At 35.1% G+C, this 40,700-nt stretch carries 33 protein-coding genes, 18 tRNA genes and 2 pseudogenes; 39 read left to right on the top strand and 14 right to left on the bottom strand.

Annotated features, from left to right (window positions below; all coding sequences use genetic code 11):
• Window positions 1-67 precede the first annotated feature (67 nt).
• The 18 genes from D612_RS0108240 to D612_RS0108155 all read left to right on the top strand — a co-directional run bounded on the left by D612_RS0108240 (window position 68) and on the right by D612_RS0108155 (window position 1,920).
• A tRNA-Asn gene (locus D612_RS0108240) sits at window positions 68-142 on the top strand.
• A gap of 1 nt (window position 143) precedes the next feature.
• Window positions 144-235, top strand: a tRNA-Ser gene (locus D612_RS0108235).
• A gap of 24 nt (window positions 236-259) precedes the next feature.
• Window positions 260-331: transfer RNA gene (locus tag D612_RS0108230), tRNA-Glu, on the top strand.
• A 69-nt stretch (window positions 332-400) separates the two neighbouring features.
• A tRNA-Val gene (locus tag D612_RS0108225) sits at window positions 401-476 on the top strand.
• Window positions 477-635: 159 nt separating this feature from the next.
• Window positions 636-712 (top strand) — tRNA-Met (locus D612_RS0108220).
• 23 nt (window positions 713-735) lie between these two features.
• A tRNA-Asp gene (locus D612_RS0108215) sits at window positions 736-811 on the top strand.
• A 5-nt stretch (window positions 812-816) separates the two neighbouring features.
• Window positions 817-892, top strand: a tRNA-Phe gene (locus D612_RS0108210).
• A gap of 3 nt (window positions 893-895) precedes the next feature.
• A tRNA-Thr gene (locus tag D612_RS0108205) sits at window positions 896-971 on the top strand.
• 23 nt (window positions 972-994) lie between these two features.
• Window positions 995-1,080 (top strand) — tRNA-Phe (locus tag D612_RS0108200).
• Window positions 1,081-1,083: 3 nt separating this feature from the next.
• A tRNA-Thr gene (locus tag D612_RS0108195) sits at window positions 1,084-1,159 on the top strand.
• Between the two features lie 17 nt (window positions 1,160-1,176).
• Window positions 1,177-1,261 (top strand) — tRNA-Tyr (locus tag D612_RS0108190).
• Between the two features lie 7 nt (window positions 1,262-1,268).
• Window positions 1,269-1,342 (top strand) — tRNA-Trp (locus D612_RS0108185).
• A 5-nt stretch (window positions 1,343-1,347) separates the two neighbouring features.
• A tRNA-His gene (locus D612_RS0108180) sits at window positions 1,348-1,423 on the top strand.
• A 7-nt stretch (window positions 1,424-1,430) separates the two neighbouring features.
• Window positions 1,431-1,505 (top strand) — tRNA-Gln (locus tag D612_RS0108175).
• Between the two features lie 7 nt (window positions 1,506-1,512).
• Window positions 1,513-1,587, top strand: a tRNA-Gly gene (locus tag D612_RS0108170).
• Between the two features lies 1 nt (window position 1,588).
• Window positions 1,589-1,659: transfer RNA gene (locus tag D612_RS0108165), tRNA-Cys, on the top strand.
• A 22-nt stretch (window positions 1,660-1,681) separates the two neighbouring features.
• A tRNA-Leu gene (locus D612_RS0108160) sits at window positions 1,682-1,770 on the top strand.
• Window positions 1,771-1,837: 67 nt separating this feature from the next.
• Window positions 1,838-1,920: transfer RNA gene (locus tag D612_RS0108155), tRNA-Leu, on the top strand.
• Window positions 1,921-2,065: 145 nt separating this feature from the next.
• Here the strand turns inward: D612_RS0108155 and D612_RS0108150 are convergent.
• From D612_RS0108150 to D612_RS19945, 6 genes are all read right to left on the bottom strand, one after another.
• Window positions 2,066-3,178 (bottom strand): site-specific integrase, encoded by a 1,113-nt coding sequence (locus D612_RS0108150; RefSeq protein WP_017754981.1) that lies wholly within the window; start codon window positions 3,176-3,178, stop codon window positions 2,066-2,068.
• Window positions 3,179-3,286: 108 nt separating this feature from the next.
• A complete protein-coding gene (locus D612_RS0108145; RefSeq protein WP_017754980.1) occupies window positions 3,287-3,607 on the bottom strand; it encodes a DUF771 domain-containing protein in 321 nt (106 codons plus the stop codon).
• Between the two features lie 64 nt (window positions 3,608-3,671).
• Window positions 3,672-4,265, bottom strand: coding sequence for a hypothetical protein (locus D612_RS0108140; protein WP_017754979.1), 594 nt, complete (start codon window positions 4,263-4,265; stop codon window positions 3,672-3,674).
• A gap of 241 nt (window positions 4,266-4,506) precedes the next feature.
• Window positions 4,507-4,785: a tyrosine-type recombinase/integrase gene (locus D612_RS0108135; protein WP_017754978.1), complete on the bottom strand. Its 279-nt coding sequence runs from the start codon at window positions 4,783-4,785 to the stop codon at window positions 4,507-4,509.
• Window positions 4,782-5,234 carry a phage integrase N-terminal SAM-like domain-containing protein gene (locus tag D612_RS0108130; protein ID WP_017754977.1) on the bottom strand — a complete coding sequence of 151 codons (453 nt, stop codon included), beginning with the start codon at window positions 5,232-5,234 and terminating at the stop codon, window positions 4,782-4,784. The genes D612_RS0108135 and D612_RS0108130 overlap by 4 nt, the downstream gene beginning before the upstream one ends.
• Before the next feature lie 2,428 nt (window positions 5,235-7,662).
• Entirely contained in the window at window positions 7,663-9,771 is a 2,109-nt protein-coding gene (locus D612_RS19945) for a zinc-ribbon domain-containing protein (RefSeq protein WP_017754975.1), read from the bottom strand.
• A gap of 711 nt (window positions 9,772-10,482) precedes the next feature.
• Between D612_RS19945 and D612_RS0108110 the strand changes: the two genes are divergently transcribed.
• The 4 genes from D612_RS0108110 to D612_RS0108095 are packed head-to-tail and all read left to right on the top strand — an operon-like array spanning window position 10,483 to window position 17,090.
• Entirely contained in the window at window positions 10,483-11,811 is a 1,329-nt protein-coding gene (locus D612_RS0108110; protein WP_017754974.1) for a hypothetical protein, read from the top strand.
• Window positions 11,795-13,705 (top strand): phospholipase D-like domain-containing protein, encoded by a 1,911-nt coding sequence (locus D612_RS0108105; RefSeq protein ID WP_017754973.1) that lies wholly within the window; start codon window positions 11,795-11,797, stop codon window positions 13,703-13,705. Before D612_RS0108110 ends, D612_RS0108105 begins: the two co-directional genes overlap by 17 nt.
• A complete protein-coding gene (locus D612_RS0108100; protein WP_017754972.1) occupies window positions 13,706-16,525 on the top strand; it encodes a helicase-related protein in 2,820 nt (939 codons plus the stop codon).
• A 31-nt stretch (window positions 16,526-16,556) separates the two neighbouring features.
• Entirely contained in the window at window positions 16,557-17,090 is a 534-nt protein-coding gene (locus tag D612_RS0108095) for a hypothetical protein (RefSeq protein ID WP_017754971.1), read from the top strand.
• A gap of 181 nt (window positions 17,091-17,271) precedes the next feature.
• Here the strand turns inward: D612_RS0108095 and D612_RS0108090 are convergent, their stop codons facing one another.
• Window positions 17,272-17,799 carry a hypothetical protein gene (locus tag D612_RS0108090; RefSeq protein ID WP_017754970.1) on the bottom strand — a complete coding sequence of 176 codons (528 nt, stop codon included), beginning with the start codon at window positions 17,797-17,799 and terminating at the stop codon, window positions 17,272-17,274.
• A gap of 85 nt (window positions 17,800-17,884) precedes the next feature.
• Between D612_RS0108090 and D612_RS19405 the strand changes: the two genes are divergently transcribed.
• From D612_RS19405 to D612_RS0108060, 6 genes are all read left to right on the top strand, one after another.
• Complete coding sequence (locus D612_RS19405; protein WP_017754969.1) at window positions 17,885-18,034, top strand: hypothetical protein; 150 nt, start codon at window positions 17,885-17,887, stop codon at window positions 18,032-18,034.
• A gap of 96 nt (window positions 18,035-18,130) precedes the next feature.
• Window positions 18,131-21,436: a RecQ family ATP-dependent DNA helicase gene (locus tag D612_RS18695; protein WP_017754968.1), complete on the top strand. Its 3,306-nt coding sequence runs from the start codon at window positions 18,131-18,133 to the stop codon at window positions 21,434-21,436.
• Complete coding sequence (locus D612_RS0108075) at window positions 21,424-21,942, top strand: hypothetical protein (RefSeq protein WP_017754967.1); 519 nt, start codon at window positions 21,424-21,426, stop codon at window positions 21,940-21,942. Before D612_RS18695 ends, D612_RS0108075 begins: the two co-directional genes overlap by 13 nt.
• A gap of 1,394 nt (window positions 21,943-23,336) precedes the next feature.
• On the top strand, window positions 23,337-23,789 hold the full coding sequence (locus tag D612_RS0108070) for a DUF6884 domain-containing protein (protein ID WP_017754966.1): 453 nt from the start codon (window positions 23,337-23,339) through the stop codon (window positions 23,787-23,789).
• Complete coding sequence (locus D612_RS0108065; protein WP_017754965.1) at window positions 23,767-24,132, top strand: hypothetical protein; 366 nt, start codon at window positions 23,767-23,769, stop codon at window positions 24,130-24,132. The genes D612_RS0108070 and D612_RS0108065 overlap by 23 nt, the downstream gene beginning before the upstream one ends.
• A gap of 21 nt (window positions 24,133-24,153) precedes the next feature.
• Entirely contained in the window at window positions 24,154-25,350 is a 1,197-nt protein-coding gene (locus D612_RS0108060; protein WP_017754964.1) for a type I restriction enzyme HsdR N-terminal domain-containing protein, read from the top strand.
• A gap of 289 nt (window positions 25,351-25,639) precedes the next feature.
• Here the strand turns inward: D612_RS0108060 and D612_RS20145 are convergent.
• From D612_RS20145 to D612_RS18060, 4 genes and pseudogenes are all read right to left on the bottom strand, one after another.
• Window positions 25,640-25,795, bottom strand: a pseudogene (locus D612_RS20145) (integrase core domain-containing protein); the annotation flags it as partial.
• Between the two features lie 18 nt (window positions 25,796-25,813).
• Window positions 25,814-26,371: an IS3 family transposase gene (locus tag D612_RS18065; protein WP_154649467.1), complete on the bottom strand. Its 558-nt coding sequence runs from the start codon at window positions 26,369-26,371 to the stop codon at window positions 25,814-25,816.
• Complete coding sequence (locus D612_RS0108050; protein ID WP_017754963.1) at window positions 26,368-26,655, bottom strand: transposase; 288 nt, start codon at window positions 26,653-26,655, stop codon at window positions 26,368-26,370. The genes D612_RS18065 and D612_RS0108050 overlap by 4 nt, the downstream gene beginning before the upstream one ends.
• Before the next feature lie 32 nt (window positions 26,656-26,687).
• Window positions 26,688-27,329, bottom strand: a complete 642-nt coding sequence (locus D612_RS18060; protein WP_017754962.1) for a recombinase family protein — start codon at window positions 27,327-27,329, stop codon at window positions 26,688-26,690.
• 356 nt (window positions 27,330-27,685) lie between these two features.
• On the opposite strand from D612_RS18060, the gene D612_RS0108040 reads away from it, so the two are divergent.
• Both D612_RS0108040 and D612_RS18690 read left to right on the top strand, forming a co-directional pair.
• Window positions 27,686-28,222 (top strand): hypothetical protein, encoded by a 537-nt coding sequence (locus D612_RS0108040; protein WP_017754961.1) that lies wholly within the window; start codon window positions 27,686-27,688, stop codon window positions 28,220-28,222.
• A 140-nt stretch (window positions 28,223-28,362) separates the two neighbouring features.
• Entirely contained in the window at window positions 28,363-28,761 is a 399-nt protein-coding gene (locus D612_RS18690; protein WP_017754960.1) for a hypothetical protein, read from the top strand.
• 183 nt (window positions 28,762-28,944) lie between these two features.
• Here the strand turns inward: D612_RS18690 and D612_RS18990 are convergent.
• Window positions 28,945-29,837 (bottom strand): annotated as a pseudogene (locus tag D612_RS18990) (IS110 family RNA-guided transposase); the annotation flags it as partial.
• A 382-nt stretch (window positions 29,838-30,219) separates the two neighbouring features.
• On the bottom strand, window positions 30,220-31,353 hold the full coding sequence (locus D612_RS18685) for a helix-turn-helix domain-containing protein (RefSeq protein WP_017754959.1): 1,134 nt from the start codon (window positions 31,351-31,353) through the stop codon (window positions 30,220-30,222).
• A 266-nt stretch (window positions 31,354-31,619) separates the two neighbouring features.
• Between D612_RS18685 and D612_RS0108015 the strand changes: the two genes are divergently transcribed.
• From D612_RS0108015 to D612_RS0108000, 4 genes are read left to right on the top strand one after another with little or no spacing between them, the layout of a single operon-like run.
• Entirely contained in the window at window positions 31,620-31,928 is a 309-nt protein-coding gene (locus D612_RS0108015; protein WP_017754958.1) for a multiubiquitin domain-containing protein, read from the top strand.
• Window positions 31,929-31,930: 2 nt separating this feature from the next.
• Window positions 31,931-32,335 (top strand): E2/UBC family protein, encoded by a 405-nt coding sequence (locus tag D612_RS0108010; protein ID WP_017754957.1) that lies wholly within the window; start codon window positions 31,931-31,933, stop codon window positions 32,333-32,335.
• A 3-nt stretch (window positions 32,336-32,338) separates the two neighbouring features.
• Window positions 32,339-33,754, top strand: a complete 1,416-nt coding sequence (locus D612_RS0108005; RefSeq protein WP_017754956.1) for a HesA/MoeB/ThiF family protein — start codon at window positions 32,339-32,341, stop codon at window positions 33,752-33,754.
• Window positions 33,755-33,764: 10 nt separating this feature from the next.
• Window positions 33,765-34,094 carry a DUF6527 family protein gene (locus tag D612_RS0108000; RefSeq protein WP_154649466.1) on the top strand — a complete coding sequence of 110 codons (330 nt, stop codon included), beginning with the start codon at window positions 33,765-33,767 and terminating at the stop codon, window positions 34,092-34,094.
• Between the two features lie 388 nt (window positions 34,095-34,482).
• Here D612_RS0108000 and D612_RS0107995 read toward each other — a convergent pair whose 3' ends face one another.
• Window positions 34,483-34,962, bottom strand: a complete 480-nt coding sequence (locus tag D612_RS0107995; protein ID WP_017754954.1) for a DNA-directed RNA polymerase subunit alpha C-terminal domain-containing protein — start codon at window positions 34,960-34,962, stop codon at window positions 34,483-34,485.
• Between the two features lie 648 nt (window positions 34,963-35,610).
• Here D612_RS0107995 and D612_RS0107985 point away from each other — a divergent pair.
• The 5 genes from D612_RS0107985 to istB all read left to right on the top strand — a co-directional run bounded on the left by D612_RS0107985 (window position 35,611) and on the right by istB (window position 40,509).
• Window positions 35,611-36,174 carry a site-specific integrase gene (locus D612_RS0107985; RefSeq protein ID WP_017754952.1) on the top strand — a complete coding sequence of 188 codons (564 nt, stop codon included), beginning with the start codon at window positions 35,611-35,613 and terminating at the stop codon, window positions 36,172-36,174.
• Window positions 36,175-36,208: 34 nt separating this feature from the next.
• Window positions 36,209-37,342 (top strand): NERD domain-containing protein, encoded by a 1,134-nt coding sequence (locus tag D612_RS0107980; RefSeq protein WP_017754951.1) that lies wholly within the window; start codon window positions 36,209-36,211, stop codon window positions 37,340-37,342.
• Between the two features lie 169 nt (window positions 37,343-37,511).
• Window positions 37,512-38,024 carry a hypothetical protein gene (locus tag D612_RS0107975; protein WP_017754950.1) on the top strand — a complete coding sequence of 171 codons (513 nt, stop codon included), beginning with the start codon at window positions 37,512-37,514 and terminating at the stop codon, window positions 38,022-38,024.
• A gap of 248 nt (window positions 38,025-38,272) precedes the next feature.
• Entirely contained in the window at window positions 38,273-39,772 is a 1,500-nt protein-coding gene (istA, locus tag D612_RS0107970; RefSeq protein WP_017754949.1) for an IS21 family transposase, read from the top strand.
• Entirely contained in the window at window positions 39,772-40,509 is a 738-nt protein-coding gene (gene istB / locus D612_RS0107965) for an IS21-like element helper ATPase IstB (protein ID WP_017754948.1), read from the top strand. The genes istA and istB overlap by 1 nt, the downstream gene beginning before the upstream one ends.
• Window positions 40,510-40,700: the final 191 nt, after the last annotated feature.

The following is a 40,700-nucleotide window of genomic DNA, read 5'->3' as shown; positions in this document are numbered from 1 at the left end:
GCGCCGATGGTAGTTGGGGGTTGTCCCCCTGTGAGAGTAGGACATTGCCAGGCATCTAAATCTTCATTCCACAGTAGCTCAGTGGTAGAGCTATCGGCTGTTAACCGATCGGTCGCAGGTTCGAATCCTGCCTGTGGAGCCATGGAGAGCTGTCCGAGTGGCCGAAGGAGCACGATTGGAAATCGTGTAGGCGGGTAACACTGTCTCGAGGGTTCGAATCCCTCGCTCTCCGCCACTGTTCATATATATTTCTTATATTGGCCCGTTGGTCAAGCGGTTAAGACACCGCCCTTTCACGGCGGTAACACGGGTTCGAATCCCGTACGGGTCACTTTAAAGGATGGCATGATAAGTACGCGACGTCCTGTCGCAACGCATGCACTAGCACATCCTGTGCGTCGGAGGATTAGCTCAGCTGGGAGAGCACCTGCCTTACAAGCAGGGGGTCGGCGGTTCGATCCCGTCATCCTCCACCATTCTTAATAAAATTATCGCGGGGTGGAGCACGATCGAATAAGCTTCATCGAATCCACAACAGCGTACCGATTGAGCCGCATCTTGAATAATCATTCTGAAATCGGGACGACGGTTTTATCAAGACTAAATCCAGGTTTAAAATAATATCATAATACTATCGCGGGGTGGAGCAGTCTGGTAGCTCGTCGGGCTCATAACCCGAAGGTCGTAGGTTCAAATCCTGCCCCCGCAACCAATTACAAATAATTAATAATAAGTGGTCCCGTGGTGTAGCGGTTAACATGCCTGCCTGTCACGCAGGAGATCGCCGGTTCGATCCCGGTCGGGACCGCCATATATGGCTCGATAGCTCAGTCGGTAGAGCAGAGGACTGAAAATCCTCGTGTCGGCAGTTCGATTCTGTCTCGAGCCACCATTTGCCGGTTTAGCTCAATTGGTAGAGCAACTGACTTGTAATCAGTAGGTTGGGGGTTCAAGTCCTCTAGCCGGCACCATTTTTATTTTTCAAGCTGGAGGGGTAGCGAAGTGGCTAAACGCGGCGGACTGTAAAGCAGAGGACTGAAAATCCTCGTTTCGGCAGTTCGATTCTGTCTCGCGCCACCATTTGCCGGTTGAGCTCAATTGGTAGAGCAACTGACTTGTAATCAGTAGGTTGGGGGTTCAAGTCCTCTAGCCGGCACCATTTTTATTTTTCAAGCTGGAGGGGTAGCGAAGTGGCTAAACGCGGCGGACTGTAAATCCGCTCCCTGTGGGTTCGGCAGTTCGAATCTGCCCCCCTCCACCATTTATATAGGGGCATAGTTTAATGGTAGAACAGAGGTCTCCAAAACCTCCAATGTGGGTTCGATTCCTACTGCCCCTGCCAATATGGCGACCGTGGCGAAGTGGTTAACGCACCGGATTGTGGCTCCGGCATTCGTGGGTTCGATTCCCATCGGTCGCCCCATTTTCTTTGGGCTATAGCCAAGCGGTAAGGCAACGGACTTTGACTCCGTCATGCGCTGGTTCGAATCCAGCTAGCCCAGCCATTTATATGCGGAAGTAGTTCAGTGGTAGAACACCACCTTGCCAAGGTGGGGGTCGCGGGTTCGAATCCCGTCTTCCGCTCCATGGCGGCATAGCCAAGTGGTAAGGCAGAGGTCTGCAAAACCTTTATCCCCGGTTCAAATCCGGGTGTCGCCTTTTATTTTATAATTATTGCCTAGCCGGGGTGGCGGAACTGGCAGACGCACAGGACTTAAAATCCTGCGGTAGGTGACTACCGTGCCGGTTCGATTCCGGCCCTCGGCACCATTTATAATGCAATATCCGATAAATTGAATATTAAGTAATTAATATTCTTTTTTATTATTCCTTTTATGCCGGTGTGGCGGAATTGGCAGACGCGCACGACTCAAAATCGTGTTCCCAAAAGGAGTGTCGGTTCGACCCCGACCACCGGTATCTTAGATACATTTTAGTATATTGAAATATCTTTTTTGAGGTCATATCCGTTCATAAATGAACGTTTATGACTTATTTTTATTTTTGTTTATTCATTAGGAAACAATGAACTTTAAATTGTTTTACACATTTTTTACACAAGGTTTTACACATTCATCTGCTCAAAAGTCTTCATACTAAGCTGTTCATCTTCAATACGTAATTCTTTAAGAACATGTGTATACACTTTTAATGTTGTTTCAATATCTCCGTGACCTAAACGCTCACTTACATAATGAATTGATGCTTTTTTGTATAATAGGATACTACCGTGCGAATGACGTAATCCATGCAACGTAATAGGATTAATTTTTAAGTCCATCAATAATTTCTTAAGTAGCTTGTTCGCATTTGTATTGCTAATAACTTGGTATTTAGAGGCCTGGCTGTAAAATACCAATTGATTTAGATTTGTTGGTGTAGAATTAAATAACATCTTAAAATGATTCATTGTCTTAATATCCATCTTAATAACGCGATTTGACTGCTCATTTTTAGTTGGACCAAATCCAGATGGAGAATTCTTTTTGTATCCCCAGGTTTTGTTGATCTTGATGGTATTATTGACAAAGTCGAAGTCCTTTCTAGTGAGTCCTATAAGTTCTTCAAAACGCATTCCAGAGGTTAGTGCTAAGAGCAGTAAAGAATAACCTAAGCCTTTGTCAATATTATTCCAGATACTTTGTAGTAACCGTTCACTTTCCTCGTAGCTTAAATGCTTTTCTGTGGATTTTTTTGCTGCAACTGTCCAAGTCGGTTCTGTTTTTCGTGCGAAATCTATCTGAATAACTTGGTCCTCAATAGCATCCTTCACACATGCTTTAATATGACCATTAATTTTTAATACTGTTTCCTTCGATTTTCCATTTCCTAACCAGTTCAGGAACATTTGATAGTCTTGTCTCGTGATGTCTTGAATTGGTTTGTTTTGAAAATAATCTCTAACAGCCTTTAGTGAATACACATAATGTTCTAATGTAACCCTACTAACCTTTTGCTTTTTAAAAAGATCAATCCAATTCTCGAAGTATTCATCAAATGGAATCTTTTTTAGTGTGGGTATTAAACCCTTTAATAGTTGTGCTTCAACTTCTGCTGCTGCGATTTGAGCTTCTTTTTTTGTACGAAAGCCCCCCTTCCGAATTGGTTTTGATTCACCATTTACAATCCGGGAAACAGTATATTGATATGTGCTTCCCCGTTTTTGAATACTTGCCAAGATAAACTCACCTCTAACAAATGATAAAGGTGATCAATGGGTCACCTTTATCATATCAAAATTATTTAATTTGACAATTTTTCACTTAATAAATTAAACAACAGTGTTTTATCTCGAAAAAATTTGCTGGAAGTATTGATCTAAGAATTTTGACATTAGCATTGCATGAAAAGACCATGTCTGCCCTTTTGATTTCGGATAAAACACAAATCCTCCCTCATCAACATCAAGGATTTTTCTGAATTTTGATGGATAAAGAATATTCTCTTTGATCCATTCACTTTTTTTGCACACTCTATTTTCGAGGTCTTTCATAGACCAATACACACCTGTTAATTGCAATTTCTCTAATTCTTCCAAATGTACCTTTGAGATGATTACGGAATCATCCGGTACGGGGATAGTTAAATTTACTGATAGCCGTTGCATTTTCATTCCTCCTAAAAATAAAAATATAGCTTTGCTCGTAAATCAAGTGAATTTACTACTTTTTCTAAATTGGATCTTCTTTTGTGGAATCAAGACCTAAGCCAATGTAGTCATTAAAAGATTGCCTTTCTACAGAATCATGACAAGAATCCAACTGTTCTTTTATGTCTTCAGCAATTTTACGATTATGATCATCGAGATTCGCTGAAAAATGGTTAATCCATTTTACTGAATCACGTAAGTAACTAAGAATGTCACTTCGAAGCTGTTTTGCAGCCTCGAGATTGTTCATATCAATTCTAGGTAAATAGCTCATATCAACTTTATGGGTTTTATATAGCTTTACAACCCATCCTTTAGCTTTCTTTGATGTGTAGGCTGAATAATATTTGTATGGAAAGTGGTCTGGTAAAACTTTAAACTTTAAGTGGTTTAGTAGTTCACCCAATGGAGCATCTCCCGGTAAATCCTCTATAATTAGTTCAATAATATGGTTACTATATTGATCATGGGATTCACGGAGAAATACAGGTCTAGGATTTTGCTCATTAGCCTTTCGCTTCCAGCGCCCTACGGTTTCTTGTAGTTCCTTTACATGTTCAACTAATCGTTTATTTTCATCAATTAATTTAGTGATTTGGTCATTTTGATTTATCATTTTTTTCATCCTTTCTATGTTAAGTAGATTCGTGTTACATCTTCACGAGAATGCCCGATTAATTTTGCTACTTTTAGTCTGGCTTCTTGTTCGCTAAATCCTTGATTTCGAAAATTCCAGAATTGGTCATAACTAAAATTATGACGGAGCCCATGGTATGATAAATTGATTCCTAGATTACGAAAAAAAGGGTCTGAAATCTTCTCACGGTGTCTAATAATAAAACCTTGTAGGGATTGAATTACTTGATGTGCTTTTTTACCTTCTGGAATAAATACTTTTTGCCCATGAGTATCCTTTTGGAAACGGTTTCCAAATTTACTTTTACATCAGATCTTAAAGGTACTTCACGAACTAAGCCACCTTTTCCTTTAACAGTTATAGTACTAGTGCGTAGTGCTTTTTCTATATCTGACTTTGATAGTCTAATAGCTTCGTGAATACGCAATCCCTGTTTTTTAGCTAGTTCTAATAGAGGAATAATGTCTGAGCGATTATGACGAATAGCTAAATCTATCATGAGGTTGTATTCTTTCTCAGTCCATCTTCGGTAACTCCTCCAAAAGAGCGCATTTCGAGATTGATTCCATATTTTTCATGTAGTTGCTTATTGTCTGGGAGATAGAATCTTGTATCTTCAATCTGATCGTGATAATAACTTATTGCACAAATATCATTTTTTATCGTTGCTGGAGACTTACATTCAAATTGGCGATATTCGACATATGCTGCAATATGCTTCGCGCTAATATTTCTCAAGGATTTAACCCCGAAAAAATCTGCTAAATAACGAACAAATAGATCCATAAGGTGATAGTATTGTCGCTGTGTGGTTATACTTACTGATCTTGCATGCCGAGCAATTTTATTGACTTGCAACATCAGGTTTAAGTACGCTCCCACATTGATAACATTATCAGTATGAGATTCTATTTCTTCGTCTTTTATTATCCATCCCTTTTTCCACATGATTTACCACCTCCAAAAAAAGAACAGACTTTCTCCGTTGGTAAGAGCTGTATCTTTATTGAATCTATATAGTAAACTGACTCTCAAATATAGATTTCACCTAACGAATTAGCCCGTAAAAAATTCTGTCTATATTTCTCTATTACTTTTGTTGAGCATGAATGGGCACAACACATATTACATGTGTGACAAGAGTCAGTGCCAGCTGCCTATTCCCTGGAAAGGGTGTTTTAACAAAGCAGTGTGTGGTTGTTTTCCCAAAATCAAGTTACTTCGTTGATAAAGGGTTCCAGCATGAAAAACCATTTGCTGAAATTGTAATTGTTTGTACTGGCCTGTTTATCCTAGATCCAGTTGACTTTTCTAGAATTCCACTGAAAAGCCTAGATTAAATAGAAGGTAATATCCAGCACTCCTTGGATAACTGTTTTGTCCCATTGCTAAACCAAATAGGGACGAAAATTGTATTTACTGGCCAGAAAAACCGCTGGCTACAGTCGACTTCGAAAACACCTAATTAGAAGTCATTGGAGAATGGCTGTGTGCATATTATTCGAAGCCTGCACTACCTGGCGTTCGGCTCTTTATCGGCTGCCTGCAATTCCGCTGCTTTTTTTTCACAAGTAGCTGGCGCAGGGGCAGCTACTCAATTCATACTCTAGAAGAACATAAAAAAACCTTGTTGTTGGAGACACAAAAACCTATGCATATGCATAGGCTCTTTTACTCCAACCCAAGGTTGTATTGTTATAACTATCATTCTTTATAAAGTAAAAATTTTCTAGAATACTAGACTTAGACCATAAAGGCATTTGATGACTAGTCATCATTCAAGTTACTAGAAGTAACAATTAGTAAAGCAATCTGTTCTCAACTCTGCGGAGTGTTGAGCGAAAATAAAATTAAAATAAGATTACGATTAGTATAAAGCGTATTTTCTATTTCTGCAACTCCCTTTTTTAAAAATTTAAAAGTAGATTTAAGAAACAAAATAAATAATTTAAACAATAATTTAAATTAAATTAATTTATCAAATAAATTATTTATTTTATTGTTTATAGATTATTAGAATTTAAAATATAGAGTCAAATAGAAGACGATAAACTGTGATCAATAGGCCAACCTTTTCTGGGCCAAAGCAGAAATAAATCTTTTCGTTTTTTCCAAACCTTAAAAGTAGATAGATTGTTTATCCCATAAAGGATGGCAGTATCGATAAAGTTCCTCGCTCCACAAATAAAGACTTATTATAGATTCTTACAAGGGAGAAAAACCATTGAAAAGGATTGTTGTGTTGAACATATTCGTGTAAAAAGTAGTGAGATTTACTTGCGAAATACAATAGAAAAATACACCATGTGTATGTAGAGGAGTTAAAAGAAAAAGTAGTTAGGGCAAAGACAACTCCATTTTCTCAAATTGAAAAAGAGTTTAATGAGAGAGAATATGATTTACTTACAAAAGAAGTTGAATATGAGACAGATATACTCAACTGAAGTATACATGTAGGAAACACGAAGAGGAAGGTATTCAAGATATCTCTTTAATATCATTGTGTCTTGGTTACTATAATAAGGGAACTAAATACTTAATAATAATAAAGCTCAGAGCAAGGTGCTTTGAGCTTTATATATTCAAAAGTATGAATAGTTTCTTTCTTATGGTATTGTCTGGTCACTCCACGTAGAGATGGGCATGGCACGGCGTCACAAATTAATTACTTTTCATTCATATAGATAAATTTCAGCCAAAATGTTCTTACTATCACAATTAGCTCTCATTCTAGTGGGACAGCCTGAACTACTAGATAAACTACATTTACGCAGTTTAGAAGCAATCTCCCAACGAATTAACACTCAATTCCATTTAGAGGGATTATCGTTTGAAGAGGTCAAAGAGTATATTACTCATCAACTCAAAATGACTGGAGAAAATCGACAGATTTTTACGGATTCGGCTCTCAAACGAATTTATAAGGAAGCGCGAGGCATTCTCCGTCTCACGAACCGATTGTGATCAGAGTGTCTTCAACACGATCACTATTTAAAGGTTAAATTGTATTTTCAAGTTTGAAAAGATCTTAGTAAGGTTATAAGTTTGGGAAAAAATCATTTTTTTTGCCATTTACTTAAAAGATATAAATGACTATATCTAAATGTGCATTTTTGCTCATCTAAGCTTGTACACTTTTGCTTGTTATAAGGCTTCCTATACAAGCGAGTGCATAATTACAACTTGACACGGAGCCTCCGCGGGCATGGCTATACAGCCAAAAAGCCAGCATTAACAGGGGCTGGCCTGCCAATCAAGGCTATCCATGCCCGCCACTCCATGTAAAGTTGTAATATACAGGGGAAATCAAAAATGTACATGTTTAAACGAGCGTTTTTGTACATTCTTAATTCAGCATTTGTAAAAAGACTTAGTTTTAAGAGTTAGACCCTTCCTTTCTACAAATAGGACATTTATTATTCTTTCTTGTTCGGTTGTTAATTAAATATTGATATTCATGTCCTTTATTACATATCCACCAAACCCTCTTATTTGAATATGGTTTTACTTTATCTGGTGTTAATTCTTTGTTTTTCTCATAATTCCATTCTTTTGCAATGTCTGGTTTTACGATTAACAAACTTAGTTCTCGATTAGTTTCTCGTCCATGACATATTGGACAAAAATTAGCTTTCCTTCTATTATTAATTACCATCTGGAATTCATGGCCTTTATCGCATAGCCACCAAACTTTCTTGTTAGAATTAGCATATATGTTTTCGGGTGTTAATTCTCCATTCTTATGTGGATGCCATTGCTTAGCAATTAATGGCTTAACTTTAGCAAGACTTCTAATATTAAATTCGCAAATAGGGCAGTTTTGGTATTTAACCTCATTTGTAACAGTACGTTGGTATTCATGACCATTTTTACATATCCACCAAATCCGCCTGCCTGAATTTGCTAATATATTTGATGGATTTAATTTTTTATTTTTATTATAATTCCATTTAATAGTTAAATCAGGATATCGATTTAGGATACTATTTTCTTTAATTTGATGTGTTATCAGGTTATAAATTTCAATCTCATCACGAATTGTATTGATAGTATCATCATTTAAATCATAATTAATTTTGTATCTATTAATTAGGAATAACATGATTTTCAGTATTACATTATTTAAGCTTTTCCGGTTTCCGTCTTTCACATCAAAGCAAATGTAATTTTCACTAAATTCAAGTCTTTCTAATCCTTCTTCTCTAACTCGTATTACATAAAAACCATTTTTTATAAAAGTGTTAGTTTTTTCCGAATCATGAATATACTTGCCTTTATGATAATAATAACCGTCATATTCAATTAATATCTCATCATTTATTATGATGTCTGTATTGTAACCATGTATCTTTTTACCTGAACTAATCTTTAAATTTAATAATACATTCATGCAATAATATAATATGGCCATCTCAGGAAATGATGTCTGACTTCCAATATTACATTCAGGACAATTGTTTCCACTAGCTCTACTATTAATTGTTGCTTGCCACTCATGACCTTCATTACAAAGCCACCAAACCTTTTTATTAGATTTAGAAGTAACATTATTAGGAGATAAATTGTTGTTTTTTTTAGGATGCCACTGTTCAGCCAGTCTGGGGAAAATACTTAATAGGTTATTATCTTTACATACTTTTCTACTTGAGCAATATGGACAACCTTTTCCATAACTTCTAGTTGCAACAGCTGCTCTCCACTCATGCCCTTTATTGCATACCCACCAAACTTTTTTTCCTGAAATCGGCAAAACATCATTTGGAGTTATATTAATATTTTTTTTATAATTCCATTCTTTTGCTAATGATGGGTTAACGCTCTCTAATGAGGTATCCGCATTTACTTTTTTATTTGAACAATAAGGGCATCCTCTTGGGTTATCTTTTCTTGTTCTATTTGCGATTCTTGCCTCCCATTCATGCCCTTTATCGCATTGCCACCAAACCTTCTTGTTTGAACCATTAATATAATCAAAAGGAATTTTATTGTAATTTTTTATAGGATGCCATTCCTTTGATAAATGAGGGCTTTTAGTAGCTAAACAATTATCAATACAAACTTTTTGATTTAAACAATAAGGACACCCACTATTTTTATTTGTTCTATTATTTGTTGTTGCTTGCCATTCATGTCCTTGATGACATAACCACCAAACCTTTTTATTTGAACCAGGGGTTACTTCGCTTGGTCCTAATGGGTTATTTTTAGTAGGATGCCATTCTTGTGCTATTTGGGGATTTATGGTCGCCAAACTATTATCAGAGCATACTTTATGATTTGTACAATAAGGACAATCACTATTTTTAAATGTTCTATTATTTATGGAAACTTGCCATTCATGCCCTTTATGACACATCCACCAGACTTTTTTATTAGAACCTAAGGTTACATCACTTGGTTCTAATGGATAATTTTTAAAAGGGTGCCACTGTTTGGCTATATTAGGGTAATTGTCACTAAAATTATTATTATTTAGAGTTGACATTGATAAATTCCGCCTTTGCTAATTGAATAGTAGTAATTATTGACAAAGGGGAACTTTTTATACACTTTATTTTAAAAATTAGTCTATTACCTTTGATTAATTCTTATCTCTAATATAAGTATGACTATCTATATATAAAAGAAAATTCAACCTGCAGGAATATCTTCTAAGAGAAAAAGTCACTCAGTTTAGCTCAATACTAAAATAACTACTAAAAAAATGTAAAAATTACTATATTCTGAATTTCTGTTTAATCGAGTACACTCAGATTCAACATATGAAAATAGGATAATGACAAGCTATCAACCTGTTCAAACAGACTAGTTGTTCTTTGAATAGTGGATATCAACAAAACGTATTTATAGCACACTTCATCATTTTTCCCGTCTTTTTTTGCGTTTCACTATCATTTCATGTTAGGGGTAAGAAAAAAGCATTGTTTTCTCTACATTGTTAGGAAATCAACTTTATTTGTGTAACAGTATCCACATCACAATAATCTATAATGCTCACTACGAAGAAGAAAGAGTCTAAGTTGCGCAAGTGGATTCATAAAAATTAGAAGCATTCATCTCCTGTTTAAGGAGATTTTTTTATGGATACCAAATCATATGCTCCCTGGTTTGAAACTAGGAGCTTAGAATTATATGGAAAAAGAATTATAATAGAATTAAAATAATGAAACTATTGGACTTAAACGGGGGAATCCAAATGCCTTCTACATTATCTTGGACTAAATACTCACCACTGGAAGACGAAACAACTATACTGGATCCACTTGCTTTTGATTATTTTGCTCAAGTATTGGGGAATGTGGTGCTACCTAGTTTTACAACAAGGACGTCTAGAGCCAGATATTACAGTATGGTTTGTTACGGGATCTATATATCAAATCAATACCTAAAAAAGAATGGAAATAATTACCACGAAACAGATGTACTAGAGGTATTTAAGCTATATGAACGATTTTGGGCAAGAGCCGTTGTGGAGCATTACCAAGGTAAATTACAGGAGAGAGATGGAAATGAACGTGATTTTAGAGGAAAGCGTGGGGCTGTAAAAGCCTATTACGAGAATCCAGAGTCCCTGCATTATCATTTTCTAACAAGGCAACTTGAACTAGGCGGACTAGGGGCCTATCGGACAAGCTTAGAAGATTTGGAATTGATTAAAGAGGATTTGAGTTTATCACATAAAGGCATGAATCTTGCGGTAAACTTTGTAAATCCCAATATTTACGATAAACTAGTCCTTTGCGCCATGAATGAAGAAAAAATTATTAAGAAGTACGGAAAAGGATCACTAGCATCATTTGGATTTCATGGCTCATTGGATGGGACAGTTAATGAAGCATCTTCATCTTATTTTCTTCTATACCATCAAGAAGAAGTCAAATTATTAAAAGAATATATCTTGGATCATCCCAAAAATACAGTAGCTATTACATACATATTTAGAAATCAACATGCCGGCAATGCAATGAATATTGTAGAACAAATTGCATTGCAAAACCCGAAAACTGAAGAGGGGAAAAAAGTGGTTTGGGGATTTAAAACAATATTGGCCTTTGAAGAATTAGCAATCATATTGAATCGGATTTGGTGTGCAATAATTCGAGCTGCAGAGGAACATTTAGGTAGGATCACAATTGAAGAAGCAATCATTGGGTGTAGTGAATATCTTAAAACTTTGTTAGATGGCAAATATATCTCTATTCTTTTGGAGCAAAAAGACTATTTGTCCATAGCAGGCAGCCTTCATGGACCTTCATTTGCCGCACTATTGGACCGGTTTGCAAATCTGACAGAAAATCAATACGATACTTTTTTGACAGAACTGATAAACTACCATAGCAATGTCATGAAAAGACGGAACAGCGGTTCTTGGGTGTTTTTGGATGGCGGGAATATTATTGTGACGGCAGGTTATGATTATCCCAAAAAAACCGAGAAATTCGAATTCCTCCACGGTTATAAAATTTCGAATATCCTAACACTAATCAAAGATACGGGGTGGACACCTAGTGATCAAGTATACTGATTTTTTTGAGCTTATCAATACTGAACAAGAAGCGCCGATAGCTGCGCTGTTTATGAGCTATGGCTTTGATGCAGAACTATTTGAAAAGCACATTCTACCAAACTTATTGGGAATCATCGGAAATGCAGATGAAAATGAGCTTAGATTTCGCAACCAGGTCGCGGTCAAATTAAAGGAAATACCCGTTACTGTGTTGTCTGATGCTAGGCAGTATCATGGTGGAAGGACATTTTTATATGATCATATAACGGTTTCGGACCATACATTTCATCCCAAATGTTATTTACTGCTCTATGAAACATATTTAAGAGTCATTGTGGGATCCTGCAACCTGACAAAAGCTGGGTTATGTTATAATGCCGAGACGATCTGGTATGAGGATATCAGGCAGGATGACTCAGTTACGAATACTATATCGAAAAATTTAGTAGAGATTTTGATTTGGATGGGTGAGCGTTACGGTATACAAAACAATGACGCCTTAAAAGAGGTCATCAAATTTTTGGAAAAAAGTCAATTTCGTAATGATTTTCCAAAATTAGTTTCAACTATTAGTGATAAAAGCGTATTCACTAACCTTTTTGAAGAAATAAAAAACTTGAAAGAGGAATGCAAAGCCCTTTCTATACTGTCACCTTTCTATGAAAATGATAGGGACCGCGCGTTGGAGAAATCATTATTGCTAGAGTTTGTTGATCAATTTAAAAGGATGTATCCAAAGGCGAAAATCAAAATTTACTTCCCAGCTATGAAAAGTGAGGATGCAACAATGTATAAAGTAACAGCCCCAGTTACAATTTTTAGAGAACTATGCGGTCGCTTTAATGATATTGAACTATATGTTATTCATAGAGAATGGGAAAGAGAGGATGATGAGCCAATTCCTCGCACGCTCCATGCAAAAATAATTATGGCTGAATTCAAAGGTGCTAGTAAATTAATATTAAGCGGCTCCATCAACTTTACCAATAATGCAATGAGGTCCAAGATTGAATCCTTAAGAAATATTGAGGTGGGGATTCTTGAATATGGGAAGATTAAGTTTGAATTTCCACAAACTATCAGGGTTAAAGTAAACGAATTATTCTACGAGGACAAGGTAACTAATGATAAGCAAATTATTGTCTTTGTAGAAAGCGCGGTATTGGACAATAAACAATTAATCATTAAACTATCAGGGCAGTTGGAGCCATTTAAGATAGAATATCAAAACCAAATAATCTATGAATCCGACATGATTCAAGAAACAATCACAATTCAGCCATTCCAACTTAAGAGGTCTCAAGATCTGCATATCGTTTGTAAAGAATATGACTTTTATGTACCGATTCAGATCGTAAATAAGCAAGATTATGAATCGGAAGATGTTAAGTTGTCATTTGAGTTGAAGGTGAGGGATATCATCGATTACCTAGCAGGGAAATATCGTAGTATGTCAGAAATTGAAAGATTGAAAAAAGTACAGAAGGTAAACGGACAAGACTCAACAGGTGGCCTTAACGTTTATTTCAGGCATAATCTGCAGCGGTATTATAAAGCAATGTCCTCTTTAAAACAAGGCTTAGAAGTGCCTTTTTATTCTGAAATGGCCTTTAAAAACTATTTATCCAACCCTATTGGCTTGAAGAACCTAATCCATATGATTATCGAAGATTATCAGAATGGCGATGCAGGAAATGAAGAAACGTTTCTATTTTTAGTAGAAATGGAAAATGTAATTGCTCATTTACGGTTTCAAGAAGATCGGCTTGAAAAAGAATATAAAGAACAAGTGCTGGCGGATATCATGGCCGAGCCTGTTTTAATCCGGAAGGAAATTTATAAAAAATCCAAAAAAATGATTCGAAACCAGTTTGATGTGTTGTTAAAAACATATGGATTGGAAGTGAGATAGGTGTTAGCAACGTCAACAGAAGTCACGGAGTTATTTGATTTTTCAGCTAGTATTGATACGAAAACAGCTGAATTGCAGACTAAATCCTGTTCGCAAATGATTAGGATGCTTCAAAAAGTACCTGGAATAATCCTTGGTGATGATGTAGGTATGGGCAAAACATATATTGCTTTTGGAACTGCTGTATGGTTTCTGGCCAATTATCCAAACCAACCAGTGGTAATCATTACTCCTAGTTGGCTTTTAAATGAAAAATGGCACAATGATATTCGTAACTTTATCGAAAAAAACCTTCATCATGAGAAGATAAACCTTTGTGAATCGGATATTGTCAGGATTACGCCTGGAGGCGAGACGTATATTCAACAAATTGCCAACGCCTCGAAAACAGCTAAGGTTTTATTGATCCCCATTAATGTCTTCTCTTCAATGGGCTGGAAGCATGAAAAAAGTTTCTTCTTGGCTTGCTGGTTCAAACACAGGAGGTTTTGGGGGACGACAAGAGAAAGAATTCTTCAAGCACTGGGTGGGGATCCAAGCGTTTTCGCACCTGAAGAATATCAAAATATGGGAATTACCTATCAGGAAATACCGGAAAACTGGTATTACGAACTGGATAGAATTTACCAGGAAGGTATGTTTTCCGATTCTAGTATTAATCACATATGGACGGCTATCAAAGACTTACGTTACAAAGCCATTCACAAAGTAATGCCGAATGCTTCACTATTAATTTTAGATGAAGCTCATAAAATGAAAAACGAGGGAACGGTCAAACGTACGGCCTTAAAGGCAGCTGTATTTCAAAAATTTCGAAAAGGGATTTTTCTAACCGCAACGCCTTTTGAATTAGGAGCAGGAGAGTTAGGATCTGTTCTCGATATGTTCAAATCGGCAAAAGTACCAAAAGATGAAATGACGCTATTTGAAACAATCTTAACTGATATGTTTGTCCAATTGACAAACTATCAGCAAAACATGGGGAAATTTGAAACCTTTGTCCATTTGATGAGTCCAGACGAGGGTGTCAAACTTGAAACAGCGATAAAGTCCGGCAGTATAGAAAATCTTGGTTTTGATGTTCGCGAGACTTACGAATTGTATCAAACTCTGCTTGAACAGAAAAATCTACTGGGAAAAATCATGAAAAAATTGATGATCCGAAATGTAAAAAAGAAGGATGAATATCGAAGTGAAATTATCGGCTCATTGACAAACGATGATAAGCTGGGAATTTCACTATCAAATGAAACTTATATACCATTTGCGTTAATAGAAAAGGCCATTTTTCAAATTTTAGCAAATGGAGATAGAACTTTTATTGCCAATGTTAAACAGTCCTTTACTTCCTCTTTTGAAGCAGTAAAGAAAGGCAGTATTTTTAGTCGGGACTTAGAAGCATTAAATATATTGCGGCAGTTGGATTTGGATAGAATTGCTCATCCAAAGCTTGATGCGGTAGCGGCTGATGTAGTACAAGCCCTATTGAGCGGGGAAAAGACGTTGTTATTTTGTGACCGGATTGAGAGCATCAACCAATTAAAAAAGAGTATTGAAAAAAGATTGGATCGTTCCTATAACAGAGATATTCGAAGGCTATTTCCGGAAAGCGGTATGAATGGCTTTGATAATTATTGCAAACGTTTTTACAACAAGCAGGATATTTCTTGGTTTCTGTTGCAGGAAAGTTATATTCATTCAGTCCTAATTCCGGTACTCAAACTATGCGGAAAAAACAAAAGAAGTATCCCCTCTCCAAAGGAAATTTCAGAAGAGGTCAGTTTAACATATAAAAAATACAACCTGACTGTAAAGGCGAATTATATGTATCTTAAACGAATTGTAGAACAAATTGTTTTCCGCCAAGCTTTGGACAAAGCAACTGGATGGGAAGAAACGTTGGCTAATCATCCGGTACTTTTGGGAACGGTAAATCATATCCTTCATCAACGGTATATTACCTATGGAATGAACCTGAAGGAAGATGATGGGGAAGTAGAAAATTTAGATGAAGAAGGTACTGAACTCCGACAAATATCGGTTAGGCTCATTAGTGACGTAATCAATTATAAGGGAATTTGGCATATCTATAACGAGCAGCTAAATAAACTGTTGCCAGTGGAACGAGATGAATTGGTCTTATCGATGATTCACTTCTTAAGGAGAGATAAACGGTTCTTCATTCAGCTTAGAAAGGCAAAAGAGGAACATCCAAATAAGGATGACCGTGATTTGATTCAAAGGATATTTGGGCAAGGAAGTCTGTTAAATTGGCAAAACGCTTATCAACGATTTCTTGAAAAATACTGTTCTGAAACCGTCGCTAATAGGGAGGAAATGAAGCTTGGGTTATCTAATTCCGATATTGTTGCAACCATTACTGGTGCTACCGGAAATGAAGCAAGAGCAAAAATAAAAGCAGGATTCAATACACCATTTTACCCCCAAATACTGATAGCAACTTCAACGATGCAGGAAGGAATTGATTTGCAGATTGAGTGTAAGAGGCTATTTCATTACGATTTGGAATGGAACCCAGCATCACTGGAACAAAGAGTAGGGCGCATTGATCGAATAGGCAGCCTCATTTCCAAACTGAGAGAGAAGGAAAAGGATGTTACCTTAGATGTTTATTATCCATATATAAAAAACACTATAGATGAAAGCATTTATACCACCGTTAAAGACCGGGAAAAGTGGTTTAATCTAATCCTCGGAGGCACGCCACAATGGGATACATTTGAAATTGATCCCGACGTAACCAATATAAAACCATGGGTGTTTAAAAATTTGCAAATTGATTTGAGTGTGAAAAATTAAGTTGAAACCTGAGGGCGGAGGAGTTTTGGAAATGAAGGTAATTATTCCAACACGTATTCTTACTTTTAATAGAAATGAGCTTAATCGTTGGGTAGAAGGGAATCGAGAAGATTGCATTGATTCCTATTGCAAAGGTTTACCAGGCTCTAAAGGGTTTGGAGAATATATAGCAGGTAGCTACTTTGAAACATTAGGCTACGAGTGGATTCACCATGATTATAATTTGTTTGGTGGAAACCGACTAGGAAAATACCCAAAGGCTGAATCCATATTTCGGAACCATTTTGGTGATGTAAGATTTGAGAAAGGAAGAGGGTATTCCGTCTCATTTTATCCTTTTACTAAAATTGAAGAACCTGACTTGATGGTTTACAAACCTGATTGTTCAGAAATTCTTTTCGTAGAATGTAAAAGACAAGATACGGGAGATAAACTTAGGGAAGAACAAGTTAAGGGTCTGGCTCTCCTAAAATTATTATTCGAATGTGATGTTCAAGTGATTGAGATAATCGAAGAAGGAAAAGCGGAGGCGGGTGTGGTAGCACCTTTAATATGGGAGTTTTAATATTCTGTGTTGTTGAAAGGGTATTTTTTGACCAATGTTAAAAGGTTTTAAAAACAGAAAAGATACAAACATAGAGAGCTATAATTGAAAATGGCACGTGTTGGCAATGGTAGGAGTTAGCTTGTATGAAAAGGCTGACTCAAAAGGTCGTTAAATAAAGACTTTTTGAGTCAGCCGTTGTTTAAATCAAGCTAATCTTTTTATTTGTATGTAACTCTATTAAGTCTTCAATGAAAATCACATCATACAACTCTATATAATCATTTTTTACTGTAATTTTTAGTTCTGTTAATTCCTCGTCCTCGTCATCTAAATTGCAGTTAACCTCTTGTTCACCATTTTCAAAAGCTAATAATAACTCCCTAATTTCTTTTCCAATGTGAAGTATTAGGTCGCGTTGCTGTCGCCAATCAATGTTATTAAATAACTTGAGTACCTTTGAAACTATATCTTGTGCTATTTCTGATCCTTTGAAACTATTATATTCTGTTACTTCGAATTTTTTATCTACTTCGTTTGCAATACCAAAAAAGATCGATGGACGGTTTGTAAAGACAACACGATAATAATACGAAACCTCATATCTTTCCCAATTTCGTTCCGCATTCGCTACCTCAATAAAGTGATCATACATTGGGGTGCTATCAATTAAGATAGGCCCTGATATTTTTTCCTCACAAATTTGATGCATCTTTTTAATAAGATTCATTCCCTGGTTCCTCCTTAAAATTTTGTTTTTTTCTACTAGACTAACAATAATACGAGAGGAAAATTCAGTCAAAAAATGTCTAGCTTTGTTTACAGTAACCACGGGTTCTATCGGTCTTAATGAGAAAAGTGAATTACGAAAAAGAGGATATCGAATTACAGATACTAAAAGGGAACAGCGGTGGAAAGTATTACAACGTGCCGGGGGAGAAATTGGCTTAAAAAAGATTGCGTAAATATTCATGTTTACAAAAATGTAAAATAATACCTCCTTTACTACAGTGTTTTAAACTATAATAGTGATATAAATAGTTTCTTTAGGGGTTATATCCATGGATAAATTTACAGCTAATTATTGTTATTCAAATTCGAATTTTATCATTACAAATTTGCCTAATAATCAAAAACTGTCCCCGTATACTAACATGATCCGCGTTGTTCAGAATATCATTATGCGAGGTTCCCCGACTATTGCTTCGAATTTTCTCCGTAAAGAACTTAATTTGGAAAGAGATTATTTGGAAGATTTGATGGAAGTTAAATTTATTTCAAATGAGAATTTGAATTGGACTCGAACAATTAAAGGTGATGTTACTCGAAATGATTATCCAGCCAATCAGTTTTACGATGATCTGGAACAAATTTTTGATAGGCTAAAATTCTTAAGGAATTTAACACTCGCTGAGTGCCCAATTTCCCAAATTCTCCCGGACGTTACACTTGCATTCAATAAGCAAATAGTAGACTTTTATATTCCGTTTCTAAAAACTGTTATTGAAGTTGATGGAGAAGGACATAAAAGACAGGAAGTCCTTGATAAACAACGAGATAAAGCTTTTGAACGCAATGGAATTAATGTTGTTAGAATTAATACAAAAGATATTAGAGTCAAAAATTATGAGAACTTCAAAAAGGAATTTATTGCTATCTATCGTCCTAACAAGGAAAAGGTTGAGCAGTACAGGGATTATTTACATATCAATCAAAAGGATTATGAGGTACAAATAAAGTTAACCCTAATCATTAGGCTTCAAGTTTTGTTACTTGAACTGCTGGATCGAGGGGTTCTAACTTTCGATAGTACCCACTGGAATTTTAATGTTACTGGTATTGAAAATAAGAATGCTCTTAAGCTTGCAATAAGCGATCTGGAACTTTGGCTCGGCCACATAGGGGCATTATTCAATATCAACATTTCCATGCCTCATATAAAAATAACAGTTTATGAGAATGAATCACAATATCCGCATGGGAACAACCAAATTAATATCATGATTAATATATTTAAGCGTTGGGATGATACCGTTCTCAATACAAATGGTTATCATATTCGAACGGATTTTGACGATGATGCCAATTATTTTTCTGTAAAAATTAATGAGCCGGTTGTTTACTCATTAACGCATAAGCTTCATCAACAGAATTTACAGTTTTTATTGGAAAATCTATTTGGTTTTAAACAGTTTAATGAGGGTCAGCTTGAAATTATCATGAACTGCTTAAATGGTGAGAACACAGTAGGGTTATTGCCTACGGGAGGCGGAAAATCGCTCACCTACCAATTTTGTGTATTGCTGCAGCCAGCTATTAGCTTTGTTGTAGTTCCCATTAAATCATTAATGATGGATCAAATAAATAATATAAATAAGAAACACTATATTTCTCATGCTAGTTTTATTAATAGTGATTTATCTGCGGAGGAATCGAGCTGTAGATTAAAGGATTTTGCAGCGGGAAAGTATTTCTTTTTAATTATTTCTCCTGAACGCTTTCAGTCTAAGGGTTTTCGAGAAGAATTAACATTGGTTAATGAGACAAAAGCATTATCAATAGCAGTTATTGATGAGGTTCATTGTTTGTCGGAATGGGGTCATGATTTCAGGACTTCTTATCTTGCGTTGGCAAAATCGATCAGAAAATTTGCCCCTTCTGCAAGGTTTATGGCTTTAACAGCTACGGCATCCTCTAAAGTATTGAAGGATATTATGACTGAATTGGAAATCAACAGCAGCAATGTCATTACTATTTCAAATTTCACAAGAGATGAATTGGAATTTAATATTGTTAAGATGAACAGGAATTCTAAGCAAGAATATCTTATGCAATATTTACGGGGAAGATTTGAGAAGGATAAAGACCCCACCCTCGTTTTTACTCAGACCGTTAATGGGGATACTGGCTGCTATAAATTAAGCCATGCGATTCAATCAAGAACCGGGCTGCAAACTGGTTTTTATTCAGGGAGTGCACCAAGAGGTGTTGATTCTAACTGGTTCGCAAAATATAAGGATGAGATTCAGACTTCCTTTATGGACGATGAGATTGATGTGTTAGTTGCTACGAAGGCTTTTGGTATGGGGATTGATAAGGGAAATATTAGGCAGACCATTCATTATGGAATACCCAGCTCATTGGAATCATTTTATCAGGAGGCAGGCCGCGCTGGACGTGATAAAAAAAGTTCAAGCTGCATTATTTTATACAGTCCGGATCAATTAAATGAAAAGCAGCTACAGGCAATTTTTGGATTAAACACAAATGTCTCGTTACTTGAACAAGAAAAAAGAAGATTAACTGGAGATTTAAATACATTACTATTTTTTCTGTCCACCAATCTTACGGATATTCAGCAGGAAGTAGAAGAAATTTATGCCTTTCATCAAGAATATTTTACAAGCGGCAGTGAAGTAGTTTTAGTTGATTTTCATAATGATAGAGAACGCGAACGTAAGGAAAAAAGTATCTACCGATTGGCATTATTAGGTATTGTTGGAGATTGGACCATAAATTGGAAGTTTAGGCAAATGGAGGTTGAACTTGCTGATTGGGATGAAAATAAGGTAATCAACCATTTAACAAATCATATTAAAAAATATGATTTTATGTTTACACTCAATCCATATGAAAAACAATCAGAACAATATAAGGACATCATCCATCATTTTCAAAACAGCAATGAACCCTTTCTAAAAAGAATTCTCCTCGTTTTATTAAAATGGTATAACGACAATGTGATTTACTCTAGAAAACGTTCAATGTTACTAATGAAGCAATATGCCGATCAGTTTACAGATAGTCGATCTTTGCAGGAAAAAATTGAGACCTATTTTAAAAGAAATGATGATGTTTATCTTCTTGAAAAGAACGTTGCTCAAAAAGACAGGCTAAAAGATTGGTACAAAATATTTTATGTTCAAGAAGAAGGAAAAGATGACCAGCTACGACCATTAAGTACGTTTAAAAGCTTAAAGATTACAGTCAGCCGGTTTCTGGAAAGTTACAATAATGATATAAGTCTTAATTTAATCAATGGTTTAATCTGTCTTGCTGAAGGTGAATTCGACTCAATTGATGGACGGGATAGAATGGCAGTAGCTATTCGAGAAATCGCAAGATTGGATTATTACTTGAGAGAAGAAATGCTGACTTCTATTTTAGCAACAGCTGATGATTTTTTAACGAATGAACAAAAAATTCAATTAAGTGAAGTGTTAATATCAAATGGTTTTGACATAATAGAGGATTTAAAAGAAATTCATACCAGGCTTGAGGATCAGTATAGTTATGGAAGTATGATAAAAACACTTCATTCTAGTATTAGAGAGCTTTCATATGGAGGTTACCCATGGGAAATGTAGAACAAATCGATCAACTTGAAACCTATATTCAAGATCTAGGTGAAGAAATTACTAAGGTAAAGAAGGCATCTGATTATCTAAAATTAATCGAAGAATATCAAGAGGAAGTGAGAAAAACAACAGATGCTCTTAATCAATCAAATACAACACTTAAACTCATTCAAAAGATAGTTGATAGTAAACTTGAGTTATTTCAAACAACTTCAAGTAATATTGAAGCCAAACAGCAGAATCTTGAGCAGACCTTATTAAGTGCAAACGCAAGTCTTGAAGAGTTGAAGCACCAACTGGGAAATAATGAGAAGGCAATTGTTTCTTGTTTTAAAGAGTTAAATAAATTGGCGAATCAGAATCAAACACAAGTTGTTGGAGAAATTAACCGATTTAAGGAAGAGCAGACATTACTCATAAATGGGAATTCAAAGACTAATTTGATATTTACTGTGATAAATGTGGTGTTCAGTACTATAACAGTGGGAATGTTGGTTTATTTGTTGCTGAATTGATTGTTTTGTCTTTTTTGCTTGCAGTATTTTTCTAAAAAAGCTGTCGATAAAGGAACACCTTTTATCGGCAGCTTTTTTTGGTATACCTAAAAGATGTATTTGGCTCAAGTTACATTTGTCATTGCCATAAGTAAATTGATTCCCGTAATCCAAGCTGGTCTCGCCAAAATAACTCTAAAGCAAGGTAAAATTCATATAGATTGTTGTTTCCTATTAAAAAGTCAAATCACCTGATTAACTACAGAAAAGATTGTCAAGTAGATTCTCCTCATAACTGATTAGTATAGTTAATTCTACTTGACCTTAAAATTTCTGTCTAACTAAGTGTAACCTATCCAATATTGATCTATTAACAATGAACGGGGTATTAAATTCTTTCTTAAAAGATGTCAATCTAGCTAGAAGTGCTGTCATATTAAATTAGGGAAGCCTTCAACTATACTGTTGGGGTTTTTTTATTTTAAAGAGAAAACAAAATATAATTTATTTTGTTTGAAATTAAATTAAATTAAATTATAAATAAATTATTTATTTTATTCAGTGATAAATATCATTTTATCCATGCATTAATGATATACCGACACGTCTAAAATGCATAAAAATACCTGTATTAATAATAATTATAGACGTGTTTTATAACAGATTTCGCAATCAAATCATAAGGATTTTTTATAGAAAAAAGAATATGAATTTTGGAAAGTAACACGGAAAGTTTAAAGGATTATTATTTTCCATTAAACTTTCCATGTTTGTAGTAAATTCAAAACAAGCAAAAATCCAGATATATAAAGGGTTTAACGGTTTTTAAAAAGAAAATTCGGACCCCGCTGGAACAACGCGACTAAATACGTCCTCGCTAACGTTCTTCCAAGTAAGATTTAAACTACTATTTCCTCTAGAGGTAAGGATATCTTTTTTAAGACTTTTATGGCATTTTTTCATTTAGTTTCTATTAGGATGTTTGAATATGAAGTATAACAGAATATATAAATTTTATTTTTTCGTAATATAAGACTATAAAATAATTTATTCTGTTTAAAAGTAATTTATTTTTTTAAATGAATTACACATAGAAATTGTGGGTGAGAATTAGCAAGTGAAATCAAGTAATGAAATATCCTTTAAGGCTACAACGATTATTAGGACATTCTACATTAGAAGTTACTAATCCCGTATTCCAGGTATAAATGAAATGAATCGTACCTCACTAAAAACAACTGCGTTTTGTATCCAACTTTACAGGAGTCTTTCCAACTTATGATTAGGTCAACAATTGATGGAAAATGAAGGATTGTATGAAAATATGTTGAAATTATTCATTAGGGAAATTTTCCAATCGAATCTTAAAATAAATAGCACGAGATTCATTGAACTTATCAAAGGAGATGGAGATCTTGAAAAGAGTCGCTTTAATCAGTTGTACAAAGAGCAAGCATTCGTATCCTTGTGAAGCACAGGAAATGTACATGACGTCCACCTTATTTCAAAAGGCTAGAACATACATAGAAAGTCAGAATTACGATGAGTGGTTTATCCTATCGGCCAAACATGGTCTATTAGATAAGTCAGAAATTATAGAGCCCTATGATGTATCGCTGTTGACTATGAAAGTGTCAGAACGTAAAGAGTGGTCCAATCGTGTTTACAATCAACTTAAAGAAATGAAAGATTGCGAGTTTGATTTTTATGCGGGCTCGAAATACAGGGAATTTGTTATTCCGATTTTAGAAAAAGACGGATTTATTTGTCATTCGCCTATGCAGGGGTTGAAAATAGGCGAGCAACTACAATTCTATTCAGATGCTTTAGGGGAAGGTGTAAAAAGTGGAAGCAGAATTAGTTACTAAATTAGATGAAGTTATTGAAAACGTTAAGCAGTTTAACAAGGACTTGGCGGCAGGAGAAGACGTTATTTCGCAATTAACGATGTTTAAACATTGGTACTACCTTGAAGAGTTGGATTTGTTCGGTCCGTCAAAATACGTTGGTTATAAAAACATGAATACATCAAGGTACGACCGAGGAAAAGGGAAAACGGGTGTAGACACTGAGGCTGTTTTAAAGCAGTGGTTTCGAAAATTAGAGAATGGTAGTGAGGAAGAACAAAAATTGATGGTAAAGTTAATGAATCTAGTTGAAGGTTATCACAAACGTGTTAGAAGTAATGCATTTGTTCATGTGTTAAAGTAAAAATTTGGTAGGGGATAAGAAATGACAAGGGCATCAAATCTCAAAACCTTTATTCGTGATGGGCAAGAGTGTATCATGTGTAAAGTGCGAAAAAAACTGATTGTGCTCACCCCAGAAGAGGAGGTAAGACAATCGACTATCGAGTTTCTAACAAGCCAAATGAATGTACCTTTAGACAAAATTGAAATAGAAGTTCCCATGTCTTATTTTAAGAAAGGGGCAAAAGGAAGAGCAGATATCATTGTCAGTGGAATAGATGAGGATGGGTATTTGGTTGCGGTCCTTATTGTGGAGTGTAAAGCACCTACCATTCCCTTAACGGACGATGTGTTTGAACAAGCCGTTTCTTATGACAATATAGTGTTGGCTGATACAATTTTACTTACAAATGGGAATAAAAAAGAATTTGAACATTGGGTTGAATCAGAAAAGAGGTATTGTCCTCTCACTGATACGCCTACTTACTTGGAATTAATAGATAAAAAGAAGTTAAAATATGATCTAGTACCAAAAGAACCTTGGAAAAGACCGGATTTTAAGAAGATTCGTTCCAAGATGGTAATTGATGAATTTTTACATAACGGATGGCTTGGTGAAGACACGGAGATGGAACTGCAGCCGTTTATCGTTAACCTAGGGGGCTTTTTTCAAGATGATCAAGTAAGACTATCGCCTTGTGATCTTTCTGGAGTAAACATTGTTGAAGATGGCGGAATAAGGTTTACATCTTTTGGAAATGCGGCAGGCGGAAGTTGGCATGGATATTATCGCTTCTTTGTCTTACAAGATGAACAAGGGAACCATCAAGTAATAAGTATTGGGACTTTTGCACAAATGAAAGCAACCAATCACCCCAAGTTTGGGAATTCAAAAGGTTATACCATTTTAGTTGTTGCGATTGACGACTATGATAGTAGCCACAATTCATTACAGTTAAACTTAGATAAGAATCTGATTGTTCATGGAAATGAGTATACAATTACTCATGATGGCCGTTTAACAGTTGGAAACAAAGGTGCAGTTAAGCGAGAAGATGTTGTGAATTTTTTGAGAGAGATGGCACCAGACTTAGTTCAAGATGATAGAATTGTATTGGGGAAATTTGACAACTCCAAAGAGATTACAATTAAACAAGCAAATACAAAACAGTTCTTAGGGAGACTTATTAAATACGCGCTAATCCGTGATAAATATAGAAAATTGTGTATGAAAAAATAACCTTCATGTTTTTCACTTTGCAGATGCTGAAAGGCTGTGACATTTAATGGCAACTTTTTTAGGGAAGAACGAATTGGTCTTCTGTCAAGAAAGTGGACAATAAAATTTGAGACACTATTAAACAAATCCACTACCTCGCTTCGTTTGGTCCGGTGTTAGAAATAGTCAATCGAAAAGCATGATTGACTATTTCTAACACCAAAAGGGTAAATTATGAGATATTTTCCACTTCATTTTGTTGGTGAATTCTCTCAAATTGATTCGGTGATTGGTTTCCTAAGGTCGACCTGTAAATTAGCTCTTTCTTGATAGTTGCGTGAAACGATTCTATACAAGCATTATCATACGGGTCGCCTTTTTTACTCATACTGATTTGAAATTTTTTCTCTCTCAAAATACCAACATAATCATGCGAACAGTACTGAGAACCACGATCCGAGTGATGAATTAATCCTTCTCCAGGCTACCTTGTAACAATCGCCATATTTAACGCTTGAATGGATAACTCTTTCTTCATATGGGAAGCCATATTCCACCCTACAATTTTTCTAGAAAATAAATCCATGACAGATGATAAATAAACCCATCCTTCAAGTGTCCAAATATACGTAATATCAGTTACCCAGACTTGATGAGGCTCCTCAACATTGAATTGGCGATCTAAAAGGTTAGGATAAATATATAAGTCATGATTGGAATCAGTAGTAACCACAAACTTTTCTGTTGGTATAGCTTTTAATTCCATTTCTCTCATCATTCGAGCTACTGTTTTTAGGGAAATGATATATCCCCAGTCAAGAAGATCAGAATGCACCCTAGGACTACCGTATGTTCCAAAACTTTCATGATAGGACTTACTAATCTTCTGCTGGAGCTCTAAACGATAGGCATCCTTCTCAGAAAGAGGACTGTTCAGATTTTTGATCCATTTATAGTAGCCACTTGATGATACTTTAAGAACTTTGCCCATCTTCGCCACAGCCTGTTCATCAGAGTGGGCTTGAATAAATCTATAAATCACGCTTGGTTTTTCGTGAAGATGTGCATGGCCTTTTTTAGAATTTCATTTTCCGCCTGTAGATCACGTATTTGTTTTTGCATAGCTCTTAGCTCAGCATCTGGTGTAGAAAATGTTTGTACAGCTTTTATTTCAGGCTGCTGTCCGTATTTTTTTACCCAACCATGTAAAGTGTTTTCGTTAACGCCTACCTCCCTAGCTACTTGAGCCACTGGCTTGTTATTCTCAACGATATACTTTACCGTTTCTTTCTTAAATGTTTCGTCGTACCGTTTACCTTTAGCCATTTAGACACACCTCGTCATAGTTTCTATTTTTATTATAACAATCTGTGTCTACATTTTAGTCTAGCATCAGATTCTTGTAACTTCTCTAATAAATCTAAGTCTAGTCCGTTTCTCTTCTTAATTTCTCTATATAATGCTGATCGACTAACTTTTGTGATTTCTTCAATTTCTTTTACGGTTTTACCACCTTGTACGTAGAGTTCTAATGCATGATTCATACCAGGATGCTTCTCAGTGTATTTTTTTGTTCGTCCGCGATACTTCCCCTTTTGTTTCGCGATTTCGACACCTTCTTTTTGACGCATTTTTGATAAATCGCGCTCTAACTGACTTACTCCAGCCATAACCGTTAGCAAGAACTGGTTATAGGGATTATCATTCGTTGTATTGAGCCAGGTGTCTTTTAGCGACTTTAAAAACGCGCCTTTACCTTTGATAAGATCCACTAGATCAAATAAGTCTCTACTACTTCGGCTAATTCGAGTTAAATCAGTAACGATTACCACATCATCTTGCTTTAATTCATCAAGCATCTTCTGAAGCTCCGGGCGGTCTATCGTTGCTCCACTTACTTTATCTTCGTAAATAATTTCGCATCCATCATCCTTTAATTGTTTAAGTTGACGATCTAAATTTTGATCTACTGTGCTGACACGTGCATATCCTTTTTTCACTTTAACGCCTCCCAAGTTTGAGGTTATTAATTTAATAATACCACTTAATTTTGGAATATGTAATTGGGACGATCTAAAGTATCGAAAATACTGATCTTGTTTTTTGTTCCAATAGAGTCTACCCTATTGAGATAATCATATGGGACAAAGATGAACAATAGGCGGCTATTGCGCACTAAGACCATCTTACTGAAATGGATATTTTATTCCAAAAAGTCCTCTGATTTGATAAAATTAACCTAAAGTTTGTGAATTTTTTCACTTAAAGTAACGAGCAGGTTACTTTAAGAAGACCGATAGGGATTTTATGGTAAAATGGAGTATAATGTAATGAATTTGAAAGAAGGGATTTTTTAATGAATTGTTTGAAAAAGATCTTCATAGGTGGATTATTTGTATTCTTTTTACTCACTGGTTGTTCTATAGGTAATGAAACTACACAAAAAGAGATAAACATAATTAATAATAATGAGGTTTGGATAGAGAATGTGCCAAACGAAATACATATTGAGTTAGTGGATGAGATTAATCTGTTTAAAAGGATAGATAATAAAAAAGAAATCCAAGATATTATAGAAATTATTAATACTGCAATGGATTTGGATAATAAAGGATTAAAATTTTTTGACGAAAAGAATGATGAGAAACCAAAATATATTGGCATCATAAGAGGTTTTGATGAAGAAATAGAATTGTATCAAATGGATCACAAAGAGGTAATTTATATGGTTTCCGCAAAAGGTGTTAAGTCAATTGTAGCAAATAATTTTTATGTATTAGAATACATTCCTGAACCAATACCACCTGGAAAAAAACCATCTTTAGACGAGATAGTACCTATTCCTCCTGGTGGTGAGTTAGAGAATGATGATATTAAAAAACTGAATCCCTAAATACAATGAACAACCTTTGTACACTAAATATTTCATTGTGCTAACGGGAGCGATAGCGAAACGAAGCTGTCGCTTCTTTAACTATTGAAGCATTTAGTTAAGAAGGGATACCGAGAAATATAGAAAAGAGGTGTTATTTAATGGAGGCAGATGAAGCTGTAAAAATAATTAATAATCTTGATGAAAAGCCTGGAGGAACATTACGATTTTATGGAGAGTGGTTCGGGAGACCTTATGATAATTACCATAAAATTTTGGAATGTAGTTTCAATGATGGCATATTGATAATCAAATTTGATGCTGGTGAACTAATAAAGATATGGAATCCAAATAAAATAATTTTTAATCATAAAGAATTGACAATTAAAGAATCAATTTGTGTTGAATTTATTAGATATTATTACGGGAAGCCACAGACAAGTGAAAATTTGATAATAGATAGATATTCTAACGGAGAAATATCCAATACATCAATTAAGGTTGGAAAAGTCAATGATAAAATTATAAATCGAAGTTATCCAGCGGTTGAATTATTGTAATATTAAGCCACAAAGGAGATTGTTAAATTAGAGCAGTCGGTTTTTTCACTAAACCAGCTAATAGTTTGTCAATAATTTTCAATTAAAAATTTAAATCAAAGATGATACACTAAAAAAGCGCATGACAAATAACCTTCCGTTATATACCTTCTGGAAGGTTTTGTTTTATTTAGTTGGATATAGTCATGAAGCTATATCTTGGAAAGTTGCTTTGTTTTTTAATAAGGTGAAAATCCAATGTAAGAGCTTATTTACACAAGCGATGACAGCGACCTTAAAAGGCTTTCCTTCTTCGCGTTTCTTATCATAAAACTCCCGCATTCTTTTGTTTCTAGGGAGTATTTCATCTGTGGTTTTCTTCTTTCGACAATCACGAATGGCACAACGAACTGCCATATATAAGGCATGGCGAAGTCTACTTGATCCTCTTTTAGTAATGCGGTTTTGGGTAGCTCTAAATTTACCAGATTCAAATACACTAGGATCAACACCAGCGAAGGCTACAAGCTTTTTAGGATGGTTAAATCGATCTATCTCACCGATTTCAGAAATAATCGTGGCGGCGATTTTTTCTCCAATACCGGGGATGGATTTGATAATATTATATTCTTCGATTTCTTTTGCGAGAGCGTCTATCTCTGACTCTAATCTTGATAGATGCTCTTTGTATTGAAGAATAATGTTAATGTACATACCTAAGCTTAATATATGACTCTGGTAGACTGTCTTTTTAAAAGGATTACGAGCTGCAGCCTTTTAAGTTCTAGAGCTTTTTCATTTGCCCATCTGAATGAGCGACTTTTACATAATTCCTTGATCTTATTCGAGATTGTTTCGTCACTAGCTTTTAATATGTCTTCAGATGACGGAAACTCTTGTAACATTAAAAGTGATACCACAGAATACAGATCGCCAAAAACCCCTCGATATTCAGGAAATACCTGATCAAGTATAGCCTGAAATTGCAGCTTAGTTTGAATCAAAACGCCTGTAATATTTTCGTGTTGACTTGTAAGATTACGAAGGTTTAATAACTGAATTCCTCGCTTTTTAAATGGCTCTAATTCCTTTTTAAATTACAATATTAGTCGGTATCCCCTAAAGGCTTCTTGTAATGTCATAGGTTCGCTTGTTAAACGGGGTCGTTGTCCCAACCAGCCTGAAACATGTTTATACAAGTAGGGGGTGAACAGTTTAGCTAACGGGATCAAGTCCCACGGGGGCGACGTTCTACCCCGACTACCGTTATAATAAGACCATATAGAAAAAGGTCAACCAGAAAAATCTGGCTAACCTTATATTACGAACGGGGGCTTTAATTCAATATCTAAAAATATCAATAAGCCGAAAGTATGTAAGTTTTTATTCATTTCTTGTATATTTTCGGCTTTTACATTTTAAAAATATAATGCCATAAACAGTACTTTTTGATTGCCGAATACAGCTATTATAATTGAATCATTTATTTTCGTTAATTGTAAGCAAGGTCAAAACTTTACCAAAGTCAGGATTATAAATTGATTGTTCATAAACTGTTAAATCTTTATCAATATCATTTAACCAAGAACTTTGAGGTACAATTCCTTCTCTTATTTCTTCTTTCGTACTAGGATTTGAAAAAAAGCTGGAGGCTTTACTTTGTTGGTCTACAAATTCTGATTTTAATGAATATTTTCCTTGAAAGGTTTTAATGATCCTATAATTTTCAGACTGTAAAACAGCGTACTTTCCATTAGAGAGCTTAACCAAATGATTTAACAAAGTAAAAAGAGAAATATGATATTTTTGCTCAGCTAATGATTTCAGATTTTCTAAAGAGGTATCAACCTTAATAAAATCATTCGAAATTTCGTTAAAGGGCATTAGAAGATTAGCTGCAAAATTCTGTGCTTCCATATCCTCAATTTCTTCTGTTAATAAAGTGGAGTGTCCTATCCGGTTGTCATTCTGTTTATCAGCTTCGTTATATTTTCTACTAATATAACTTGATTTAATATGCCAAGGGATTACAAAATGCCCTAATAACGTGGCTAAAGTAAATTTTTTGCGAGACGGATAAATATTTTTTCTATTATCTAAAAGAATGATAGGATGGTTACCTTGGATTAAAATACCCTCTCCTTCGTCAAGTTCCTGTTCAATTACTTTAATCTTGAGTTCTTTGGTTAAAGACTCTAAGTCAATTGGCAAATCACATCCGTATTTGTTCAAGAGTGAATTTGCATAGTCAGATGGATCATCATATTCCATTTTTGTATTAATATTTCTTTCTGTAGCTAGGAATGTTGCAAACTCCAATAAGTTCTCTTTTTTTGAGGTAGGAATTGATTGAATAAGTTTTAATAAAATTTTCTCGAAATAATCGAAATGTTGATCACTGGATGTTGATGAAATTCCATTCATCAAATAATCAGTGGAAACATCCAAGGCTACTGAAAGCTTTCTTAAGGCTTCAAAAGAGGGGCTTCTTACACCTGATTCATATTGACTTATTGCAGGTGGTTGAAGACCTGCTTTTTTAGCCAGATCTGATTGTGTCATCTTTAATTCTTTTCTTCTACTTTTAATTCTGGTTTGAATTAAGTTGTCCATAACTGCCCCTTCTTGTCATATCGTTATAATAATAATAACATAATAGGAAAATAATTGACAATGAAATTAACAAATGTTATTATTAATTTATCGAAGTGTTATTATTAAATGTAAAAAAATGCCTTGCCTGGACCGCAAGGTATTTTTAAAAAACAATGATAGTGTTCCTGTACAACTTAATAACTATTTTACACAAAAGGATTTCATAAATCAACACTTCGATTAGGGACACTGTCATTGAATAATGACAGGAGAGTGAGATTTTTATGGAAAATCAAACAGAGCAAACTGAGGTAATTGATTTGGAGGAATACGCTAAACAAAGAAAAAATCCTCCAAAAGAAGGTGTTGTTTATAGGTTTCGTGTAGGAAAAGTATTTGGTGAGTCAAATATTGCATTGGTAACAGGTAGTGAAATTTTAGAAAAAGTTGGCCTTAACCCAAATCAAAACAAGTTATATCAAAAACTCCACGGTGGATCAAGAGAACCAATTGGTATAAATGAAACTGTGGATTTGTCAAAGCCTGGAATCGAAAGATTCGAAACAATTCCTCTTGATGCGACGGAGGGATAAGAATGAGAAGAGAATTTTCTTTACCAGAAGAAGACATTGAATTTCTTAATTCCAGTGAATGGGAATGGGAAACCATTGTAGATGGTAATAATAGATGGTTATTAATCAATAATTTTCCTGTTCCTAATGGATACAACCAAACTAAAGTGACAGCTGCCATTCAGATATTAAGTGGTTATCCAACAAGCCAATTAGATATGGTTTATTTTTACCCAGCATTACATCGAAAGGATAACATTTCCATAGGACAAGCTAATGTATCTCAAAATATTTGTGGGGTCATATACCAACGATGGTCGAGACATTATCAATGGAAGCCAGGTTTACACAGTCTTACAACTCACATTTTAGTCATTGAAGAGTGGTTACAAAGAGAATTTGACAAAAACCCATTGAGGGTGGGTTGATTTATGAAACAATTTAAATTAAGGATGACGAGTCCCCAACAAGGGGCTCTATTCCATCATTTATATCCAGGTGACGGGAAAGAAGCAGTGGCATTGGCTCTATGTGGGGTTGGGTTTTATCAACATGGAAACAGTGTTGAACGAGTTATTTCAATCCATGAAATTTACCCAGTACCTTTCGAAAAATGTAAGGTTCGTACTCCACATAAAGTGACATGGTCTTGTGAAGATCTACCAGATTTAATCCAAAGAGCAGAGAAAAAATCTTTTGTAATTTTAAAAATTCATAGCCATCCGACTGGTCTTAAAGAGTTTTCAGAATTGGATGATATATCTGATGAACAATTATTTCCTAGAATAGGTGAATGGCTAGATACTGATTTTCCAGGACTAAGTGCAGTTATGCTACCAGATGGTCAAATATTTGCAAGAGCATTTGATTCAAATGGGGACCATTTACCTGTTCAATCTGTAATGGTGGTTGGGTCTGATATTCTATTTTGGGAACACCCTTCATTTATAGATAAAAAGGTTAAAACAGTAGAGAACGATTTGAATCTACGAACTCTACAGGCATTTGGAGAAGGAACAACTAAGATGTTAAGTAAGCTTACTATTGGAGTTGTTGGAGTATCTGGAACAGGAAGCCCAGTTGTAGAACAGCTTTACCGCTTAGGTGTCGGTAAACTTGTTCTAGTTGATGATGATGTGGTTAAAGAACACAATTTGGGAAGAATCTATAATTCAACCCTATCTGATGCTCAACACAGAAAGAAGAAGGTAGATGTTTTAGGAGATGCGATTGAAAAGTCAGGACTACCTACCATTGTTTTGAAATGTCCATTCAGTTTAAATGATAAGAATGTCATACGAAGACTCGCTCAATGTGATGTATTATTCGGCTGTATGGATTCAATAGAAGGAAGGGACCTTTTGAATAAAATTAGCACTTTTTATTCCATTCCTTATTTTGATATTGGAGTACAACTGGATGCAGACGGCAAAGGTGGTATAAATCGGATAAGTGGGATAGTTCATTATTTAAAACCAGGTGGGTCTTCACTATTGTCTCGTGGTGTTTATAGCTCTGAAGAGTTACGAGATGAAGTTTTAAAAAGAACAAATCCTAAACAATATGAACAAAACGTCAAGGAAGGATATATAAAAGGAATTAGGGAAGACCGTCCAGCCGTAATTAGTGTAAACACTTTAATGGCATCATTTTCTGTCAATGAACTACTTTGTAGAATACATGATATTCGCCTTGATTCCAATGAAGATATTGATTGTGTCAGAATGAGCTTAACTAATAACTATTTGGGATATGAAAAGGAAGATTCTGAGAATTGTCCTGTCTTAACAAGGTATACGGGTCGTGGAGATATGGAGCCTTTGTTGAATACAATCTTTTATGAATAGAGGTGGTCACTTGAAATTACTTAAAACAATTTTTCGAAGTCTCTTTTCTTTTTTTAATAAAAATAAATACAGTGTTGTGGTCTATGATGAACTGCCTACGTTCTTAGATAAAAAGGTGCTTTATCTTATCGGTGAAAAGGATGATCCTTGGCTTGCGGCTCTAAAGTGTCCTTGCGGTTGTGATGATGTAATTCAACTCAGTTTGATTAAACACGATACGCCATCTTGGAAAGTTGAAAGAAGTACGCAAGGGACAACACTTAGTCCATCTATTTGGAGAACGAAGGGATGTAAAAGTCATTTCTTTTTTAGAGATAATAGGATAAAGTGGTGTGATTAGAAATACTATATTTATTGTGAAAAAATAAGAGGGCAGCAATGCTCTTTTTATTGATGGATCAGTACCAAAAAAATGTAAAACCAGCATACAACTTATTGTTACACCGTTCCAAAAAAGGAACGGTGTTTTGCGTATTTTATTCGTATCTCAGTAAAAGTCTTTTTTGTCTCTGAACAGAAATTAAACAAGGAAAACAGACCTAGGAAACCAGGTCTGTTTTTTTAGGGAAAATGTCGGTCTGGAGATTGACATTTTTATAATTGGAATTTCCAGTTAGATGACTGTGGTAGTTAATGAACAATATCACTCTATTGCTCATCAATAATATATTTATTTGATTCATTCATTAAATCCCAATAGGGTATAATCTATGGGGAAAATTGCGATTCTAACCGAATTTTCTCTCCAATAACTTCTCAACATCTTTCAAGCTACCTATACCAATTCCATTAATCTTAAGAATATCTTCTTCTGTTAATGTGGCCAAATGATAAAATGTTGTTATCCCGGCACGTTCTAAAGCTGTCTTCGTAGCATTTTTTAGTTCTTTTGATACTCGAATTTCAGAGCCTTCATTAAATACCGTCTGTTTTCTCACCTTAAGTTTCTTTTCCGTGCTCCTTTCATTAATACTTGTAGCAGCACTATTAAGGATATTAGTTAATAGAATGCTGTGTTTTAAATCAATATATGGTGGTAATTTTCGGATTTTTTTCCCTTTACTTATTTGATATGCAATACGTTTTGCGTCACCTGCTTCAAATTTAAGTTCGTATTTCAATAAGTAAGTTTCCACCTCTATAATTGGTATATCAATCCAACTTGGTAATAATTCAGATAACAATTCGATAAAATTAGTTCTTCGCATCAATACCCCTCCTTTTAGAGGATTATATCAATGAAAGAAAAACTGATAAAATCCGTTATAATGCCATTTTCAGCCGAATATAGCCAATATTGATATTCATCGTTTTATATAATTACGATTTTATATATAAATATTCTTTTAGGAATATTTTTTTCTATTAGATAATAATAAGACTGTTTTTTTGAGATACAATTAGTGTTAAAGTTACATACTATTAATAACTAATGTAACAAATTTCCCATTATGTTACATTGGTAAAATATCAATAAATCTAGCAGAAACTCCTTAAGTATAAGGGGATTTTTTATTTCATGACTTCGGAAGGAATTACGATGTAACATGTTGAATTAAAAGTTACATTCAATTTAACGTTTTGAAGCGAAGTTAAGATGATGGAACCGGTAAAAAACTTAGCAAGATTTAAAGAATTAAAAATCGCAAGGAAGGTGTTTTTTTATAATTACTGATAATGCATTCCCAACGAAGATCCATGAGGTGGACTGCAGTTATGTATCAGCTCATAACTTTCAAACAAATGTTATCGATAACAAAGGAAAGAACGGGCATTATTCCTGGGTTTCTCATTGGGATGGTAGAGGCGCAGAAGTAGCAATATGTCAAAAGTGTATGAATTAAGGAGGGGTTATTGTGACAACAAGAGAAGGACAACATAGTGTAGAACCAATCCGTGAGCCCAATCAAATTCGGGCAATGAAGGAGTATTTATTGCATAAGTCGTACCGCGATTACTTCCTATTTAATTTTGGAATTAATTCAGGGCTTCGGATCAGTGACATCTTACCGCTTAGAGTCATGGATGTGAAATATACCGACATACTTCGGATACGTGAAAAGAAGACTAGGAACTTTCGAAAAGTAAAAATGACAGTTGCATTAAAGAATGAGATAGAAAAATATACTCGGAGCTTAGCTGATTCCGATTATTTGTTTGTGTCACGGAAAGGAGAAGGACCATTAACGAGAGTAAGTGCTTGGCGCGTGATTAATGAAGCTGCTGCCGCAGTTGGAGTACCTGGTCCGATCGGGACACATACATTAAGGAAGACGTTTGGATATCATTTTTATCAACGAACGAAAGATGTAGCGATGTTGCAGCAGATTTTTGGTCATTCAGCGCCGTCAATTACATTGCGGTATATAGGGATTAATGATGATATGATGGAACGGGCATTGAAGGATTTTGCGTTATAGAAATCCAGTAAAAATAGGTAGGTGGGCGATTTTCATGGGTAAGTTTATTGGAAGAGATTCAATTCTAGATCAACTAGAGAAATTAGCTCATGTCTCTGGAAATGAGCTAAAAGGGTTAACAGCTGAAATTGAAGTAGGTGATTTACTAACTAAATTTCTTCCAGATGATACATATATAATAACTCATCCTATAATTGGCAAATATGAGCCTGACTTTTTAGTAATTTCTCCAAGATATGGATTTAGACTTATTGAAGTGAAAAATTGGTCTTTTAAATATATAAATTCTCTTCAATCAAATGGCTCAATACAGATATTTGATCGTACAACCAATCCATTATCTCAGGTGAGAAAACAATTAGATGATTTAAAAGGATATCTTCTTTCCAATTATAAGAGTTTAGGAGATCCACACAAATTGATTGGATGTGTTGTTATTCATTACGGGTTTACGAGTGAGAGTATAGAATCCTCTACAAGTACTTGGACAGAAAGTAATATGGATGATTTTTTCAAATATCATCTATTCAGGGACCAACTCACATCTCAATTGGATCAAAGATTATCTCTAGCAACAAAATTCAATACAAAAGGTATATCATTGAATATAATAGAGGAATTTGTTAGGCACGTCAGAATCTCTAAAAATATAATTTCGGAAAATGAATTAGAGTTAGTCGAGCGAACGAATGAGGTAAATAAAGCTGCTAATGAGGTAAAAGAATTAGCTGAACAGACAAAGCAAATGCTTGAGCATCAAAAGCGATTGTATACAGCTAAGCAAGAAATTAAAACAGATTCAAATAAGAAAAATTTTAATCTTTGGCCATTAGTAGGATCAATTGTAGTTATTGTTGGCATTTTATTATTTTACTGGAACAATCAAGTAAAAACACCATTAGATTTGCCTAATACTAATGCTCCGGTTATTGAAAATAGCAATGATACAGTTAGACTATATGGAGAAGTTATTGACTTTAGTTATGATAAGAATAGTGGTACTAAATTTCTAGTTCTATCTGACGGTAAAGACACGATCAACGCTATAATCTTTAAAGATATTAAAGTACCTTTCATTAATAAGGGGGACAGCTTTCTATTCGAAGGTAAACTCCAACAATATAAAGGGGAACTTGAACTAAATATATCAAAAGTTGAAACTTATTAAGAGTTTGATTAGAAGGTATTAGAAGAGAGATATTGTAAATACTTATTTCCAGGCGTAATAATATGAAGAATTTCCGGTATTACTTTATTACTAAAAGAGGTATTTTTATCCTGTTGAATATTTTTGAATCGCTGTGATTAAACATAAATAATGTAAGGTGGAAAAGGCTATGGAATTCTCTGCTAACATATCTGAATTTAATGTGGGCTCTCTGAGTACTGTTATCACTTGGAATATGATAAAATTTAGTCCTGAACAAAAAAAGAGATATAAGATACAGCAGCAAATAGATGACTTTTATTTTACTTGTTATTTGGAAGTTAAAGATTCTATAAAGGAAAATATTATACTTAATAATCAAGATTTTTCTTTATACGATTCGGAACTAAAAATTTCATATAGAAATGGTTATTTTGAGGTAGTATTCAACAAGGATAAAATTGAAAAGGTGAAGAACAAACCTGGGAACAGGTTTTATAATTATAGTTTTAGTAAAGAACTAGACGGTTTTGTATTAATTATACAAATAAGAGTAAAATTTCGAGAATCAGGTAAAGGATTTACAAGTCAGGAATTAAATGTTTTAAAAAAAGAAAGAAGAAAAAAGATTAATAATAGTAAATATATAAAAAATCCATACCCTGTTAAAGTTTTCAGAGGGGGAGCATGTTCACCTAAATAAAAATTTTTTCTCTAAATAAATGTATTGCTGTTTAAAAACTTGATAAGCAAAAACCTATACATAACTTTAGGCAATAATATTATTTTTATCACAATAATTGAGGGTACATGTTTATTGCAAAATAAAAGTACAGAGGTTTGCGGGGAATTTGTGCAGAACATAACTGCATAAAAAATAGGCTTGCCAGCCCCTAAAATATCCCATACTGTATTGATTGAGAGATCATAACAGTGGGGGGACATGAAAGGATGCTAGCAATGCCTAAAGTAGATTATATCAAACATTTAAGAGAAGAAGAAGACTTGTCAATAAATGAAATTGCAAGAAAAACTGGTTGTAATTGGAGGACGGTTAAGAAATACGCTGACGGAGAAAATTTTGAAGAAACCCTCAAGTTCACTAAAAGAGGAATGATGTACGAAGAAGGGTTCGGGCAAATTGTTGACGATTGGCTTGAGGAGGACATGAAACTCAAGAGAAAAGAACGGAGAACCAATAAGAAAATCTTCGAAGATATTAGAGATGATCATGATTTTGGAGGATCCTATAGGACCGTATGCGAGTACATCCAGCACCGAAATCCCCAACTCAAGGCAGCTAAGGTTGAAAGACATGAGCGTTTAGAACACCCTCCGGGTGAAGCACAAGTGGACTTTGGAAACATGACTGTTGTAAAGGACGGAGCCTATAAAGATATCAAAGGCTTAATCCTGAGCTTTCCACACAGTAATGCTGGATTTGGATACCCTCTTCCGGGAGAAAATACCGAGTGTTTCCTAGAAGGGTTGAAGCAGTTGTTTCATCAGGCTGGAGGGGTCCCAACCTATTTACGCATTGATAACCTGGCTGCAGCAGTAATTTCAATTGGCAAAGGAGACAAACGGACCTACACTGACGCATTTCTAAGATTCAAATGCCATTACGGTTTTGAAGTGCAGCCATGCAATCCGGCAAGTGGGCATGAGAAAGGAAATGTGGAAAAAAAGGTAGGTTATACAAGGAATAACCTGTTTACAACAGCACTAATTATGGAGAGTTTTCCACAATTAGCGGACTGGATGAAGGATGAGATGGAAAAGGATCGGCAACGTCTCCACTATGATAAGAATGTGTTAATTGATGAGCTTTGGCAAGAGGATAAAAAGCACTTGAAAGCCTTGCCTTTAACCGATCTTCCGATTTATTCAGTAAAATCCGCAAAGGTTAAAAAATATGGGGAAATTGAAGTTGACGGTGATAAATTTGTTATCCACAAAGCGAGAATGAAACAAGCATTAGTCCTCAAAATGGAATGGGATCGATTCACCTGTTTTACGAGCGATGGGGAAATTGTTTACCAAGAAGACCGCCCATATATGAATACGACAAGAGCGATTCCGTGGAATGATATTTTAATAGATTGGGAGAAGAAGCCACGGTCTGTCAGGTATTCACGGTTCTTTAATTATTTACCGGAAAGGGTTCAAGCGTATCTGACGATACACCCGGGGGAAACCCGATCACGGGTTAAGGGCATAAAAAAATTATTGGAGAAGCATACACTAGATGATATCCACTCGTCTTTGGAAACAGAAGACCGGCTTGAAAGAGAACCACATGAACTGGGGTATATCCTAGAAGCTAAGGAAACTACTTATCCAGAAACATTAACCGAAGTACACACGCCTGAGATTCTGCTTAACTACGAAACAGATTTGCACACTTATGATAAAAGGCTTTGTCCTTCCTTGGAAGGATGTGTTTCCTGATGACCGATTTAAAGGCCATTTGTAAAACACTCCACCTTGCCCATATTATCGAGGAATTTGAGGAAGTACCTTTTGAAAGCAAAGAACAATTTTTGCGTGATGTTCTATCGATTGAAGTCAATTCCAGGCAAACCACCAAAATCGCTAGACTGATAAAAAAGGCTAAATTTAGGGAGCTTAAATGGCTTAGGGATTATGAATGGTCAGATCAGTTGCACTTACCAGCGACCACCTCGAAAGAGGGAATCTGTGACCTTAGCTTTATAAAGGAAAAACAGAATCTACTACTTATGGGGACGCCAGGCACAGGAAAAACGCATTTAGGAACAGCTTTAGGGGTAAAGGCATGTGAACTGGGATTTGAGGTCCGTTTCTTTAGGGTGGCTGATTTGGTGGGACAATTAGAAGAAGCGATGAAAGAAGGCACCTTACAGAGATTAAAACGGCAGATTGAGAAGTGCGATTTGCTTATACTGGATGAATTGGGATACGTCCCTTTTCAAAAGCAAGGGTCGGAATTATTGTTTCACATTATTGCAGACTGTTACGAGCACAAGAGTGTGATTGTAACCTCCAATTTGGAATTTGGCCAGTGGAATCGGGTTTTTGGGGATAACCGTCTGACTTCTGCCCTTGTGGACAGATTGGTGCACCACGCACATGTCATAGCGTTCACAGGGGAAAGCTACCGATTGAAAAATGCCCTTTCCACCGTCAAAATAGATTCTGGGATTTAATGTAAAAATCAAGCTGCAAGCCTATGTAAATTTCGCTGCATTTTTCTGCACTTTTTGCTTGCAAAAAACAGGTACACTTTAATGAAGAAAAATAAATGTAAAAAAATATCCTTTATTTTATAAATGGGGTCCTACCAACAAAATGCGGTTATCTTAACTTTGATGTGAGAACTATTGGAGTATCAATGTTC

Source organism: Calidifontibacillus oryziterrae (assembly GCF_000331575.1).
GTDB lineage: Bacteria > Bacillota > Bacilli > Bacillales > Bacillaceae_J > Calidifontibacillus_A > Calidifontibacillus_A oryziterrae.
The sequence above is the reverse complement of the archived record's forward strand: the minus strand, read 5'-3'. Positions and strand labels throughout refer to the sequence as shown.

Bases quoted from the DNA above. Each gene is read 5' to 3' on its own strand.
- D612_RS0108110 (WP_017754974.1), top strand. From the start codon at position 10,483: ATGCCTTCTACATTATCTTGGACTAAATACTCACCACTGGAAGACGAA.
- istB (WP_017754948.1), top strand. From the start codon at position 39,772: ATGACCGATTTAAAGGCCATTTGTAAAACACTCCACCTTGCCCATATT.
- D612_RS0107980 (WP_017754951.1), top strand. From the start codon at position 36,209: ATGGGTAAGTTTATTGGAAGAGATTCAATTCTAGATCAACTAGAGAAA.
- D612_RS0108015 (WP_017754958.1), top strand. From the start codon at position 31,620: ATGGAAAATCAAACAGAGCAAACTGAGGTAATTGATTTGGAGGAATAC.
- D612_RS0108005 (WP_017754956.1), top strand. From the start codon at position 32,339: ATGAAACAATTTAAATTAAGGATGACGAGTCCCCAACAAGGGGCTCTA.
- D612_RS19945 (WP_017754975.1), bottom strand. From the start codon at position 9,771: ATGTCAACTCTAAATAATAATAATTTTAGTGACAATTACCCTAATATA.
- D612_RS0108140 (WP_017754979.1), bottom strand. From the start codon at position 4,265: ATGATAAATCAAAATGACCAAATCACTAAATTAATTGATGAAAATAAA.
- D612_RS0107995 (WP_017754954.1), bottom strand. From the start codon at position 34,962: ATGCGAAGAACTAATTTTATCGAATTGTTATCTGAATTATTACCAAGT.
- D612_RS0108060 (WP_017754964.1), top strand. From the start codon at position 24,154: ATGACAAGGGCATCAAATCTCAAAACCTTTATTCGTGATGGGCAAGAG.
- D612_RS0108135 (WP_017754978.1), bottom strand. From the start codon at position 4,785: ATGATAGATTTAGCTATTCGTCATAATCGCTCAGACATTATTCCTCTA.
- D612_RS18690 (WP_017754960.1), top strand. From the start codon at position 28,363: ATGGAGGCAGATGAAGCTGTAAAAATAATTAATAATCTTGATGAAAAG.
- D612_RS0108050 (WP_017754963.1), bottom strand. From the start codon at position 26,655: ATGGCTAAAGGTAAACGGTACGACGAAACATTTAAGAAAGAAACGGTA.
- D612_RS0108075 (WP_017754967.1), top strand. From the start codon at position 21,424: ATGGGAAATGTAGAACAAATCGATCAACTTGAAACCTATATTCAAGAT.
- D612_RS18685 (WP_017754959.1), bottom strand. From the start codon at position 31,353: ATGGACAACTTAATTCAAACCAGAATTAAAAGTAGAAGAAAAGAATTA.
- D612_RS18695 (WP_017754968.1), top strand. From the start codon at position 18,131: ATGGATAAATTTACAGCTAATTATTGTTATTCAAATTCGAATTTTATC.
- D612_RS0108095 (WP_017754971.1), top strand. From the start codon at position 16,557: ATGAAGGTAATTATTCCAACACGTATTCTTACTTTTAATAGAAATGAG.
- D612_RS0108010 (WP_017754957.1), top strand. From the start codon at position 31,931: ATGAGAAGAGAATTTTCTTTACCAGAAGAAGACATTGAATTTCTTAAT.
- D612_RS0108130 (WP_017754977.1), bottom strand. From the start codon at position 5,234: ATGTGGAAAAAGGGATGGATAATAAAAGACGAAGAAATAGAATCTCAT.
- istA (WP_017754949.1), top strand. From the start codon at position 38,273: ATGCTAGCAATGCCTAAAGTAGATTATATCAAACATTTAAGAGAAGAA.
- D612_RS0108145 (WP_017754980.1), bottom strand. From the start codon at position 3,607: ATGCAACGGCTATCAGTAAATTTAACTATCCCCGTACCGGATGATTCC.
- D612_RS0108090 (WP_017754970.1), bottom strand. From the start codon at position 17,799: ATGAATCTTATTAAAAAGATGCATCAAATTTGTGAGGAAAAAATATCA.
- D612_RS0108040 (WP_017754961.1), top strand. From the start codon at position 27,686: ATGAATTGTTTGAAAAAGATCTTCATAGGTGGATTATTTGTATTCTTT.
- D612_RS0107975 (WP_017754950.1), top strand. From the start codon at position 37,512: ATGGAATTCTCTGCTAACATATCTGAATTTAATGTGGGCTCTCTGAGT.